The sequence below is a fragment of the Pseudomonas sp. genome (genome assembly GCF_041601375.1).
GTDB lineage: Bacteria > Pseudomonadota > Gammaproteobacteria > Pseudomonadales > Pseudomonadaceae > Aquipseudomonas.
In genome coordinates, this window is sequence record NZ_JBFIIG010000018.1 from 1 (window position 1) to 41,146 (window position 41,146).

Below are 41,146 nucleotides of genomic sequence, written 5' to 3' on the forward strand. Positions count from 1 at the left end.
GTTGCTCGCCCATGCCCTGGGCAAGTCGCGCAGCTACCTGCACACCTGGCCCGAGCGTGAAGTCGACGCCGAACAGGGTGCACGTTTTGCCGCCGATCTGGCGCGGCGCCAGGCCGGCGAGCCGGTGGCGCATATTCTCGGTCGCCAGGGTTTCTGGAGCCTGGAACTGGACGTCGCCGCGCACACCCTGATTCCCCGGCCGGACACCGAGCTGCTGGTGGAGAGTGCATTGACCCTGATTCCGCCCACGCCTGCGGCGGTGCTCGACCTGGGCACCGGTACCGGCGCGATTGCCCTGGCCCTGGCCAGCGAACGGCCGGCCTGGCAGGTGACCGGCGTCGATCGGGTGCCGCAGGCGGTGGCCCTGGCCGAGCGCAACCGCGCACGGCTCAAGCTGGCCAATGCGCGTTTCTGCGAGAGTCACTGGTTCGCGGCGCTGGCCTGCCAGCGCTATCAGCTGATCGTCAGCAATCCGCCCTATATCGCCGCCGGCGATCATCATCTGGGCGAGGGCGATCTGCGCTTCGAGCCGAGCAGTGCGCTGGTTGCCGGGGTCGATGGGCTGGACGATATTCGCCTGATCATCGAACAGGCGCCGGCCCATCTCGATGCGGCGGGCTGGCTGCTGCTGGAGCACGGCTTCGACCAGGCCGCCGCGGTGCGCGGGCTGCTTGCCGCGCGCGGGTTCAGCGCGGTGCAGAGCCGCCGCGATCTGGGCGGCCACGAACGCATCAGCCTGGGGCAATGGGCATGATGTTGGTAGGCGCGGTCCATGACCGCGCCGCCCTGTGATTTTTCCGCGGCCTTGGGCCGCGCCTACAAAGGCAGGCAACGATGCTGACTGACGAAGAATTGCTGCGCTACAGCCGGCAGATCCTGGTGCAACAGATCGATATCGACGGCCAGTTGCGCCTCAAGCACAGCCGCGCGCTGATCGTCGGCCTGGGCGGGCTGGGCTCGCCGGTGGCGCTGTATCTGGCCGCGGCCGGGGTTGGCGAATTGCACCTGGCGGATTTCGACACGGTCGACCTGACCAACCTGCAGCGGCAGATCGTCCACGACACCCAGAGCATCGGCCAGAGCAAGGTCGACTCGGCCGCGCAGCGCCTGCTGGCGATCAATCCGCTGCTTCGTCTGCACACTAATAGGCAGGCGCTGGACGGCGATTCCCTGGCGGCGGCCGTCGGCGCGGTGGATCTGGTGCTGGACTGCTCGGACAACTTCGCCACCCGCGTGGCGGTCAACGCCGCCTGCGTGGCGGCGCGCAAGCCGCTGGTCAGTGGCGCGGCGATTCGCCTGGAAGGGCAGCTCTCGGTGTTCGACCCACGGCGCGCCGACAGTCCCTGCTATCACTGCCTGTACGGTCACGGCAGCGAAGCCGAACTGACCTGCAGCGAGGCCGGCGTGGTCGGCCCGCTGGTGGGCTTGGTCGGTAGCCTGCAGGCCCTGGAAGCCCTGAAAGTGCTGGCGCAGTTCGGTGAGCCGCTGGTCGGCCGCTTGCTCCTGATCGATGCGCTGGGCTCGCGCTTTCGTGAGCTGCGGGTCAAGCGTGACCCGGCGTGCAGCGTCTGTGGCGGTGCTGGCCATGTGCAATGACGCGCCGATTGGCGTGTTCGATTCCGGCGTCGGCGGTCTGTCGGTGCTGGGAGAGATTCGTGCGCTGCTGCCCAATGAATCGCTGCTCTATGTAGCCGACAGCGGCCATGTGCCCTATGGCGAGAAGAGCCCGGAATTCATCCGCGAGCGCTGCCGGTTGCTGGCCGGGTTTCTCCTCGAGCACGGCGCCAAGGCGCTGGTGCTGGCCTGCAACACCGCGACCGCGGCGGGCGTCGCCGAGTTGCGCGAGCTGTACCCGCAGTTGCCGATCGTCGGCATGGAGCCGGCGGTCAAGCCGGCCGCCGCCGCGACCCGCTCGGGGGTGGTTGGTGTGCTGGCCACCACCGGCACCCTGAAAAGCGCGAAATTCGCCGCCTTGCTCGACCGTTTCGCCAGCGATGTACGGGTGATTACCCAGCCCTGCCCGGGCCTGGTCGAGCGTATCGAGGCCGGCGAGCTGGATGGCGCGCAGACCCGCGACATGCTGCGCGCCTGGGTGCAGCCACTGCTGGCCGAAGGCTGCGACACGCTGATCCTCGGTTGTACCCATTACCCCTTTATCAAACCGTTGTTGCGCGAGCTGCTGCCCGCATCGGTCAGCCTGATCGACACCGGCGCGGCGGTGGCGCGGCAACTGCAGCGCAGGCTCGGCGAGCGCCAGTTGTTGGCCGGCGGGCCGGCGCAGGCGGCGCGCTTCTGGTCGAGCGCCGAACCGCTGCGCATGCAGGCGGTGTTACCGCGGCTGTGGGGCGAGTCGGCGCCGGTGCGGGCGCTGTGATTGGGCAAGGCTGCATTTTTATTTATGTTCAGCCTTTCACTAGGAACAAAAATTTCTATACTTCCAGCAGCGAAGGGTGGAGCGCCTTCCACCGGATGAAAAAGGATATTCCCATGACCAAGCTGTTTTCTGCGGCTGCGCTGGCGGCCTTGACCCTGGGCGCGGTTGGCGCGGTGCAAGCCGCCGATGTGACCTTCGCAGTGGGCAGTAGCGACGAGTCGACCATGGTGTACCGGGTCGGCGCTCAAGTCGACTTCAGCCACCGCTGGATGGAAAGCTCTACCGGCCACCTGGGTGGCTATTGGGATGCCGGTTATACCTACTGGGAAGGCGACAAGACGGCGAGCAACCACAGCCTGTCGTTCAGTCCGGTGTTCGTCTATGAGTTCAGCGGGGACAACGTGCGGCCTTACATCGAGGCTGGAGTCGGCCTGGCCTTCTTCAGCAGCACCGAGCTGGAAGGCAACGACCTGGGCTCGTCCTTCCAGTTCGAGGATCGCCTCGGCGTTGGTCTGCGCTTCGCCGGTCAGGAAATCGGCCTGCGCGCGCTGCACTACTCCAATGCCGGGCTGAAGGAGCCGAACAATGGCGCCGAGGCCTATACCCTGCATTACCGTTTGAGCTTCTAGCGCGCGGCAAAGAAAAAATCGGCCTGCTGGCCGATTTTTTGTTTCTGCAGCAAGCCCGCTATCAGCGATAGATGCTGGTCATGCCGCGGCGTTCGTCCAGGCATTCGGCCGAGGCGGTCTCGAATTCGCGGCAGATCAGCGGGCGCACCTCGTAGATGGTGCAGCGCATGCTGTTGCGATCCAGCGCCGCACACCAGCCATCGTCCAGGCGATGCATGACTTCACCGCCCCAGTCGTCGGTGGCGATGAAACGCGGCGGTACCCCGGTGTCGGTGATCAGCATGACTTCCAGCTGGCAGCAGCAGGCGGCGCAGTTCGAGCAACTGACGGCGGCTTCGCTGGGCAACTGGCGGAGGGGGATCTGGGTTGGCTCGGTCATAGCGGTGCAGTGTACGCCAGGCGTGGGGCCGTATTGTATCCGGCCGACCAAAGCAGGTTGCAGGATGCGCCCTGCGCACCGATGAAGGCTCAAAGCTAATTCTACTGGCGCCGCCTAGGTCGATTGGCGCGCGCGCTCGCTTTGCTGGTATTGGCTGCGGTAGAGCCTGGCGAACCCATGCAGCACGGGCAACACCAGGGCCCAGAGCGCGGCGAGCAGGAGCAGGGTCTGCCAGGTGCCGTAAGGCAGGCCGACCCCGGCGATCTGCGCGCCGGCATAGTAGGATAGCGGGCCGGCGCAGGCCCCGAGCAGGCTGGCGCGCCACCAGGGGCGGGCGCTCCAGGCCAGGCAATGGTTGAGCGTGGTGGCCAGCAGCAGCCAGAGCAGGGCCAGCCACAGCGGGATCAGGTTGCGCGGCTCGCCGAAGTCGAACACCCCGAGGTTGAGCAGGAAGCTGTCCAGGGCGCTGCCGGCGAGAAATACGCTGATCAGCAGTTTGCCCTCGGCGGCCCAGTTGCTGACCCACAGCAGGTGCACCGCCACTGCCGCCGCGACCAGCAGCAGCCACAGGCCGTCGCCGCCGAACACACAGGCGAACCAGCCGAGCTGAAAGAGGAGGGCGTTGGCGATCAGTTTAGGCATCGAAGTTTCCTAGCAGGGGTTGCGGGTGCGCCGCCGGCTTGGCCAGCAGCAATTGCGCGGTGCCGATGGTGCGCTCGATGAAGCCGCCCTCGCAATAGCACAGGTAGAATTCCCAGAGCCGATAGAAGTGCTCGTCGTAGCCCAGTTGCTCGAGCTTGTGCCGGGCCTGCTGCAGGTTGGCGTGCCACAGGCGCAGGGTGCGCGCATAGTGCTGGCCGAAATCTTCCATGTGGTGCAGGTTCATGTCGGTCTTGGCGGTGATGATCTCGAGCATCTTGTGCACCGAGGGCAGTGCGCCGCCGGGGAAGATATAGCGCTGGATGAAGTCGACGCTGCGCTTGGCCTGCTGGTAGCGCTGGTCGCGGATGGTGATGGCTTGCAGCAGCATCAGCCCGTCAGCTTTGAGCAGCTGCGCGCACTGCTTGAAGTAGGTCGGCAGGAAGCGGTGGCCGACGGCTTCGATCATTTCGATCGACACCAGCTTGTCGTACTGGCCGCTGAGGTCGCGGTAGTCCTCCAGCAGCAGGGTGATGCGCTCGCCCAGGCCGAGTTCGGCGATCCGCTGCGCCGTATAGGCGTACTGCTCCTGGGACAGAGTGGTGGTGGTCACCCGGCAACCGTAGTGGGTGGCGGCATGGATCGCCATGCTGCCCCAGCCGGTGCCGATCTCCAGCAGGTGATCGCTGGGTTTGAGCGCGAGTTTCTGGCAGATGCGTTCGAGCTTGTGCCGTTGCGCCTGCTCCAGGCTGTCGTCGGGGCGGGCGAACATGGCGGCAGAGTACATCATGGTCGGATCAAGCAGCAGCTCGAACAGCTGGTTGCCGAGGTCGTAGTGGGCGGCGATGTTGCGCCGCGAACCCTTGCGGGTATTGCGATTGAGCCAGTGCAGGCTCTGCACGAAAGGCCGGCCGAGTCGAGCCAGGCCGCGTTCCATGGCGTCCAGCAACTCCAGGTTGCTGGCGAACACGCGGATCACCGCGGTCAGGTCGGGGGAACTCCAGTAGCCGTGGATGTAGGCCTCGCCGGCGCCGATCGAGCCGTTGCCGGCGACCAGGCCCCAGAGGGCGCCGTCCAGCACGCGGATCTCGGCGCGCAGACTGGCATTGGCATCGCCGAAGTCGAGAAAATCATTGCCGTCGATGAGTCGCAGGTGACCGTGACGCAACTGGCCCAGTTGGCGCAGGACGGCTTGGCGCAGCAGGCTGGCGCCAATGCCGCTGCCGGCACGCACCGAGTTTTTCGCGGATGACAGGCTAGAGCTTTTCATGGGGCACGTCCTTCGACACTGGGCGAGCGACGCGCAATTCACCTTGCGCGGCGCGATGGGGGAACACGGGAGTGCGCTTGAGCAGCAGGCGCAGGGCTTGCCAGTAGATGGCCGCAACGGTCTTGCCGGTCATCCAGGGAAAACTGCGCAGGTAGGCGTGCAGGCTGGCGCGGTCGAGTGGGCTGCGTTGCAGGCTTAGGCTGGCGTCGAACACCTTGGTCGCGCCCCGCTCGTCAGTCATCCAGTCGGCCATATGGATGCCCAGGCGTTCGCCGGCGGGGCTGAAGGCCATACGGTATTCCAGCTCACGTGGCAGAAAGGGCGAGACGTGAAAGGCCTTGGCCACGGCGAAGTGCTGATGGCCTTCGCCGTCTGCCGGTAGCACGTAGTGATAGCGCTCGCGCCAGGGCGTATTGCTCACCTCGCAGAGGATCGCCTCCAGACGGCCGTCGGCGTCATGGCAATAGAAGAAGCTCGCCGGATTGAAGGCCAGGCCCCAGCTGCGCGGCTGGGTCAGCAGGCAGATCGAGCCCAGCGGCCTGTGACCCAGGGCGGCGCCGACGCGCTGGCGCACGGCATCGCTCAGGCTGATTCCGGCGCGGGTGAACTGCGGCAGGTAGTCGGTTTCACGAAAGGCGAAAGGCGCCCAGCGGCCATTGCCGGCCAGGGGCGAAAGGTTGAACAGTTGCTGCTGCTCGTCCAGGTCCAGGTAGAGCAGGCCCATGCGATAGCGGAAGTTGTGGGCTTTGGGGGTGAAGCGCCGATGCTGCACCCAGCCGCTGTACAGGGCGCTGTTCATCACAGCTCCTCGCCAAAGGCGCGCGCCACGCGCAGGGCGCTGACCACGCCATCTTCATGGAAGCCGTTGGCCCAGTAGGCACCGCAGAAATAACTGTGCCGGGCGCCGAGCAGTTCTTCCCAGCGTGCCTGTGCGGCCACGCCGGCCAGGCTGTATTGCGGGTGGGCGTAGCGATAGCGCGCAAGGATCTTGCTCGGGTCGATCAGCGCCGTCTTATTCAGGCTGACGCAGAAGGTGGTGTCGCTTCGAATACCCTGGAGAATATTCATATCGTAGGTCACTGCGGCGGGCTGATGGGCCGGCCCGCCCAGGCGGTAATTCCAGCTGGCCCAGGCCAGACGGCGCTTGGGCAGCAGGCGGGTGTCGCTGTGCAGCACCACATCGTTGTCGGCATAGGGCAGGGCGCCAAGGATTTCCTGCTCGGCCGGCGAGGGGGTGGCGAGCAGCTTGAGGGCCTGGTCGCTGTGGCAGGCGAACACCACCTTGTCGAAACGCTGGTGGCTGTCGCGGGTATGCACGGTGACGCCGTGTTCGTCGCGCTCGACCCGTAGTACCGGACAGTTCAGGTGAATGTGCTGCTTGAACGAGGAGCACAAGGGCGCCACATAGCTGCGCGAGCCACCCTCGACCACACACCACTGCGGACGCTCGCTGACCGACAACAGGCCGTGATTGTTGAAGAAACGCAGGAAGAATTGCAGGGGGAAGCCGAGCATGTCGGCCAGCGACATCGACCAGATCGCCGCGCCCATCGGCACTATGTAGTGCTGGATGAAGCGCTCGCCGTAGCCGCGCTGCTTGAGGTAGTCGCCAAGGCTGGTGGTAGCATCGATGCGCTGCTGCTGCAGGTCGTCCAGCGCCTCGCGGTTGAAGCGCAGGATGTCGCGCAGCATGCCGATGAACTTTGGTGACAGCAGGTTGCTGCGTTGGGCGAACAGGCTGTTGAGGGTGTGGCCGTTGTATTCCACGCCGCTGAGCGGATCAGTCACCGAGAAGCTCATCTCGGTGGCTTTGTAGCCGACGCCGAGCTGACCGAGCAGGCGGATGAAGTTCGGGTAGGTCCAGTCGTTGAACACGATAAAACCGGTGTCGATTGCATACGCGCGGCCGTCGACTTCGATGTCCACCGTATGGGTATGGCCGCCGACCCAGTCGCCGGCCTCGAACACTGTGATCGCATGGTTGCGATTGAGCAGGTAGGCGCTGGTCAAGCCGGCGATACCACTGCCGATAATGGCGATTTTCATGCGCGGTCCTCGGACGTTCGGGCCATGCGCGTGCCGATGGCCACTTGCAGGCGTTTGGGCAGGTGAGCCAGCAGTCGCAGGATGGCGATGAACGGCCCGGGAAACGCGATCTCGAACGGACGCTGCTCCAGCCGCTCGACGATATGCCGGGCGGCCTTGTCCACCGGCCAGCGCATCGGCATGGGGAAATCGTTCTTCTGCGTCAGCGGGGTGTCGACGAAGCCGGGGCTGACCAGGGTGACGGCGATGCCCTCGGCCGCAAGATCGATGCGCAACGCCTCCAGCAGGTAGCGCATGCCGGCCTTCGAGGCGCCGTAGGCCTCGGCGCGCGGCAGTGGCAGGTAGGTCACCGAACTGCCGATGCCGACCAGGTGTGGCTTGTGCCCCAGGCGCAGCAGCGGCAGCGCCGCTTCGATGCAGTAGCTGGCCGAGAACAGATTGGCGCGCACCACCCGTTCGATCATCGCGGCCTCGAAGCTCTGCACGTCGACGTATTCGCAGGTGCCGGCATTCAGGATCACTGTGTCCAACGCCCCCCATACCTGAGCGATGCGTTCGCCAATCGCCCGTACCTGGGCGGCGTCGCTAAGATCGCCGGGGGCGACCAGAACCTGCCCCGGGTAGCGTTTGGCCAGGGTGTTCAGGGGTTCAGTCGTACGCGCACTGAGCGCCAGGCGATGACCGCGTTGCAGCAGCAGTTCGGCCAGGGCGGCACCGATGCCGCTGCTGGCGCCGGTGAGCCAGATGCGCCTCATGCCAGTCTCCTTTTCAGCCAGCGGATGGCCTGGCCGAGTACTGGCAGATGCTCGTAGAGCAGGCTGCCGGCGTCGAAGAAATCACGGTGCTGATGAACCTTGTCGGTCCATAGCAGGTGCGAGCAGCCTTCCACGCGGATCAGTTGGCCGGCGGCCAGGCGCGGGTGGCGGTAGCTCATGGTCCAGCGCAGGTAACCTTCGCCCGGGCGCACCTGATCGAAACCGTAGAAATCGAAGCGCAGTTCGCTGACGTTGGCGTACAGCTCGGCGAAATAGCGCTGCAGGTTGGCCAGCCCGCGCACCTCATGCAGGGGGTCGCGCAGCAGCGCATCGTCGCTGTACAGCTCGCCGAGGCGCTCGAGGTTGTCCTTGTTCAGGGCGGCGAAGGAATGGGCGAATTGACGCAGAAAGTCGCTCATGCCTATGCCTCCGGCGCCAGATGCGGCAGGCGCTTGAAGGCTGCCAGGGCGCGTGCGCGGCTGCTGCCAAGGTCGACGATCGGCCGCGGGTAATCCGCCACGCCGAACAAGCCACCCATGGCCGCCGGGTTGTGGATGTCCTTGTTGTTCAAGCCGGTCAACTCCGGCAGCCAGTGGCGGATAAAGCTGCCATCCGGGTCGAAGCGCTGGGATTGGCTGAGCGGGTTGAAGATGCGGAAGTAGGGGGCCGAGTCGGTGCCGGTGGACGAGCTCCACTGCCAGCCGCCATTGTTGGCCGCCAGGTCGCCATCAATCAGGTGGCGCATGAAGAAGCGCTCGCCTTCGCGCCAGTCGATCAGCAGGTTCTTGGTCAGGAACATCGCCACGACCATGCGCAGGCGGTTGTGCATCCAGCCGGTGGCGAGCAGCTGGCGCATCGCGGCATCGATGATCGGCAAGCCGGTGCGGCCTTGTTGCCAGGCGGCCAGTTCGTTGGGTGCCTGGCGCCAGGCCAGGGCGTCGGTTTCCGGGCGGAACGCGCGATGCATGGACACCCGTGGGTAGCCGACCAGGATATGTTTGTAGAACTCGCGCCAGAGCAGCTCGTTGATCCAGGTGACGATGCCGCTATTGCCGCTGTCGAACTCGCCCTGATTGGCTTGCAGAGCGGCGTGCAGGCACTGGCGTGGCGACAGCACGCCAGCGGCGAGGTAGGCGGACAAGCGGCTGGTGCCGGGTTTGCCCGGGAAGTCGCGCTCACTCTGGTAGTAGTCGATCTGCTCGTCGGCAAAGGCCAGCAGGCGCTTGTGGGCTTGCTGCTCGCCAGCCGGCCAGAGCTGGCGCAGGCTGGCGGTGGGTGGGATAAAGCCCGGCACCGCCACGGGAATGGGGTCGCTGGCGATCTGCAGCGGCGCCTGTGCGGCCGGGCGCCTGATCAGTGCGGGCAGGGCGCTGTGCAGGCGCTGGTAGCAGACCTTGCGGAACTGGCTGTAGACCTGGAAGTAGCCACCAGACTTGGTCAGCACGCTGCCGGGCCTGAACAATAGCTGATCAAGGTGGCTGTAAAAGTTGATGCCGAGTGCATCCAGAGCCTGGGCCACGGCCTGGTCGCGGCGACTTTCGTGCACGCCGTATTCCTCGTTGACCTGAACGCTGCCAATCTGCAGCTGCTGGCAGAGCGCGGCGATCACCTGCGGCGCGGCGCTCCAGTCATCGGCCTGACGCACCAGCAGGGGCACGTTGAGGGTGGCCAGTTCGCGGGTCACCTCACTCAGGTTGCGCAGCCAGAAATCGACCTTGCTCGGGGCATCGTCGTGGGCTTGCCATTGCCCGGGGCTGAGCAGGAACAGGGCGACCGTTGGCCCGGCCGCCATGGCTGCGGCCAGGGCGCTGTTGTCCTGCACACGCAGGTCGGTGCGCAGCCATATCAGTTGTGGCGTGTTCATTGGCTATCCAGCAGGTTGAGAGCGGAGAGAGTGTGCAGGGCGCTTAGCGGATCTGGCGCCATGCCCAGCGCGTTGTTCTGCCGGGCCATGGCCTGCAACTCTTGATGATGAATGTGCGCCGCCGGGCCGATGACCAGACACGGGCAGGCGTAGCCCGCCTGCAAGCGTGGCCAGTGCGTGCTGTTCAGCGCCTGGCTGGAATACAGCAGCAGCGCCTTGGGCTGGATGTGTTCGATCGCCATGGCCAGTTCCGCCGGCGGCAATGGCCAGTCGAAGACTTCTACTGCCGCGCCGGCGCTGCTGGCCAGCCAGGCGGTGAGCCACAGTCCCGGCTCCATCGGCAAGTCGGAAAGATTGACCAGCAGCAGCGGCGCGCCGCCCTGCTGGCGGTTGTTGTGGTAGAGCCGCGCGCCGAGCTTGCTGCGTAGCCAGGAATAGAAAAACACCCGTTCGGCCTGGGCGCCGAACTGACCGCGCCAGCGCAGTTCCAGGGCATCGAGCAGGGGCAGCAGCAGCTGTTTGCACAGGGTGTGCGGCGGGTAGAGCGCCAGCTCGCTGTTGAAGCATTCGTCCAGGCGCCGTTCGGCCAGGTTGCAGATGGCTTCTTGCAGGTGTTGGCACTTCTCGTCCCACTGCGAGGTGGCTTCGGCAAACGCCGGCTGGTTGGCGTGCAGCAGGCCTTTGACCTGGCCAACCGGGACCCCCCGGTTGAGCCAGGTGAGGATGGTCTGGACCTGCGCCACATGTTCGGCCGAGTAGAGGCGATGGCCCTTGGGCGTGCGGTGCGGCAGGATCAGGCCGTAGCGGCGTTCCCAGGCGCGCAGGGTCACGGCGTGCACGCCGGTCAGCCGGGCGACGTCGCGAATCGGTAGCAAGCCCTTGGCCAGTGCGTGCTGGTAGTCGTCGCCGCCAGCGGCGGGCGAGTCATGCCGAGTGAGGTCGTCCATGCTCATAGGGCATTACGCAGGCTGAGGTTTTCTGGATGGGGTTGCAGGTACACCTGCGTGGCCAGGTAGCTGTCCGGGTGGTGGCGCAAGTGATGCTTGAGCAGGGTCAGGGGCACCACCAGCGGCACTATGCCGTTGCGATATTGGCCGATCAGCTGCTGTATTTCCTGGCGGTCTGCGCTGCTCAGGGCCTGCTTGAGGTAACCGCTGAGGTGCTGCAGCGTGTTGCTGTGGGTGCGCCGGGTCGCACACTTCTTCAACGCCACCATCAGCGCGCTGAAGTAGCGCGGCGCCAATTCCCGCAGATCATGCTGGTGCAGGTTGCCGAGCAGGCGGCCGAGCGCCTTGTATTGCAGGGGATGGGTGGCCATCAGCAGGTATTTGTAGCGCGAGTGGAAGTCCAGCAGGGCCTTGCGGGTCAGGCCATCGCGAAGCAGTTGTTGCCATTGCGCGTAGGCGTAAACGCGGGTGATGAAGTTCTCGCGCAGGATGGGGTCGTTGAGCCGGCCATCTTCCTCCACCGGCAGGTCCGGGCGGCGGGCACAGAATGCCTCGGCGTAGATACCGCGGCCCTTGGGTTCGCTGGGGCGGCTGTTGTCCTGGTAGACCTTGACCCGCTCCAGGCCACAGGACGGCGATTGCTGCATGAAGATGTAACCGCAGATATCGCCCAGTTCTCCCGCCATCTGGACGCCATAGGCGGCCAGCGGTTCGCTGAGGTCGCGCTCGCGCTGCACGGTGCCGACCGCGCGGGGGGCGGCGGGGTCACCGACCAGGCGGATGGGTTCGCGCGGGGTGCCCAGGCCAATCGCCACTTCGGGGCACAGTGGGACGAAATCGAAATACTCGGTGAGGGTGCGGCTGCACAGCCGTGATTCCTTGTGACCGCCGTTGTAGCGCACTTCAGCGCCCAGCAGGCAGGCGCTGATGGCGAGTTTGGGTTTGCCGGAGGCGACGTGGGACGGGTTCATGGCACAACCTCTGATGATTACTTGTACATAAAATTAATAATGTACAACTTGAGTTCATCATAGGGCTGTGGTTGTACAAGTCAAATATTTTGTACAGGTTTCGTATCGTTTCTTTTTGGGCCGCAGGTGGTGGTCGCCGCATTGGGTGATGTTGGCGGCTCGAGGGCATGGGGGGTGAACGAGGAGGGGGAGGGGGCTCTTGCGCCGACCTGCCGCGGCAGCAGCAGGCCGATCGGGGCTGTGTTACTTCCAGCCCATATGCCAGCTCATGGCATCTTCCAGAACGCGCCAGTCCAGACGCTGGCAGCGTTGGCTGAGCACTGCCTGCAGTTCGATCTGCAGCACATGACCCTGTTCGTCGCAGAACAGTTCGCTGACCAGAAAGTGTTTTTCGCGGTCTTTCGGCTGCACCGCCGTCCATTTCGACAGCAGCAGTTTGCCTGGGTTGAGGCGGTGCTTGGCCGTCGCCTCGGGGGCTGTCCCGCTCATTCCAGGTGCGCGAGCAGTTTGCGTGCCGCGTCCTGGCCGCTCAGCCAGGCACCTTCGACTCGGCCGGACAGGCACCAGTCGCCGCAGGCATAGAGGCCCAGGTTGGCATCGGCCAGCGAGCCCCACTGGTGGGCGCTGGCCGGGCGGGCGTATAGCCAGCGGTGCGCCAGGCTGAAGATGGGTGCCGGCATGGCGCAGTCGATCAGCTCGGCAAAGGTGCCGTGCAAGTGTTCGATGACCGTCTCCTTGGGCATGTCCAGGTGGTGTTTGCTCCAACTGCTGCTGGCGTGCAGCACCCAGGTATCCGGGTTGCCGTCGCGGCCGGGTCTGCTGCGGTTGCGCGTCAGCCAGTCGAGCGGGCTGTCCTGGACGAAGCAGCCGTCGACCTTGGTGTCCAGCGGGTTGGCGAAGGCCAGGGCGACTGCCCAGGTCGGCTCCATGACCACGCTGGAGGCTGCACCGGCGAGTTTCGGGGCGGCGGCCAGCAGGGCGCTGGCTTGCGGCGCCGGGGCGGCGATCACCACATGGCTGAAAGGCCCGTGGCTATGACCTTCGGCGTCTTGCAGGATCCAATGCTGCCTGCCGCGGAACACTTCGGTGATCCGGCAGGAGAAATGCACCGGCAAGGCGCCGAGCATGGCGCGGGTTATGGCGCTCATGCGCGGGCTGCCGACCCAGCGCACCTGCTCGTCCGGCGAGGCGCTGAGTTGACCGTTGCGGCTGTGATAGAGGTTTGGCGTCCATTCGGCGACCCAGCCGCGGGCCTGCCATTGTTGAACCGCATCGAGGAAGCGGCGGTCGCGGGCGGTGAAGTATTGGGCGCCCAGATCCAGCGAGCCGACATCGCTGCGTTTACTGGCCATGCGGCCGCCGCTGCCACGGCTTTTGTCGAACAACTGTACCTCATGCCCGGCGGCATGTAGGGCCTGGGCGGCCGACAGACCGGCGATGCCGGTACCGATGATGGCGATGGGTGCGGTCATAATCTACCTCTTACTTTGGAGCGCTCGCAGACTGTTGAACGGCTACTGTGCTCAGCCATGCGGCGTTGCAACGTAGCGAAGCGAAGTGATGGCCGAGGCTGGCCCCTGGGGCGAGCGACGCGAGTAATGCTCATGTGCAACTCGCGTCCTCGGCTGACTTCACCTTAACTTGGCGTCCTCGCTTGGCAGGCTGTTGGAAAACTATCTGCGTTACCGATGCGTCGTTAAAAACAGATGCGTGTGCGAACTCAGGCTAGGCGTCCCAACAGAATGCTCATTACCTAAACTGCGCTTTTCGCCTGCTTTTGCCTAGCCTCGGCTGCCTAGCCTGCGTTTCTCAACGGCCTGTCAGGCTACGTCTTTGACAAAGCATGTACAATATTATTTTTCTTGTACATCGCTTATCGAATTCAATCATGCTTCCCTTTATTAAAGACAATCCTGAGCCGGATTAAAGGCACGCTGGCCTCTGATAAACCAGACTGACGGATATCGGATCGGCTAACGCCACGCGAGGAGGATGCCATGCACATATTGCTGACCGGCGGGACCGGCTTGATCGGTCGCGGTCTTTGTCGCCATTGGGCGCAGCAGGGTCACCAACTGACGGTGTGGAGCCGCAGTCCGCAGCGGGTTGCGGCGCTGTGCGGGGCGCAGGTGCGCGGCATCGGCCAGCTCGAAGAACTGGGCGCTGAGCCGCTGGACTCGGTGGTCAATCTGGCCGGTGCGCCGATTGCCGACCGGCCCTGGACCAGCAAGCGCAAGAGCCTGTTGTGGGCCAGTCGCATCACCCTTACCGAGCAGTTGCTGAGCTGGTTGCAGGGGCGCACCGAGCGGCCGCGGGTATTGCTGTCCGGTTCGGCGGTGGGCTGGTATGGCGATGGCGGCGAGCGTGAGCTGCACGAGGATACGCCGCCGGTCTGCGAGGATTTCGCCGCGCAACTGTGCGGCGCCTGGGAGGAAACCGCGCAGCGCGCCGAAGCCTTGGGGATTCGTGTGGTGCTGGTGCGTACCGGTTTGGTGCTGGCTCGTGAGGGGGGCTTTCTCAAGCGCCTGTTGTTGCCATTCAAACTCGGTCTGGGCGGGCGTCTGGGCGATGGTCGACAATGGATGTCGTGGGTACATTTGGCCGATCAAATCGCCCTGATGGATTTTCTCTTGCAGCAGGAGCAGGCCAGCGGTCCTTATAATGCCTGCAGCCCGAACCCGGTGCGCAATGCCGAGTTTGCCCATGCGCTGGGCCGTGCCCTGCACCGGCCGGTGCTATTGCCGGTGCCGGCCTTGGTGTTGCGCGCCGGTCTGGGCGAATTGTCCGGCCTGCTGCTGGGGGGGCAGCGTGCCTTGCCGGTGCGCCTGAGTGAGGCCGGCTTTCATTTTCGTTTCACCGATCTGGATACGGCCCTGGCGGATCTGCTGGGCGACACTGACTGATAAGGATTCTGCATGAGCAATCACGCCTTGCTGCTGGTCAACCTGGGTTCCCCGGCGTCGACCGAAGTGGCTGATGTACGGCGCTATCTCAATCAATTTCTGATGGACCCCTATGTGGTCGACTTGCCCTGGCCGCTGCGGCGCTTGCTGGTGTCGTTGATTCTGCTCAAGCGTCCCGCAGCTTCGGCCCATGCCTATGCGTCGATCTGGTGGCAGGACGGCTCGCCGCTGGTGGTGTTGAGCAAGCGCCTGCAGACGGCGATGAAGGCGAAGTGGACCCAGGGTCCGGTCGAGCTGGCGATGCGCTACGGCGAGCCGTCGATCGAGACGGTGCTCAATAGGCTGGCGGCGCAAGGCATCAAGCAGGTGACCTTGGCCCCGCTGTACCCGCAGTTTGCCGACAGCACCACCACCACGGTGATCGAGGAAGCCAAGCGGGTGGTGCGCACGGCTAACCTGGACATGCGTTTCTCCCTCCTGGCGCCCTTCTATGACCAGCCGGAATATATAGACGCCCTGGTCGACAGCGCCAGGCCTTACCTCAAGCAGGACTTCGACCACCTGTTGCTGAGTTTTCACGGCTTGCCGGAACGCCACCTGCGCAAGCTCGATCCCAGCAAGCACTGCCTCAAGGGCCCCGATTGCTGCCACACGGCGCCGCCGCAAGTGCTCGCGACCTGCTACCGCGCACAATGCATGCGCAGCGCCGCCGCCTTTGCCGCGCGCATGGGCCTGCGCCCGGAGCAGTGGTCGGTGTCTTTCCAGTCGCGTCTGGGGCGGGACAAGTGGATCGAACCCTATACCGAAAGCCGTCTCGAGGCGCTGGCCGGGCAGGGCGTGAAGAAGCTGCTGGTGATGTGCCCGGCATTCGTTGCCGACTGCATCGAAACCCTGGAGGAGATCGGTGATCGTGGCCGGGAGCAATTCCAGGCCGCCGGTGGCGAAAGCCTGCAACTGGTGCCCTGCCTCAACGATCACCCGAGCTGGGTGGCGGCGCTCAAGACCCTCAGCGAGCGGGCGCCTCTGATGCTCTAAGAGCAGGCTTGGCCGCGCAGGACGGGCGACCTCCCGACAGCCCGTCCCTGGCTTTTCACTGGCTGTAATCCGGGGCATGCCTGGCCAGGCGGTCCATTCGCTTGAAGGGATGTGCTGCATTCGCCTGGTTGATAACGCCTTCAGTCGATACTCCACAAGGGCCATATAGGCCTAAGCTGGCGGCACTTTCAACCGTCGCGCATCGCGTAAGCGGTGCCGAGGAGACCGCCAGTGTCCAACAACAATAACGGCTATCCCTCCAGTGTCCGCGCCTGGTCGACCGTCGCCATCCTGATGGTGGCCTACGTGCTGTCGTTCGTCGACCGGCAGATCCTCAACCTGCTGGTCGCCCCCATCCGCCGCGACCTGATGATCAGCGACACCCAGATGAGCCTGTTGATGGGCTTGTCCTTCGCCCTGTTCTACACCGTATGCGGTATCCCGCTGGGACGTCTGGCCGATACCAGGAGCAGGCGCGGCCTGATCGCCATCGGCATCCTGTTCTGGAGTGCGGCCACCGCCGCCTGCGGCCTGGCCAGGCTGTACTGGCAGTTCCTGATCTGCCGCATCGGCGTCGGTGTCGGCGAGGCGGCCTTGTCGCCGGCGGCCTATTCGCTGATCGCCGACAGCTTTCCCGCCGCGCGCCGCGCCACCGCCATCAGCGTCTACTCGATGGGGGTCTATCTGGGTTCGGGTCTGGCCTTTCTGTTCGGCGGCCTGGTCATCAAGCTGGCCTCGGCCCAGGGCGATGTGTTGCTGCCGGTGGTGGGCGAAGTGCGGCCCTGGCAGCTGATTTTCCTCGCCCTGGGCGCCGCCGGGGTGCTCTTCACCCTGCTCATGCTGGCGGTCAAGGAACCGGCCAGGCGCGGCGCCGGTGCCGGCGTCGCGGTGCCGCTGGCGGATGTCGGCCGTTATATCCGCGCCAACAAGCGCACCGTGCTCTGCCATAACTTCGGCTTCGCCGGCCTGGCGTTCGCCGGCTACGGCAGCGCGGCCTGGATTCCAACCTTCTTCATCCGCACCTACGGCTGGGATGCCGGCCAGGTCGGCATCGTCTACGGCAGCATAGTGGCGGTGTTCGGTTGCCTGGGCATCGTCTTCGGTGGGCGTCTGGCCGACTGGATGGCCAGGCGCGGCAGCAGCGACGCCAATATGCGTGTCGGCCTCTATGCCGCCCTAGGCGCCGTGCCCTTCGTGCTGGCCTTCCCGTTGATGGAGACCGCGCTCTGGGCGGCGATTCTGACCGCCCCGGCGGTGTTCTTCCTGAGCATGCCGTTCGGCGTGGCGCCGGCGGCGATTCAGGAGATCATGCCCAACTCGATGCGCGGCCAGGCCTCGGCGATCTACCTGTTCGTCATCACCCTGATCGGCCTGGGCATCGGCCCGACGGCGGTGGCGCTGGTGACCGATTATGTCTTCGGCGACGACCTGGCGCTGCGTTACTCGCTGCTGATCGTCACCAGTCTGGCCGTGTTCAGCTCCGTCGTGCTGCTGAGCATGAGCCTCAAGCCCTACCGGGACAGCGTGGTGCGCCTGCAGCAGTGGGCGGCCAAGTCTGCCTGAGTTCTTTTAGCTTCGTAGCCTGAATAAGCGTCAGCGCAATCCGGGATCGCTGCACCGCGTTCCAAGGTCTATCCGGGCTACAAGCTGATGCATTGGCGATCTGTAGGCCGGGTTAGCCGCATGCGCGCTGCTTCGGCCCTACCGCCAATCCCGGTTATCTGACCGCAGCCCGCCTGCTCAGCCGTCCTTCTGCTTGGTGCCGAAGATCTTGTCACCGGCATCGCCCAGGCCGGGAATGATGTAGCCGTGCTCGTTCAGGCGCTGGTCGATCGAGGCGGTGAAGATCATCACCTCGGGGTGGGCATCGGCCACCGCCTTGATCCCTTCGGGCGCGGCGACCAGCACCATGGCGCGGATCTCCTTGCAGCCAGCCTTCTTCAGCAGGTCGATGGTGGCGACCATGGAGCCGCCGGTGGCGAGCATCGGGTCTATGATCATCGCCAGGCGCTCGTCGATCTCCGGCACCAGTTTTTCCAGGTAGGTGTGCGCCTGCAGGGTCTGCTCGTTGCGCGCCACGCCCACGGCGCTGACCTTGGCCCCGGGAATCAGGCTGAGCACACCGTCGAGCATGCCGATGCCGGCGCGCAGGATCGGTACCACTGTGATCTTCTTGCCGGAGATCTTTTCCACCTGCACGGTGCCAGCCCAACCCTGGATCTCGTAATTTTCCAAGGGCAGATCCTTGGTCGCTTCGTAGGTCAGCAGGGCACCGACTTCCTGGGCCAGTTCGCGGAAGTTCTTCGTGCTGATATCGGCGCGACGCATCAGGCCGAGCTTGTGGCGAATCAGCGGGTGGCGGATCTCGAGGATGGGCATGATGGGTTCTCCGGCGGGGCAGGCAAAAAATGCGATTAGATTAGCATTGGCTTGGCGTTGCTGGGGCGCAGACGCGCGCGGCTTGCAGACATTGTCGCCGATTGCGGCGTATCGCCGGCGCTTTGTCCGCAAAGGCTTGCTCCGCCGGGGACAGGTGGGTACCTTTGCCGGCTTTTATTCTGACGCTTCGATCAATTTTCTGTGCCTTGCAGCGTTCGTCCACCCATAGAGGAAAGACCATGCCCGTCGATCTCGCCCACATTCGCCAAGTCATGCTGGAAGCCGATTGCCTGTACACGGAAGCCGAAGTGGAAGCGGCCATCGACCAGGTCGCCGCGGCGATCAACGGCGAGATGGCCGAGCGCAACCCGGTGGTGTTCTGCGTGATGAACGGCGGCCTGATCTTCTCCGGCAAGTTGCTGCCCAAGCTCGACTTCCCGTTGGAGCTGTCCTACCTGCACGCCACCCGTTATCGCAACGAAACCAGCGGCGGCGAGCTGTTCTGGAAGGCCAAGCCGGAAATCTCCTTTATCGACCGCGACGTGCTGATCGTCGACGACATCCTCGACGAAGGGCACACCCTGGGCGCTATCGTCGACTTCTGCCGCCATGCCGGCGCCAGCGCGGTGCATACCGCGGTGCTGATCGACAAGGATCACCAGCGCAAGGCGCGCCCGGACCTGAAAGCCGATTACGTCGGCCTGCCGTGCATCGACCGTTACATCTTCGGCTACGGCATGGATTACAAGGGCTACTGGCGCAATGCGGCCGGGATCTATGCGGTCAAGGGCCTGTAAACGCTTTCAGCGTGCCGTGCTTTCTCGATCAGGCCCTGTTTGCCGAACTGGCCGGGAAGGCCGCGGCCAACCCGCGTCAGCGTCAGCTCCATAACTTCCGCCAGATGGGAGAGCCTTGTCACCGCATGGCCGTGGTCTTGCAGCCTGATACCTATTTCCGCCGCACCGTCATCTCTCGGCGGCCAGCACCACCAGCACGTGGAACGCTCCGGGCGGCGAAGGAGCGCGGGCGCCTGGGCGCCGAGCGAGGGCGACGCGGAGGTCGCCGACTATCTCGCCTGGATGCGTGGGCAGTGCGCCTGAGCACTGTTGTGCCGAATTCGTCACTTTGTCCGGGTAAAGAGGTCAAGCCGCTTTAGGTCCTAGGCGCCACTCTAGCCACTGGTTATTTAGAGGAGGCTGGCCGTGATTCGATTGACTCTGGAACAGGCGCGCGAGCTGGCGCAGGACATCTTGCGCAGCAACGGCTTCAGCGAGTCCCATGTACAGGCGGTGACCGCCACGGTGCTGGCGGGGGAGCGTGATGGCTGCGCCTCCCATGGCCTGTATCGGGTGCTCGGCTGCGTCAGCTCGCTCAAGGCAGGCAAGGTCGTGGCGGACGCCGAACCGGAGGTCATCGATCAGGCCCCGGCGCTGGTTCGGGTGGATGCCAGAGGTGGCTTTTCTCAGCTGGCGTTTCAGGCTGGCTTGCCGGTACTGGTGGAAAAGGCCAGGCAGTGCGGGATAGCCGCGCTGGCGATTAATCGCTGTGTGCACTTCTCGGCATTATGGGTCGAGATCGAGGCGCTTACCGAGGCCGGTCTGGTGGCATTCGCCTTCACCCCAAGCCATGCCTGGGTGGCACCGGCAGGTGGCAGCAAGCCGGTGTTCGGTACCAATCCCATTGCCTTCGGTTGGCCACGTGCCGGGCACAACCCATTTATTTTTGATTTCGCCACCAGTGCGATTGCCCGTGGTGAGATTGAGCTGCATCGGCGTGCGGGCAAGCCCATTCCGCTGGGCTGGGGGATCGACCCGCATGGTCAGTCGAGCACGGATGCCGAGGCGGTCATGAACGGCGCCATGCTGACCTTTGGCGGGCACAAAGGCTCAGCGCTGGCGGCGATGGTGGAGCTGATTGCCGGCCCGCTGATTGGTGATCTGACCAGTGCCGAATCACTGGCTTATGACGCGGGCAGCAAGTCATCGCCCTATCACGGTGAGCTGATCGTGGTGCTTGATCCACGGCGCTTTCTCGGTGATGCCGCCGATGAGCATCTGGCCCGAGCCGAGGCGCTGTTCGAGAGTATCCAGTGCCAAGGTGCGCGCCTGCCATCGCAGCGCCGCTACGAGGCCCGAGCGCGCAGCGCCGAGCAGGGCGTGCAGATTCCCCAGGCCTTGTATGACGATCTCAAGGCGCTGATTGCCGACTAGTCACGGCTGTTCGGGTGCATCAGATCCGGGTGGGTTAGGCGCCTGGTGCAGGGCTATAGCTGTTGCCGGCCAGTGGCGCCGTAACCCACCATGATGAGCAAGCCGATTGCCGCTTGGTGGGTTACACGGCGCGCCGATTGCGCAGTTGGTTTCAGCTACCTGCCCTGCGCCGCTAACCCCCCTACAAGAGCTGCGCCCAGCACATGCTTGGGACATAGCCAGAAAAAAGCCCCGGCTCGTCGAGCCGGGGCAAGGCAGCAACTCCTGGGCCTAGCCAACACCCATCAGGTCAGGGGTTTCCGCGTGCTCAGACCATCCACCAGACGGGCGATGCCCAGTGGGTTGGCGTTTTGCAGGGCTTGCGGGAGCAATTGATCAGGACAGTTCTGGTAGCACAGCGGCCGTAGAAAACGGTTGATGGCAAGGCTGCCCACCGAGGTGCCGCGTGAGTCCGAGGTGGCAGGGTAAGGGCCGCCATGCACCATCGCGTCACACACCTCCACACCCGTTGGGTAGCCGTTGAACAACACCCGGCCGACCTTCTGTTCAAGCAGCGCCAGTACGTCAGCGAAGGGCGCGAGGTCTTCATTCTCGGCGATCAGGGTGGCGGTCAGCTGTCCGTGTAAACCGCGCAGAGCTGCCAGCAGTTCGGTCTTGTCCGCCACTTCGACCACAATGGTGGTCGGGCCGAAAACTTCTTCCTGGAGCAGTTGGTCGCCATTCAGCAGCAAGCTCACATCCGCTTGGAACAGCTGCGGCTGGGCTTTGCTCGCGGTTTGCCGGGTGCCTGCCAGATGTTCGATGCCAGGGTGCGCAAGGAGGCGGTCGAGGCCGCGCCGGTAACTGTCGAGGGTGCCGGCATTGAGCATGGTCTGCGCCGGCTGTGCGGCCATCTGGGCGCTGAATTCTTGCAGGAATGCGCTGAATTCAGCCGAGCGAAGCGCAATGATCAGGCCCGGGTTGGTGCAGAACTGGCCACAGCCAAGAACCACGGACGCACTCAGTTCGCTGGCAATTTTGCTGCCGCGCTGTTGCAGGGCGGTCGGCAGCAGCAGCACCGGGTTGATGCTGGACATCTCGGCGAACACCGGGATCGGCTGCGGACGAGCGGCGGCCATGTCGCACAGCGCCCGGCCGCCCTTGAGGGAACCGGTAAAGCCGACGGCTTGAATCAGTGGGTGCTTGACCAGGTCGGCACCCACACCATTGCCATAGATCATGTTGAACACGCCGGCGGGCATGGCGGCTTTTTCGGCGGCGCGGATGATCGCATCGGCCACGCACTCGGCCGTGGCCATGTGGCCGCTGTGCGCCTTGAATACCACCGGGCAACCTGCCGCCAGCGCTGCGGCGGTGTCGCCGCCGGCGGTGGAGAAGGCCAGCGGAAAGTTGCTGGCGCCAAACACTGCGACCGGGCCGACGCCAATGTTGTACTGACGCACATCCGGGCGCGGCAGCGGCTGGCGCTCGGGCAGGGCGCCATCGATGCGTGCGCCGTAGAAGTCGCCGCGGCGTAATACCCTGGCGAACAGACGCATCTGCCCGCTGGTGCGGCCCCGTTCGCCTTGGATACGCGCGGCCGGCAGGGCGGTTTCGCGACAGACCAGGGCAACGAAGTCCTCGCCCAGGGCATCTATTTCGTCGGCGATGGCCTCGAGAAACTCGGCGCGGCGGCTCGCCGGCAGACTGCGAAACTGTCCATACGCCTCCGCCGCGGCTTGCGCGGCGGCATCAACTTCAGCCGCCGTGGCCTGGCTGAAGCGGTAGGGCAGGGCTTCGCCTGTGCAGGCGTCGAAGCTGGTCTGGGTGTCTTGACCGGCAGCGCTGCGAGCGCCGCCGATGTAGTTGTGGCCAACAAGATTAAGCATGCGGGACTCCGGCAGAGTGAGTGTCAGAACAGTTTTCCTGGCAGCCAGGTGGCGAGGCTCGGGATGGCCAGGATGATCAGGAACAGCAACAACTGAATCAGGATGAACGGCACTACGCCCCGGTACATGTGGCGGTAACCGATGTCGGCGGGGGCGATGGACTTGAGGTAGAAGATCGACGGCGCCAGCGGCGGGGTCAGGTAGGCGGTCTGGATCACCACCATAAACATCACCGCGAACCAGATCGGATCGATCCCGGCGGCCTTGATCAGCGGGGTGAAGATCGGCACGAAGATCAGCACGATCGAGATCCAGTCGAGCACCATGCCGGCCAGCAGCACGATCAGCATCAGCACCATGATCAGCGCATACGAGCCGAGGCCCAGGTCCTGCATGAAGCTCGAGAGCATCCAGCCGCCACCGCTGGCGGCAAAGATGGCGGTGAACATGGTGCCGCCGACTACGATGAGCATGATCATCGCGGTAATTTTGATGGTGGTGACCAGCGCATCCCACAGGCGCTGCCAGCTCAGCTCACGGAAGCACAATGCCAACAGCACCGCGCCAAATGCGCCCAACGCCGCGGATTCGGTCGGCGAGGCGATGCCCATCAGCATGGAACCAAGCACTGCAAAAATCAGCAGAAATGGAGGGATCAGTCCCTTGAGCGTGACCCGCAGTTTTTCACTCAGTGGGGTCGCTTTCATCTCGGGCACCACCGGCGCCAGCGAGGGTTTCAACCAGCACACGATGATGATGTAGAGCAGGAACAAGCCGAGCATGAGTAGCCCGGGAATCAGGGTGGCGGCGAACAACTGACCAATCGACAACTGCGCCATCGAGGCATACACCACGACGATCACCGAGGGCGGAATAATCGTCCCCAGTGAACCGCCTGCGCAGATGGTTCCCGAGATCAGCGATTTGTCGTACTTGTATTTGCTCATCGCCGGAATCGCCATCATGCCGACGACAATTTCCACTGCTCCGACAATCCCTGAGCTGGCGGCGAAAATGCCGCACATCAGCATGGTGGAGATGGCCAGACCACCGGAAAAACCGCCAAGCCAGAGCTGCAGGGCGTTGTACAAGCGCTTGGCCAGCCCGCTTCTTTCCAGCACGGCGCCCATCATCACGAATAATGGAATAGCCGACAGGGTGAAGTTGGTCGAAGCCTGGAGCAGCGAGCCGTACATTTGCTGGGAAATGTTTTCCCCGAAAATCAGCATGCCGCAAAAGAACGACACGCTGATCAACGAGAAGGAGACGGGAATGCCCATGAAAATGAACAGAAACAACAGGGCAAACATCAACAGCGGGAGGTAGTCCATCAATCAAACTTCCTTGTGGCCGGGATCTTTGCGATTGGCAACAAATAGCCATGCATCGACAATCACCTGAAAGGTCAGCGCCGCCAGGCCAATGGCCAGTGCGCTATAGAAGGGCCACATCAACGGTGCCCAAGGGCTGACGTGCTCAACCTCACCACTGCTGAAGGCGTGCAGCGTGCGCTTGAGTGCGATCCAGGTCAGGCCGGCCAGTGCCGGGGTGAGAACGAACAGGTAGAACAAGGCATTCAGCCTGCGCTGCCACACGGGCTTGAGCGAGTTCGTCAGAAAGTCGATGCGCACATGGGCTTCTTCCTTGAGCGCATAGGCGCAGCCAAGGATGAACATCGCACCGTTGAGCATGTAGGAGATGTCGAAGGCCCACAGGGTGGGGGCATTCAGTACGTAGCGCGCGAAGACCTCGTAGATCATCGCCAGCACCAGTAGTGCCGCCATTGCCACGGCGACGCCGAGCAGGCTCGAGGCCGGCCAGTTGTACCATTTGCTCTTCATAGGCGCTCCAGCTCCGGGCAGCCGTCAGCGGCGTGCCCGGACAGGTCGGTCATCAATGTCTGTAGAGGTAGGACGAGTTCTGCGACCAACGCTGCAGGTAGCCGTTGTAATCGTCGAGAATGGCTTGCGCGTCGGTCTTGCCAGCCGGGCGCTGCTTGATCTTGTCGGCCATCAACTGCTGGCCCATCTTGGCCAGTTGCTCAATCACGGCTTTATCCAGCTGAACGATCTCGACACCGGCGTTCTTGTAGGCCTGCATCGCCTGCATATCGGCATCCAGGAAGTGCAGATAGCCCTGCATGGTGGTGAGCTTGGCGGCGGCTTCGAGTTTTTGCTGAGTGGCTTTGTCCATGGCATTCCAGGTCTCGACCTTCATGAAAAACTCCCAGACGAACGATGGCTGGTGCACCCCCGGCGTCAGGATGAAGGGCGCCACTTCATGGAAACCTTCCGACAGGTTGGCACCGGGCGTGGCCCACTCAATGGCATCGACCCCTTTACGTTGCAGCAGGGTGTAAATCTCGCCAGGCGGTACCACCGTCGGTGCGGCTCCGACTTGTTTGATCACTTCGGCCCAGGCACCCGCTGTGCGGTACTTGAGGCCTTTGAAGTCCTCCAGCGAGGTGATCTTTTTGTTCGAGTGGGCGAGGATTTCACTGCTGCCCACGCCGACGACCATGCTGTGCAGGCCCATCTCTTTTTCGCGGAACGCTTGCAGTGCTTGCAAGCCGTTGCCTTCATACAGCCAGGCGAGTGTTTCTTCACCTGACATGCCGCCCGGGAAGCTGGCGAAGACGTTATTCAAGGGGTCTTGATTGACCAGGTAAGTCGGGGTCGAGTGACCGGCTTGGAGTACGCCGTTCTGCACCGACTCATAGACCTGCAGCGGGGGCACGATCACGCCGGCGCCAATTGGGCGGATTTTTACCTGGTTGTCGGTCAGCAGGGCGGCGTTCTTGGAGAAGCGCACGAGGAAATTTTCGAAGAAGAAACTGCCTTCAGGTACCGAGGTCGGCACGCTGTAGCTGTAGTCGGCGGCCTGGCTGCTGGCACAGCACAGCGCCAGCCCAAGTGTGGCGAAGAGATTGGCTTTGCGGATCATGTGAGGCCCCTTATTCGTTGTCGGTGGCTCAGGCCGAACGCGGACTGTCCACTCTGTTCCTGGCGAATGACGCAGCCGCTAAAAAATCCCGGCAGGCTGCGTGCGCGATGGGTCTTTGCGTGAATCGGGGGTATAGCGGCTATACCCCGATAGGGTCTTGCTTACAGGCCGACATCCGGCAGTGCCGGGCGGTTGGCCATGGCCTGGGCCATGATCGTCTCGACGTGGGCACGGTCCTCGCCTTGCAGGGCCAGGCGTGGCGGGCGGGTCAGGGCGGTGCCGCGCCCGGCGATTTCCTCGCACAGCTTGATGCACTGCACCAGGTCCGGGCGGGCGTCGAGGTGGAGGATCGGCATCAGCCATTCGTAGATCGGCATGGCCTCGTCGAAGCGGCCGGCCTTGCACAGGCGGAAGATGGTTTCGCCTTCCTTGGGGAACACGTTGGACATGCCGGATATCCAGCCCTCGGCGCCGACGGCGATGCTTTCCAGGACCACGTCATCGAGGCCGGCGAACAGGATGAAGCGGTCGCCCACCTGGTTGCGCACGTCGACGAAGCGCCGGGTGTCGCCGGAGGAGTCCTTGAAGCACACCACGTTCTCGATGTCGGCCAGGGAGATGAGGATCTCCGGGGTGACGTCGTTTTTGTAGATCGGCGGGTTGTTGTAGACCATCACCGGCAGGTCGGTGCCCGTGGCGACGCTGCGAAAGTGCGCGGCGGTCTCGTGCGGCTTGGAGGAGTAAACCAGCGCGGGCATCACCATGATGCCGTCGACGCCGACCCGCTCAACCGCCTTGGCCACCTTGGCGGCGCCGGCGCTGGTGAACTCGGCGATGCCGCAGATCACCGGCACGCGGCCAGCGGACGCGTCCTTGGCCACTTCGGTGACGGCCATCTTCTCCTCGATGGTCAGCGAGGTGTTCTCACCGACGCTGCCGCACACCACCAGGCCGGATACGCCGTCGCGCACCAGGTTGGAGATCACCTTGTGGGTCTCCTCCAGGTTTACCGAGAAGTCGGGGTTGAATTGGGTGGTGACAGCAGGGAAGACCCCACTCCAGTTAACGCGCTTGCTCATGGCTGTGTCTCCGTTTGTGAATAATGTATTTCGTATGCGATATCTTTTATGTGGAAAAATACCAGGCAAACTTGTTCGATGACGCGGGTATTTTCCGGTGTGCTGCCTGTGTGTCGCTGCAGACCATGCCCGCCGACAGTGCGGCGGGCGTTGGCGCTTAGGTTAAGGCCTCGACCGGCCAGGTATCGGACAGTCGGTAGCCTTGCGGCCAGGGATCGCTCGGGTCGAGCAGGTGCTGGTGAGTGCCGGTGATCCAGGCCCTGCCAGACAGGCAGGGGATGATCGCCGGACGCCCGGCCACCTCGCAGAGGCTATCGATATGGCAGTGGAACTCGGAACCGATGATCGAGCGGCCGATAAAACGCTCGCCGACCTGCAACTGGCCCTTGGCGTGCAGCACCGCCATGCGTGCCGAGCAGCCGGTACCGGTGGGCGAACGGTCGACCTTGCCGGGGCGGATCACCACCGCGTTGGCCGCGTTGGCGATGCCGTGCTCGTGGCTCACCGGCGCCGCCAGCTGGCAGAAGGAAATATGTGCCCAGTCCGGGTTCAGCGGGTGGACGAAGCCCAGTTGCTCATTGGCCGCACGGGTGATCTTCAGCCCGCAGGCCGCCAGGTCGGCGGCTTCGTCGGCGCTGAGGGCAAAGCCCAAGGCGTGGGCGTCGGCGATCACGAAGCTGTCGCCGCCATAAGCGGTGTCCACCTGCAGCGAGCCGATGCCTTGCACCTCGATCCAGGCATCCAGCCGGTCGGCGAAGGAGGGCAGGTTACGCACCTCGACGCGCTCGACCTTGCCGTCGCGACATTGCGCGACGGCTTCGATCAGGCCGCCGGGGGCTTCCAGTACCAGGCGAGTTTCTGGCTCGCTCATCGGCAGGATGCCGCTTTCCAGCAGCACCGTGGCCACACACAACGAGTTGGAGCCCGACATCGGTGGGGTGTCGGCCGGCTCCATGATGATCCAGGCCATCTGCGCCCGTGGATCCTTGGCCGGCACCAGCAGATTGACGTGGCGGAACACGCCACCGCGCGGCTCGTTGAGCATGAAGTTGCGCAAGGTCTGGTCTTCGGCGATCCAGCGCGATTGCGCCCAGACCGTGTCGCCGGGCGGCGGGGCCACGCCGCCGACTATCACATCGCCGACCTCGCCCTCGGCGTGGCAGCTGACCACATGGATGATCTTCGATGAACGCATCACAGGCTCCTAGCAAGACGATGAAAAACTACCTACGTTGCCGATACAGCGTTAAAAACGGCCTCAAAATGCTCATTTACAGCCAGTAAACTGCGCTTTTTCGGCCGTTTTTGCCTTGTCTCGGCCGCCTCGCCTACGTTTCTCAACGCCCTGCTAGAGCACGGACTTGAGGAAATCGGCGGTTTCCGCACGCTGCGGGTTGCCGAGCACTTGCTCGGGTGTGCCGATCTCATGCACCAGACCGTCGCGGAAGAACGCCACGCGATCGGACACCTCGCGGGCGAAGCTGATCTCGTGGGTCACCAGCACCATGGTCATGCCGTCTTCGGCGAGCAGGCGCATGGTGTCCAGCACCTCGCCGACCAGCTGCGGGTCGAGCGCCGAGGTGGCTTCGTCGAACAGCATGTAGTCCGGCGACATGGCCAGGGCGCGGGCGATGGCCATGCGCTGTTGCTGGCCGCCGGAGAGCTTGCCGGGAAACACATTGAATTTATCGCCGAGGCCAACATGGGTGAGTTGCTTGATGGCCATTTCTTCTGCCTCGGCACGGCTTTGGCCACGCACCTTGCGCGGCGCCAGCATGACGTTCTCCAGCACCGTGAGGTGCGGGAAGGCGTTCCACTGCTGGAACACGATGCCGATCTTCTGCCGCAGCTGGTTGAGGTCGGTGGCTTTGTCATGCACCTCGACGCCGTCGACACGAATGCTGCCCTGGTGAATGGATTCAAGGCCATTGATGCACATCAGCAGGGTCGACTTACCCGAGCCCGAGCCACCGATGATCGACACCACTTCGCCTTTTTCGACGGTCAGGCTGACGCCCTTGATCACATCAAGGTCGCCGAAGGATTTGTGTACGCTTTCGATCTCAATCATTTTCCTGCCACCTTTTCTCCAGTTGATTACCCAAGCGGGCCACAACCAGGCTGATGAAGTAGTAGATAAGCCCTGCGATGCACAGGACCAGCAGCGGTTCTTGGATGCGTGTGACTATGGTTTGTGAGGAGCGCAGCAGTTCGATGATGCCGATCCACATGACCAGGGCGGTGTCTTTCATCACCGACAGGGTCAGGTTCAGCCAGCCCGGAAACGCCACGCGGGTGGCCATCGGCATGACGATGTAGCGCAGGTCTTGCCAGTAGCTCAATCCCAGCGAGCGGCTGGCGCGGCGTACATTGGGCGATACCGCGAGGACACCGCTGCGCACCACTTCCGTGCAATAGGCCGTGGCGTATACGCCGAGCACTACGCAGGCAACGGTGAACGCGCTCCAGTCGAGGCCGACGATGCTTTTCAGCGAGTTGAACAGCACGAACTGGATCAGCAGCGGCACACTGCGGAAGATATCCAGCACCCAGGCCAGCGGCAGGGTTGCACGCGGCAAGGTGGCGCGCAGCAGGCCACAGATAACCCCGCCGAATGTGCCCAGCAGCATCGACCAGAGGGTGAGCAGAATAGTGGTCCAGGCACCCTGGAGCATGAACAGCAGATCGGTTGAGGTGAGGCTGGTAGTCAACATGGCCATTGCCCTCTTAGTAGCGGAACAGGCGCCAGCCGAGTAGGCGGGCGACCATGACGATGGCTTTGGCAATCAGGTAATAAAGCACTGCCGCGAGCGCGAAATACTCAAAGGTGCGGAAGGTCTTTACGTTGTAGTCCTGGGTCACCCCGGTGAGGTCGTTGTTGAGGCCGACGATGACCCCCAGCGAGGTCATCAGCACGGCCCAGACCATCTGATTGGTCAGGGGGTAGAACACAATGCGCAGGAGCTGCGGGACTATGATCAACCGGTAGGCCTTGAATGCGCTCATGCCCAGTGAACGGGCCGCGCGCATCTGGGTCTCGGGAACGGCCTTGAGCCCGCCACGAAAGTTTTCTGCCAGGTAGCCGGCGTTGTTGAACGTGATCCCGGCCAGCAGTGCGGCCCATGAGCTGATGTGCAGGCCGAACGAACCGAGGCCGAAGTACAACAGGTAGATCTGAAACAACGAAGGGGTGTTACGGGCAACCGAGACCCAGGCCCCGGAAACACCCCGCGCCAGCGGGTTCTGGCTCTGCCGCATGACGGTCAACAACAGCGCGATGAGCACACCAAAGACCATCGATAGCGCGGCCGTCTCAAAGGTAACCCAGGCACCGCCGAGCATGTCCGGGAGTGCCTTTAAAGCCGAGCGCCAGTGAAAGTTATAGTCAAACATCGCTCAATATTTCCCTTGGCTGATGGGCCTGGCTCAACCAGGCGGGAAGCTCGCCGCTGACAAATCCTCGGCAGGCCGCTTCGACGCAGGCCGCCAGGCTGCCGAAATGCACCGTGCGTCCGACCAGGCCTGGGGCGTAGTGGGCGTACTTGCCTGAGTTGGTCATCAGGCTGGTGGTGCCGACCGGGAGTACCGGCTCGCCGAGCATGCACCAGCAGGTATCGGTCACCAGTTGTGCGCCAAACGCATCGAGCGTCGCCAGGTAGCCCGCCGCGCTGGCCTGTTGCTGCACATGCCGTCCGCAGGTGATCACCAGGGCGACGTCGGGGTGTTTGCTGCGGCCCTCACACAAGGCGGCCAAGGCGGCGAACTCGCTCAAAGAGAAGTGCGGATTGCCGAGCGCTACCAGGCCCAACTGCGGAGACGGCGCACTGTTGAGTTCGTTCCAACTACCGAGCAAGCCGGCTGCGCTGACTGTTTCAATGCGCTGGGCTGGGAGGCCGCCCAGCGCCTGCTCTAGGCTGGCGGCTTCTGGGGTAACCCCGGCGATGTGGAACATCGGGGCGCCAGAGGTGGTCGCAAACGCGGCGCCAAAGGCCTTTAAATCGTCCAGCGTAGGCGCCGCGTTCTGCAAACCATCGAGCACGGGGATCTGGCTGCCCGACAACGCGCCGACGTGATAGCCGAGTAGTGGATAAAACGCATCATCGAGTGGGCCGAGCGGCGCTACTTGAATGAGCAGAGTGGCTAAGCGGCCGGCATCCAGGTGACAGCCGGTGAGGGGCGCGCGACCGGTCAGGGCGATGCAGATATCCAGATAGTCCGGGTATTTCTGCGTCCGGGCGCCGAGTACGCTGTTGGCATACACCACGGCGTTGGATTCAGCCCAGACCACTTGTTCATTGGCCTGCGGCGCGCTGTCGAGCAGGTAGGGTGCGCAGGTGTAACTCAGTTGCGCACCCATGGCCATATACGCCTCACCGAGCTGGCTGGCGGGTTCGCCGAATGCCGGGTCGATGCCTTGCTGGCGCCAGAGACGCTGGTCGACCGAGATCGAGTTGAGCGTGGTCGGCACTCTGACGGCCGCCCCCCAGGCAAGCAATTGTTCGGCAAAGCGCAGGCTGGCCGGGCCGGTATAGATGCAGCCATCGATGTGCGCCTGGGTGATATCGATCAATTCGCCGGCGCCCTGGAGCTCGGCCATTTGCAAGACGATCTGCATGGCGACCTGCGCGGCCTTGCCGTGTTTGCCTGCCAGCAGGTCACGGTCCGTGTCGTTCAAGGCAATCGGGCCCGTGGCCCCGTGTGTGGTGCGGGTATCTGGCGTGGCCGCTTGCCAGTTATCCGCGGGAGTCTGGGTGAAGGCGCTAACCCGATCAGCTTCAACGCGGACAAACGCGCAGTCATGCAGCCGGGAAAAGGCTTCAGGGCCGATGCAGACGACGGGCAGGCCACAGTCAAACAAGCTCTGGGCGATCAGCACGCCCAGGCTGAGGATTTCTTCGGGATGCGCCACCACCAGTGCGGCCGGGGCATGGCCGTTGAGAATCAGTTCCAGGAGTACGCTGCTGCCGGTGCAGGAGCCGCGGCCACTGGGGATGGCCAGCACCCGTCCCGCAATTATCTGGCCGCTGAGGGGATGGTGGCGATCGATCACCTCGCCGCTAAAGGGATCGACGCCGCCCCAGAAGCTCAGGCCGACGTCGGCATACAGCAGTTGGCCTTGTGCATTGCCTGCAACCAGCCTGCGTGCCGTTACTGCGAATTCAGGCATGTTTAACTCCCGCACGGCCGGGTTGGCGACCGTGCGTTTACCAGTGGATGGGGGGCGCGGGCTTAGTAGTAAACGCCTGGAACCGTCAGCTCCACCGGAGTGCCGCCGACCCACTTCTGGTACAGCTCGGCGTAGCGACCGGAACGGACCTGCTGGTTGACGAAGAGGTTGAGGTAGTTGATCAGGCCGTACTCGTTGCGCTTGGCCGCCAGGGACACGTAATCGATGGTGTAGGGCGCATTGCCGGCCACTTTGAGGCCTTTGTATTTGCCCGACTTGAGGGTCGAGGCCGCCACTGTGTTGGTCACCACAGAGGCGTCGATGTGACCCTGGGTAACGGCGAGAATGGTGTCGTTCTGGCTTTGGTAAGCGCGGAAGCTGCCGTCATTGCCCCAGCTTTTCACGTCTTTTTCCAGGGCGATAGCCTCGAAGGTGCCACTGGTGTTACCCACTGGGCGCCCTTTGAGGTCTGCGTATTTTTCAATGCCACTGTCTTCGCGGGTCAGTACGACCATCTGGAAGGCAAAGTAGGGCACGGTCATCGCCACGGTTTTTGCGCGTTCAAGGGTGTCGGAGGTTGAGGCGACGATGATGTCGGCCCGGCCTGAGATCAGCGCGGGAATCCGGTCCGGGAACGGTGTTTCGACCACTTCAGGGGTTACCCCAAGGACTTTCGCCAGGTCAGCGCAATAGTCGACGTCAAAACCGGCGGGCTTGTTGCCTTCATCGCGAAAGCCCATGGGAGGGAAGTCCAGGGTCACGGCGCAGCGCAGTTTTCCCGATTCGATGATGTCGTCGAGTTTGTCGGCCTGGGCCTGGCCGATCAGGGACGCGCTAAGCGCAACGGTGAGGGCTACGGCAGTTGTTGGATTTTTCATAGGGGCCTCGTGGTGGTGTGGGGTCGAGCAGTTAAAGGGTGGAGCGTCTTTCGTATCGGTGATTTCGTATACGATATTTAATATGCACTGGCTGTGCCAAGAAGTGGTGGGGAATAGATTTACTGGGAATTGCACGGTGCTGTCGGCCTCGCGAGCCGCTGGGCGCGGGCGCGGGGCGTACTCACGAATTTTTCAGGATGCGGGCGCTGGCGCGTTCGCAGACAGCCCGCGCTGGGGCGGGGTGTCACCTAAGGGAGCAGCTCGACCCAGGGATGTGCGTTTAAGCCACGAATTGGGGTAACAGCGTGCTAAGCGTCGCGCAGACGCTGGCGATACTGACTGGGAGACAGCCCGGTGAGGGCCTTGAACTGACGGCTGAAGGCGCTGTGATCGGTGTAGCCGCAGCGCAGGGCGATGTCGGTGATCGGCAGGTGATCGGCCAGCAACTGCGAGGCCGCGCCCAGGCGCGCCTTGTGGATCATCTGCCGCGGGGTGAGCTGGAAGATGCGCTTGCAGTGGCGTTCCAGCTGGGCGACGGACAGCCCGGCGATGGCGGTGAGGTCTTTGAGGCTGATGGGCTGGGCGTAATGCTCGCGGATATGCGCGTCTACCGCGGCCAGTTTCTGGTAGGCCGGGTGGCTGGCTTGCGGGGCCTGCAGGTCGTAGGAGATGCCGGCCATGCCGATGATCACGCCCTGCGGGTCGCGCAGCGCCAGCTTATGGGTCAGGCACCAGCCCGGTTGGCGGCCGGGGTACAGGTGCAACTCCAGCTGGTCGCTGAGTGGGCCGCCGCCCTGCAGGACGCGGCGATCCTGCTCGGTGTAGAGGGGGCCGAAGCGTGAGGGAAACACCTGTTCGGCGGTCCGGCCCAGCAGCTCGTGGTGGCGGTTTACCGCGCAGCGTTGGCACAGGGTCCGGTTGACCAGCACATAGCGGGCGGCGCTGTCCTTGATGAAGAACACCACGCCGGGCATGGCATCCAGCAGGGGGGCGATCAGCTGCAGGCTGCCGAGCAGTTCCGGCAGGTCGCGGGGCGTGGGCAGGTGCTGGAGCTGAAGCGGCAAAGGCATGGGTGGGCTGGTGTCCAGGCAAGGTGGGCGCGGCCCACTCTAAGGCCGCTGCCACTTTCAGGGAAGCGCGACGTCCGTCGCGGCGGTTCGGCCAGCGGGTGGGTTAGGCGCCTGTCCAAGCAGCAGGCATTACACTGATCGTTGCTGCGCCGTAACCCACCATCGGTGCAATACATGGATGCCGTCTGGTGGGTTACGCGGGGCGCCACGATGGCAACGTCTGATCGTCGCAGTGTGGCGCCGCTAACCCACCCCACAGTGATCCGACCTGTCACGATGGTCGCGACACTAGCCGGCCTCGTCTGGCTCGGCCAGTTGCAGCAGGCTTTCTATGCGTGCCGGCGACAAGGGCGGGCGCGGCGCCGGGGCCGGCCAGTCGAACAGGAACTGCGTCGCGCCGCCGCAGATGCGTCCCTGGCAGGCGCCCATGCCGCAGCGGCTGTGCAACTTGGCGTCGACCCAGCCGTCGCGCCCGGCGAGGGCGGCATAAGGCACATCCTCGCAGCGGCAGACCAGGGTATCCGCGGCGGCCAGTTGCTTGAGTCGCGGATCGAGGGCGAAGCTGCGCCCGAGTCGGTCGGCGAAGGCTTGCCAGTGCTGGCGCTGCGGCCACAGCGCACGGGCCTTGGCCTGCGCGCCGATGGCGCTGTGGCCGGCGATGGCGCCTTCGATCAGGGCCAGTTCGCTGCCGCCGAAGCCGGTGCATTCACCCGCCGCATAGTGATCGCTCAGGCTGCAGGCTTGCCACTGATCGACTGCTATGGCCTGGCCGGCGATACGGCAGCCCAGGGCCTGGCCCAACTGGGTGTTGGGCAGCAAACCGAAACCACAGGCCAGGCGCTCGCAGGGGATCTCCAGCACTTTACCGTTCTGCTGCAGGCGCACCGCTTCCAGGTGTTCCTCGCCGAGCGCGGCCAGTACATGGCTGTTGCTGCGGTAGCTGGCATCGAACAGCTGCAAGGCCTGCAGCAACTTGCTTGGCCAGCGCGGCAGTTGCAGGGCGAACCCGGCCAAGGCAGCGGGGGGCGCCTGTTCGGCGATGCGCAGCACTTGCGCTCCGGCCTGTTTGGCGCTGGCGGCGCTGGCCAGCAGCAGCGGGCCGCTGCCGGCGATCACCAGCCGCTCGCCGGCCACCGGCACGCCGCCCTTGATCAGCGCCTGCAGGCCGCCGGCGCCAGTGACGCCGTGCAGGGTCCAGCCGGGGAAGGGCAGCAGCAGCTCGCGCGCGCCGGTGCAGAGGATCAGCTTGGCGTAGCGTGCGCGCCAGGCGCGTTCGCCATCTTCCAGGAGCAACTGCTGCGGCCCGGCGATGGCGACCACCCGGGTCGAACTGAACAGCTGGATATTCTGCGCCGCCGCCAGTGCCGCGCGATGGCGTTGCGCATTGGCGGGCAGCTGGGCGTGCACGCCGTCGCGCCAGATCTGCCCGCCGGGGAGTGGGTTGTCGTCGATGACGCCAATGCGCAGGCCACTGGGGGCTGCGGCCAGGGCGGCGGCCATGCCGGCGGGCCCGGCGCCGATGATCAGCAGGTCGAAATCTTCGTTCATGCGTGGGTCTCCACGCACATGCCGGGTTGGCACAGGGTCTGGCAGGCCAGGCGGCGCTGGCCGTCGATGCTGACCCGGCACTCCTGGCATATGCCCATGCCGCATACAGGGGCGCGGCGCTGACCGCCGACCGAGGTGCGGCTGCTGCCGTCGCCGCCCAGATAGAGGGCGGCGGCTACCGTGCTGCCCGCTGCGACGCGCAGCGCAAGGCCATCGAGGCTGAGTTCGATCATGTACTGTGCTCCTGGGGCCGCGGCTCCGGCAGAAAGCGTCCCGGAAGATAAGGGCTAGGGTCGATGGCCGCGGGTTCCCTGAACAGGTGCGCGGCGAGCAATTGGGCACTGCCTGGCGCGGTGGTGACGCCGAGCCCTTCGTGGCCGACCGCCAGCCACAGACCGGGTTGCTGTGGATGCTCGCCGAGCAGTGGCAGGCCGTCCGGGGTGGCGGCGCGAAAACCGGTCCAGCTGCGGATGGCGTTGAGTTTGCCCAGCTCCGGCAGGTAATCCAGGGCGCGACGCAGCATGCGCGCCAGCACCGGGCCTTCGACCTGCGGGTCGAGGCTGTCGAACTGGCGTGACGAACCGAGCAGGATCTGCCCGGTTGGCCGTGGCTGCGCATTGAAGGCCACCGAGGTGCCTGTGATGGTGTGGGCGCTGGCGGCGTAGCCGAGTTCGACCAGCTGGTGCTGGATGCGTCCCGGGTAGCGGTCGGTGATCAGCAGATGGCCCTTCTTCGGCCGGATCGGCAACTCGGGGCACAACTCGCTGGCGTGGATGCCGTTGGCCAGCACCACGGCCTCGGCCGTGAGCCAGCGGCCATCGGCCAGGCGCACGCGGTTGCCGTCGACCTCGCTGACCTGATCCTGGCGCCGGGTGATGCGCTCGCCGCCCTGTTGCAGCAGCCAGTGCGCGGCATTCGGCGCGTAGAGGATGCTGTCACCGCCGACTTTCAGCGCGCCCAGCAGCCCCTTGCGTAGCATCGGCTCGGCCTGGCGCAGGGTGTCTGCGTCGAGCATCTGGCAGGCGATGCCCTGGGCACTGAGGGTTTCCCGCTTGTGTTCGGCGGCCTGCAGTTCCTCGGCGTTGGCGGCCAGCCACAGGGTGCCGCAGTTGTGGTAGGCGCAGCCCGCATCGAGTTGCGGCGCCCACTGCCGCCAGAGCTCGATGGAGTAGCGGCTCAGGGCCAGTTCCGCCGGGTTGTCATCCATCGCCACCAAGTGGCCCATGCCCACCGCCGTGGCGCCGCCGCGCTGGCTGTCCAGCACCAGCACGTCCAGGCCGCGGCGGGCGAACTCGTGGGCGCAGGCGCTGCCGACTATGCCGGCACCGACGACGATGATCTCGGCATTCATGGACGAATGCCCCAGGCGAAGGGATCGTCGTCCTCCAGCAACAGGGTGGCCTCGGCGCTGAGGTGGGCGCGACCGCGGATGGTCGGGACGATGCGCCCGTCGTCCTGCCACTCGTAGCTGGCCTCGAACTGGCTGCCGATCACGCTGGCCTGGCGCCACAGCGCACCGGGCGCCAGCTTGCCGTCGGCGGCCAGGCAAGCCAGCTTGGCGCTGGTGCCGGTGCCACAGGGCGAGCGGTCGTAGGCCTTGCCCGGACAGAGCACGAAATTCCTGCTATCGGCGGTGTCGTCGTCGGCAAACAGCTCGATATGGTCGATCTCGCCGCCGTCCTCGCCGCGGATGGCCTGTTGCTCCAGCGCCTGGCGCACCGCCCAGCAATAGGCGGTCAGCGCCTCGAGGTTGTCGCCGGCGATGCGCTGGCCGTGTTCGGCGATCAGGAAGAACCAGTTGCCGCCCCAGGCGATGTCGCCGCTGACCGTGCCCAGGCCCGGCACCTTCAGGCTGACCGCCTGACGGTAGCGGTAGGCGGGCACGTTGCGCACGCTCACCGAACGATCCTCATGCAGGGTGGCCAGGACAGTGCCGACCGGGGTTTCGATGCGGTGCAGGCCGGGCTGGATACGGCCGAGGTGAGCGAGGGAAATTATCAGGCCGATGGTGCCGTGGCCGCACATGCCCAGATACCCGCTGTTGTTGAAGAAGATCACCCCGGCACTGGCGCTGGGGTCGACTGGCGCGCAGAGCAGCGCGCCGACCAGCACGTCGCTGCCGCGCGGTTCGAGCATGCTGGCGGCGCGCCAATCGTCGAAGCGTTCGGCCAGCAGCTGGCGGCGCTCGCTCATGCTGCCCTGGCCCAGGTCGGGAAAACCGTCGAGCACCAGGCGGGTCGGTTCACCGCCGGTGTGTGAGTCGATGACGCGGATGCGTTTCATGGCTGTCACCTGCACTGAAAAGGTCGGTACAAGGGTGGCCGCTCGTGGGCTTGGCGGCTTGAGGGTTTTATCGGAGGGGGATGACGATATCGGCACAGCGTCAGGCGAGAAGGCCGAGCGATTGTAAGAGCCTGCAAGCGATCCTCCACTGCCGAGATTCCAGCATCGCGGCTAAGTGGGGTAAGGTCGTTGCGACGGCTCCTTTCAGCGCAGGAGAGCGGCGATGCAGAAGTCGAGGTGGGTCGAACAACGAATTAACGTTGCAGTCCGGCCGGTGCCAACCGGTACGCGGGTTGCACGCGACTGCCCGAGCCGGCTCCGCGTGGCTGCCCAGGTGGCCTTATGACAAGCCCCGACGAGCCGCCGCTCGCGCCGCCCATCCGTGCTCCAGAGCCTGGCGCCAGCAGCGCGGCGGAAGACACTGTCAGCGGCGCCGCGGCGGTCGAACGCGCGGCCAGTGCCCGTGGCGACCTCGGGGTGATCGCCGAACTGCTGCCCTACCTGCGGCCTTACGTCGGGCGCATCGCCCTGGCGCTGCTGCTGATCGTCGCCGCCAAGCTGGTCAACCTGTATGTGCCGGTCGCCCTCAAGCAGATAGTCGATGGCTTGAATGTCGAACCCAGCCTGTTGCTGCTGCCGGTCGGCCTGCTGCTGGCCTACGGCGCGGCGCGCATCGGCGTCACCCTGTTCAACGAGCTGCGCCAGGTGGTGTTCGCCCGGGTGATGGCGCGGACCTCGCGCCAGGTCACCCTGAAAGTCTTCGGCCACTTGCTCGGCCTCAGCCTGAAATTCCACCTGGACCGCCGCACCGGCGGCGTGGCCCGTGATGTGGAGCGCGGCGGCAGCGCGATCGCCGAGCTGCTCGACTGGACGCTCTACAGCATAGTGCCGACCCTGCTCGAGGTGCTGCTGGTGACGGCCGTGCTGGTCTGGGCCTATGACTGGGGCTTCGCCTTCATCACCCTGGGCACGCTGTTGGCCTACAGCCTGTGGACCCTGGCGGTGACCGAGTGGCGCACGCGTTTCTACCGCGCCGCGGTGGAGGCCGATACCCGCGCCAACGAGTGTGCGGTGGACTCGCTGCTCAACTACGAGACGGTCAAGTACTTCAACAACGAGGCCCATGAGGTCGGGCGCTACGACCAGAATCTGCGCCACCTGGAAAACGCCAAGGTCAAGTCAACCCAGTCGCTGGCGCTGCTCAACCTCGGCCAGTCCGCGGTGATCGCCTGCGGCGTCAGCGCCATGATGTGGCGGGCCGCCGCGGGGGTGGTGGCCGGCGAGCTGAGCATCGGCGATCTGGTGCTGGTCAACGCCTACCTGCTGCAGCTGTCGGCCCCGCTGTTCGTGCTGGGCATGATGTACCGCCAGGTCAAACAGGCGCTGACCAATATGGAGCGCCTGTTCGGTCTGCTCGACCGGCGCCAGGACGTGCAGGACGCCCCCAGTGCCAAGCCGCTGGTGGTCAGCCGTCCACGGCTGCGTTTCGAGCAGGTGCACTTCGGCTATGACCCGCGCCGGGAGATCCTGCATGGCGTGAGTTTCGAGGTGCCGCCCGGCGGTACGGTGGCGGTGGTCGGCCATTCGGGCTCGGGCAAGTCGACCCTGGCGCGCCTGCTGTACCGCTTCTACGACGTCGATGGCGGGCATATCCGCATCGACGGCCTGGATCTGCGCGAGCTGACCCAGGCCTCGCTGCGCGCCGCCATCGCCATAGTTCCGCAGGACACGGTGCTGTTCAACGACAGCATCTATTACAACATCGGCTACGGCCGTCCCGAGGCCAGCCGCGCGGAGGTCGAGGCGGCTGCCCGCGCCGCGCAACTCCACGCGTTCATCGAGCGCCTGCCGGACGGTTACCAGACCCAAGTCGGCGAACGCGGCCTCAAGCTGTCCGGCGGCGAGAAACAGCGGGTGGCGATCGCCCGCGCCTTGCTGAAGAACCCGGCCATCCTGATTTTCGACGAAGCCACCTCGGCGCTGGACTCCAAGTCGGAGAAGGCCATCCAGGCCGCGCTCGAGCGCATCCAGATCGGCCGCACTACTCTGGTGATCGCCCATCGCCTGTCCACGGTGATGGAGGCCGACCGGATCCTGGTGCTGGACGCCGGGCGCATCATCGAAAGCGGCAGCCACCGCGAGTTGCTGGCTGCCGGCGGCAGCTACGCACAGATGTGGCGGCTGCAGCAGCAGGAGCCGGCCGCCGGGCCATCGCCGCGGCCCGAGCTTCCCCGCTAGCTCAACAGCCCGCGGCGAACTCCGTGGCGGGACGCGGCGCAGCTGATTGCTGCCTAAGGCGTGCAGAAGTTGTTTGTGCGGGCTTGTCTAATCGGCTCAAGTGCATAGGCTTGCCGCTTCTGCATACGTCGATGGCCGCCACGGTAACGAGGTAAATGGATGAACCCAGAACAAAGCAGCCGCTGCCTGCAGGCGTCGAGGCGATTTACTGTGCGCAGTCGCAGCCAGGCGCGTCGGTGGGGCTGCATCGTAAGCGAGCGATGTCGATGGGCAATTTGCCCAGGCGGTCGAGGCCGGCGCCAAGGTCATCGGCCCGGTGCAGGATCAATTCTATGGTGATCGCACGGGCACGCTGGAAGACCTCTTCGGACATATCTGGTTTATCGCCACCCACAAGGAAGAGCGGTAAGTGGAGGAGATCGGCAGACGCGCCGAGGTGCTGTTCAAACAGGGTGATGCCTGACAGCGTGCTCGCCGTGGGGGAAAACTCTCGATCACAGGCAGAGTCAGGTCAGGGCGATTGCCAGCGCATGTTGCGCCGAACTATCAGTTCGGCGTCAGGCGATTGGGCAGGTGCTCATAGAGGGTGCGGCAGACGCCGATGATGTGTTGTTCGATCAGCTCGGCGGCCTTGTCGGCATCGCCTGCACGGCAGGCCGCGAGGATCTCGCGGTGCTCGTGGTCGGCGCGGTCCTTGCCCGCGGAAAGGCTCATCTGCATGCGCAGGTAGCGTTCCACCTTGTCGTGGATGGAGCGAATCAGGTTGAGCAGGAAGGGGCGCTGCGCCGGTTCGTAGAGGCAGGCGTGCAGTGCCCAGTTCAGCTCGGCCCAACGGCCGATGTCGGTCTCGCCGATGAACTCCTCGCAGATGCGTTCGGCGCGGGCGAAGGTCGCTGCGGTCATGTTCGGCACGGCCAGGCGAATCGCCTGGACCTCCAGCAGCACCCGCACTTCGAAGATCTGCGCCAGCTCCGGCTCGGAGATCTTGGTCACCACCGCACCCTTGTTGCGCTGGAATTGCACCAGCCCTTCGGCCTCCAGACGCTTGAGTGCTTCGCGCACAGGAATCTTGCTGACATTGAAGATGCGCGCGATGTCGTCTTGGCGGACCGGCTCATTCTCGGCGAAATGGCCGCCGATGATTGCGTCGCGTAGGTGCTTGGTGATGACTTCCGAGGCGGTCGGGGTGACGCCGAGGTTAGGGGCGGTGAATGTTGGCAATGGCAAGGGAGTGGCCCCGGTTAGTCAGTGATGGCGGATATTGTATACGAGGAGTCGGGCGAACCGCGCCTGCTTACGCTTAGCCCGTTCGCCGCGGCATGACCCAGTGAGTCTGCCTATTGCTCCTCTGCTTAAATCGGCTGATGCGTTGAGCCGCTAGGTTCGCCAGAGGTACACTGCCGGCCCCGTGTGGCCAGCCGAGTTGGAGTGAACGATGCGTAAAGACAAGAAACAGGTGATTGGCGAAGAGATCGGTGACGAGCCGATCAAGTTGTTCCTCGCCGTGGAGCCGGCTGACGCCACGCCGCCGTCGCTGCACAAGCTGGTCAAGGCCTACCGCGGCCTGCGCGTCGACGATTTCGCGCGTTTCGTCGGCTTCTTCGTCGAGGCCGGTTACGACCTCGAAGCCAAGGATGCCCAGGGCCGCGACTTCATCGCCCTGATCCAGGA

The 41,146-nt window shown here is 64.5% G+C and carries 41 protein-coding genes and 1 pseudogene; 12 read left to right on the forward strand and 30 right to left on the reverse strand.

The genetic code is table 11. From position 1 onward, the window contains the following. The 4 genes from prmC to ABZE94_RS04525 form a co-directional block, all read left to right on the forward strand. Nucleotides 1–754 (forward strand): peptide chain release factor N(5)-glutamine methyltransferase (gene prmC / locus ABZE94_RS04510; RefSeq protein WP_372874335.1); only part of this gene is annotated, 754 nt, incomplete at its 5' end. Between the two features lie 80 nt (nucleotides 755–834). Continuing rightward, on the forward strand, nucleotides 835–1,596 hold the full coding sequence (locus ABZE94_RS04515; RefSeq protein WP_372874336.1) for a molybdopterin-synthase adenylyltransferase MoeB: 762 nt from the start codon (nucleotides 835–837) through the stop codon (nucleotides 1,594–1,596). Beyond that, on the forward strand, nucleotides 1,586–2,374 hold the full coding sequence (gene murI, locus ABZE94_RS04520; protein ID WP_372874337.1) for a glutamate racemase: 789 nt from the start codon (nucleotides 1,586–1,588) through the stop codon (nucleotides 2,372–2,374). The genes ABZE94_RS04515 and murI overlap by 11 nt, the downstream gene beginning before the upstream one ends. Before the next feature lie 113 nt (nucleotides 2,375–2,487). Next, entirely contained in the window at nucleotides 2,488–3,003 is a 516-nt protein-coding gene (locus ABZE94_RS04525; protein ID WP_372874338.1) for an acyloxyacyl hydrolase, read from the forward strand. A 61-nt stretch (nucleotides 3,004–3,064) separates the two neighbouring features. On the opposite strand, the gene ABZE94_RS04530 is transcribed toward ABZE94_RS04525, so the two are convergent. The 12 genes from ABZE94_RS04530 to ABZE94_RS04585 all read right to left on the reverse strand — a co-directional run bounded on the left by ABZE94_RS04530 (nucleotide 3,065) and on the right by ABZE94_RS04585 (nucleotide 13,346). Beyond that, nucleotides 3,065–3,382 carry a YkgJ family cysteine cluster protein gene (locus tag ABZE94_RS04530; protein WP_372874339.1) on the reverse strand — a complete coding sequence of 106 codons (318 nt, stop codon included), beginning with the start codon at nucleotides 3,380–3,382 and terminating at the stop codon, nucleotides 3,065–3,067. A gap of 114 nt (nucleotides 3,383–3,496) precedes the next feature. Then, nucleotides 3,497–4,024, reverse strand: coding sequence for a DUF2878 domain-containing protein (locus tag ABZE94_RS04535; protein WP_372874340.1), 528 nt, complete (start codon nucleotides 4,022–4,024; stop codon nucleotides 3,497–3,499). Next, nucleotides 4,017–5,291 (reverse strand): class I SAM-dependent methyltransferase, encoded by a 1,275-nt coding sequence (locus tag ABZE94_RS04540; RefSeq protein WP_372874341.1) that lies wholly within the window; start codon nucleotides 5,289–5,291, stop codon nucleotides 4,017–4,019. The genes ABZE94_RS04535 and ABZE94_RS04540 overlap by 8 nt, the downstream gene beginning before the upstream one ends. Next, the gene (locus ABZE94_RS04545; protein WP_372874342.1) at nucleotides 5,278–6,090 is read right to left on the reverse strand and encodes a DUF1365 domain-containing protein; all 813 of its coding nucleotides are present in this window, start codon (nucleotides 6,088–6,090) and stop codon (nucleotides 5,278–5,280) included. Before ABZE94_RS04545 ends, ABZE94_RS04540 begins: the two co-directional genes overlap by 14 nt. Continuing rightward, the gene (locus tag ABZE94_RS04550; RefSeq protein WP_372874343.1) at nucleotides 6,090–7,337 is read right to left on the reverse strand and encodes an NAD(P)/FAD-dependent oxidoreductase; all 1,248 of its coding nucleotides are present in this window, start codon (nucleotides 7,335–7,337) and stop codon (nucleotides 6,090–6,092) included. Before ABZE94_RS04550 ends, ABZE94_RS04545 begins: the two co-directional genes overlap by 1 nt. After that, nucleotides 7,334–8,092, reverse strand: coding sequence for an SDR family NAD(P)-dependent oxidoreductase (locus tag ABZE94_RS04555; RefSeq protein ID WP_372874344.1), 759 nt, complete (start codon nucleotides 8,090–8,092; stop codon nucleotides 7,334–7,336). Before ABZE94_RS04555 ends, ABZE94_RS04550 begins: the two co-directional genes overlap by 4 nt. Then, on the reverse strand, nucleotides 8,089–8,511 hold the full coding sequence (locus ABZE94_RS04560) for a nuclear transport factor 2 family protein (protein ID WP_372874345.1): 423 nt from the start codon (nucleotides 8,509–8,511) through the stop codon (nucleotides 8,089–8,091). The genes ABZE94_RS04555 and ABZE94_RS04560 overlap by 4 nt, the downstream gene beginning before the upstream one ends. A gap of 2 nt (nucleotides 8,512–8,513) precedes the next feature. Further along, the gene (gene phrB / locus ABZE94_RS04565; protein WP_372874346.1) at nucleotides 8,514–9,956 is read right to left on the reverse strand and encodes a deoxyribodipyrimidine photo-lyase; all 1,443 of its coding nucleotides are present in this window, start codon (nucleotides 9,954–9,956) and stop codon (nucleotides 8,514–8,516) included. Then, nucleotides 9,953–10,903, reverse strand: coding sequence for a MerR family transcriptional regulator (locus tag ABZE94_RS04570; RefSeq protein WP_372874347.1), 951 nt, complete (start codon nucleotides 10,901–10,903; stop codon nucleotides 9,953–9,955). Before ABZE94_RS04570 ends, phrB begins: the two co-directional genes overlap by 4 nt. Nucleotides 10,904–10,905: 2 nt before the next feature. After that, nucleotides 10,906–11,874, reverse strand: coding sequence for a YbgA family protein (locus tag ABZE94_RS04575; protein ID WP_372874348.1), 969 nt, complete (start codon nucleotides 11,872–11,874; stop codon nucleotides 10,906–10,908). 243 nt (nucleotides 11,875–12,117) lie between these two features. Further along, nucleotides 12,118–12,363: a TIGR02450 family Trp-rich protein gene (locus ABZE94_RS04580; protein ID WP_372874349.1), complete on the reverse strand. Its 246-nt coding sequence runs from the start codon at nucleotides 12,361–12,363 to the stop codon at nucleotides 12,118–12,120. Next, nucleotides 12,360–13,346, reverse strand: a complete 987-nt coding sequence (locus ABZE94_RS04585) for an NAD(P)/FAD-dependent oxidoreductase (protein WP_372874350.1) — start codon at nucleotides 13,344–13,346, stop codon at nucleotides 12,360–12,362. Before ABZE94_RS04585 ends, ABZE94_RS04580 begins: the two co-directional genes overlap by 4 nt. Nucleotides 13,347–13,871: 525 nt before the next feature. Between ABZE94_RS04585 and ABZE94_RS04590 the strand changes: the two genes are divergently transcribed. From ABZE94_RS04590 to ABZE94_RS04600, 3 genes are all read left to right on the forward strand, one after another. Next, nucleotides 13,872–14,777 carry a TIGR01777 family oxidoreductase gene (locus ABZE94_RS04590; RefSeq protein ID WP_372874351.1) on the forward strand — a complete coding sequence of 302 codons (906 nt, stop codon included), beginning with the start codon at nucleotides 13,872–13,874 and terminating at the stop codon, nucleotides 14,775–14,777. 12 nt (nucleotides 14,778–14,789) lie between these two features. Continuing rightward, nucleotides 14,790–15,812, forward strand: coding sequence for a ferrochelatase (gene hemH / locus ABZE94_RS04595; RefSeq protein WP_372874352.1), 1,023 nt, complete (start codon nucleotides 14,790–14,792; stop codon nucleotides 15,810–15,812). 231 nt (nucleotides 15,813–16,043) lie between these two features. After that, entirely contained in the window at nucleotides 16,044–17,375 is a 1,332-nt protein-coding gene (locus ABZE94_RS04600) for a spinster family MFS transporter (RefSeq protein ID WP_372874353.1), read from the forward strand. Between the two features lie 177 nt (nucleotides 17,376–17,552). Here the strand turns inward: ABZE94_RS04600 and upp are convergent, their stop codons facing one another. Next, a complete protein-coding gene (gene upp, locus ABZE94_RS04605; protein ID WP_372874354.1) occupies nucleotides 17,553–18,191 on the reverse strand; it encodes a uracil phosphoribosyltransferase in 639 nt (212 codons plus the stop codon). A gap of 239 nt (nucleotides 18,192–18,430) precedes the next feature. On the opposite strand from upp, the gene ABZE94_RS04610 reads away from it, so the two are divergent. The 3 genes and pseudogenes from ABZE94_RS04610 to ABZE94_RS04620 all read left to right on the forward strand — a co-directional run bounded on the left by ABZE94_RS04610 (nucleotide 18,431) and on the right by ABZE94_RS04620 (nucleotide 20,401). Beyond that, nucleotides 18,431–18,988: a hypoxanthine-guanine phosphoribosyltransferase gene (locus tag ABZE94_RS04610; RefSeq protein WP_372874355.1), complete on the forward strand. Its 558-nt coding sequence runs from the start codon at nucleotides 18,431–18,433 to the stop codon at nucleotides 18,986–18,988. 11 nt (nucleotides 18,989–18,999) lie between these two features. Then, a pseudogene (locus ABZE94_RS04615) lies at nucleotides 19,000–19,169 on the forward strand (WbuC family cupin fold metalloprotein); the annotation flags it as partial. A gap of 224 nt (nucleotides 19,170–19,393) precedes the next feature. After that, nucleotides 19,394–20,401 (forward strand): Ldh family oxidoreductase, encoded by a 1,008-nt coding sequence (locus ABZE94_RS04620; RefSeq protein WP_372874356.1) that lies wholly within the window; start codon nucleotides 19,394–19,396, stop codon nucleotides 20,399–20,401. Nucleotides 20,402–20,685: 284 nt separating this feature from the next. On the opposite strand, the gene ABZE94_RS04625 is transcribed toward ABZE94_RS04620, so the two are convergent. From ABZE94_RS04625 to ABZE94_RS04700, 16 genes are all read right to left on the reverse strand, one after another. Continuing rightward, nucleotides 20,686–22,269: an aldehyde dehydrogenase (NADP(+)) gene (locus tag ABZE94_RS04625; protein WP_372874357.1), complete on the reverse strand. Its 1,584-nt coding sequence runs from the start codon at nucleotides 22,267–22,269 to the stop codon at nucleotides 20,686–20,688. 23 nt (nucleotides 22,270–22,292) lie between these two features. Continuing rightward, complete coding sequence (locus ABZE94_RS04630; RefSeq protein WP_372874358.1) at nucleotides 22,293–23,600, reverse strand: TRAP transporter large permease subunit; 1,308 nt, start codon at nucleotides 23,598–23,600, stop codon at nucleotides 22,293–22,295. Nucleotides 23,601–23,603: 3 nt separating this feature from the next. Beyond that, on the reverse strand, nucleotides 23,604–24,110 hold the full coding sequence (locus tag ABZE94_RS04635) for a TRAP transporter small permease subunit (protein WP_372874359.1): 507 nt from the start codon (nucleotides 24,108–24,110) through the stop codon (nucleotides 23,604–23,606). 52 nt (nucleotides 24,111–24,162) lie between these two features. Next, entirely contained in the window at nucleotides 24,163–25,212 is a 1,050-nt protein-coding gene (gene dctP / locus ABZE94_RS04640; RefSeq protein ID WP_372874360.1) for a TRAP transporter substrate-binding protein DctP, read from the reverse strand. Between the two features lie 161 nt (nucleotides 25,213–25,373). Then, nucleotides 25,374–26,291, reverse strand: coding sequence for a dihydrodipicolinate synthase family protein (locus tag ABZE94_RS04645; protein WP_372874361.1), 918 nt, complete (start codon nucleotides 26,289–26,291; stop codon nucleotides 25,374–25,376). A gap of 157 nt (nucleotides 26,292–26,448) precedes the next feature. Continuing rightward, nucleotides 26,449–27,486, reverse strand: coding sequence for a proline racemase family protein (locus ABZE94_RS04650; RefSeq protein WP_372874362.1), 1,038 nt, complete (start codon nucleotides 27,484–27,486; stop codon nucleotides 26,449–26,451). A gap of 153 nt (nucleotides 27,487–27,639) precedes the next feature. Beyond that, nucleotides 27,640–28,362 (reverse strand): amino acid ABC transporter ATP-binding protein, encoded by a 723-nt coding sequence (locus tag ABZE94_RS04655; protein WP_025164826.1) that lies wholly within the window; start codon nucleotides 28,360–28,362, stop codon nucleotides 27,640–27,642. Further along, nucleotides 28,355–29,005 (reverse strand): amino acid ABC transporter permease, encoded by a 651-nt coding sequence (locus ABZE94_RS04660; RefSeq protein WP_372874363.1) that lies wholly within the window; start codon nucleotides 29,003–29,005, stop codon nucleotides 28,355–28,357. Before ABZE94_RS04660 ends, ABZE94_RS04655 begins: the two co-directional genes overlap by 8 nt. A gap of 13 nt (nucleotides 29,006–29,018) precedes the next feature. Then, complete coding sequence (locus tag ABZE94_RS04665; RefSeq protein ID WP_372874364.1) at nucleotides 29,019–29,684, reverse strand: amino acid ABC transporter permease; 666 nt, start codon at nucleotides 29,682–29,684, stop codon at nucleotides 29,019–29,021. Then, nucleotides 29,677–31,458 carry an aconitase X gene (locus ABZE94_RS04670; protein WP_372874365.1) on the reverse strand — a complete coding sequence of 594 codons (1,782 nt, stop codon included), beginning with the start codon at nucleotides 31,456–31,458 and terminating at the stop codon, nucleotides 29,677–29,679. The genes ABZE94_RS04665 and ABZE94_RS04670 overlap by 8 nt, the downstream gene beginning before the upstream one ends. A gap of 62 nt (nucleotides 31,459–31,520) precedes the next feature. Next, the gene (locus tag ABZE94_RS04675) at nucleotides 31,521–32,336 is read right to left on the reverse strand and encodes a transporter substrate-binding domain-containing protein (protein ID WP_372874366.1); all 816 of its coding nucleotides are present in this window, start codon (nucleotides 32,334–32,336) and stop codon (nucleotides 31,521–31,523) included. Nucleotides 32,337–32,644: 308 nt separating this feature from the next. Further along, the gene (locus tag ABZE94_RS04680) at nucleotides 32,645–33,406 is read right to left on the reverse strand and encodes a helix-turn-helix domain-containing protein (protein WP_372874367.1); all 762 of its coding nucleotides are present in this window, start codon (nucleotides 33,404–33,406) and stop codon (nucleotides 32,645–32,647) included. 288 nt (nucleotides 33,407–33,694) lie between these two features. Continuing rightward, on the reverse strand, nucleotides 33,695–34,954 hold the full coding sequence (locus ABZE94_RS04685; protein ID WP_372874368.1) for an FAD-dependent oxidoreductase: 1,260 nt from the start codon (nucleotides 34,952–34,954) through the stop codon (nucleotides 33,695–33,697). Continuing rightward, nucleotides 34,951–35,187, reverse strand: a complete 237-nt coding sequence (locus tag ABZE94_RS04690; protein ID WP_372874369.1) for a (2Fe-2S)-binding protein — start codon at nucleotides 35,185–35,187, stop codon at nucleotides 34,951–34,953. Before ABZE94_RS04690 ends, ABZE94_RS04685 begins: the two co-directional genes overlap by 4 nt. Further along, nucleotides 35,184–36,305: an NAD(P)/FAD-dependent oxidoreductase gene (locus ABZE94_RS04695; RefSeq protein ID WP_372874370.1), complete on the reverse strand. Its 1,122-nt coding sequence runs from the start codon at nucleotides 36,303–36,305 to the stop codon at nucleotides 35,184–35,186. The genes ABZE94_RS04690 and ABZE94_RS04695 overlap by 4 nt, the downstream gene beginning before the upstream one ends. Continuing rightward, nucleotides 36,302–37,237, reverse strand: a complete 936-nt coding sequence (locus ABZE94_RS04700; RefSeq protein WP_372874371.1) for a 4-hydroxyproline epimerase — start codon at nucleotides 37,235–37,237, stop codon at nucleotides 36,302–36,304. Before ABZE94_RS04700 ends, ABZE94_RS04695 begins: the two co-directional genes overlap by 4 nt. 342 nt (nucleotides 37,238–37,579) lie before the next feature. Here ABZE94_RS04700 and ABZE94_RS04705 point away from each other — a divergent pair, with 342 nt between their 5' ends. Continuing rightward, nucleotides 37,580–39,475, forward strand: a complete 1,896-nt coding sequence (locus tag ABZE94_RS04705) for an ABC transporter ATP-binding protein/permease (protein ID WP_372874372.1) — start codon at nucleotides 37,580–37,582, stop codon at nucleotides 39,473–39,475. Nucleotides 39,476–40,021: 546 nt separating this feature from the next. Here ABZE94_RS04705 and ABZE94_RS04710 read toward each other — a convergent pair. Continuing rightward, nucleotides 40,022–40,696 carry a GntR family transcriptional regulator gene (locus ABZE94_RS04710; RefSeq protein ID WP_372874374.1) on the reverse strand — a complete coding sequence of 225 codons (675 nt, stop codon included), beginning with the start codon at nucleotides 40,694–40,696 and terminating at the stop codon, nucleotides 40,022–40,024. Between the two features lie 214 nt (nucleotides 40,697–40,910). Between ABZE94_RS04710 and ABZE94_RS04715 the strand changes: the two genes are divergently transcribed. Next, on the forward strand, nucleotides 40,911–41,146 hold a 236-nt coding region (locus ABZE94_RS04715; RefSeq protein ID WP_372874373.1), incomplete at its 3' end, for a PA4642 family protein.

What these genes read in the sequence shown, in the direction of transcription:
- ABZE94_RS04555 (WP_372874344.1), bottom strand. Translation starts at nt 8,092, where the DNA reads ATGAGGCGCATCTGGCTCACCGGCGCCAGCAGCGGCATCGGTGCCGCC.
- ABZE94_RS04700 (WP_372874371.1), bottom strand. Translation starts at nt 37,237, where the DNA reads ATGAAACGCATCCGCGTCATCGACTCACACACCGGCGGTGAACCGACC.
- ABZE94_RS04610 (WP_372874355.1), top strand. Translation starts at nt 18,431, where the DNA reads ATGCCCGTCGATCTCGCCCACATTCGCCAAGTCATGCTGGAAGCCGAT.
- murI (WP_372874337.1), top strand. Translation starts at nt 1,586, where the DNA reads ATGTGCAATGACGCGCCGATTGGCGTGTTCGATTCCGGCGTCGGCGGT.
- ABZE94_RS04655 (WP_025164826.1), bottom strand. Translation starts at nt 28,362, where the DNA reads ATGATTGAGATCGAAAGCGTACACAAATCCTTCGGCGACCTTGATGTG.
- ABZE94_RS04630 (WP_372874358.1), bottom strand. Translation starts at nt 23,600, where the DNA reads ATGGACTACCTCCCGCTGTTGATGTTTGCCCTGTTGTTTCTGTTCATT.
- ABZE94_RS04645 (WP_372874361.1), bottom strand. Translation starts at nt 26,291, where the DNA reads ATGAGCAAGCGCGTTAACTGGAGTGGGGTCTTCCCTGCTGTCACCACC.
- ABZE94_RS04635 (WP_372874359.1), bottom strand. Translation starts at nt 24,110, where the DNA reads ATGAAGAGCAAATGGTACAACTGGCCGGCCTCGAGCCTGCTCGGCGTC.
- ABZE94_RS04580 (WP_372874349.1), bottom strand. Translation starts at nt 12,363, where the DNA reads ATGAGCGGGACAGCCCCCGAGGCGACGGCCAAGCACCGCCTCAACCCA.
- ABZE94_RS04675 (WP_372874366.1), bottom strand. Translation starts at nt 32,336, where the DNA reads ATGAAAAATCCAACAACTGCCGTAGCCCTCACCGTTGCGCTTAGCGCG.
- ABZE94_RS04680 (WP_372874367.1), bottom strand. Translation starts at nt 33,406, where the DNA reads ATGCCTTTGCCGCTTCAGCTCCAGCACCTGCCCACGCCCCGCGACCTG.
- ABZE94_RS04535 (WP_372874340.1), bottom strand. Translation starts at nt 4,024, where the DNA reads ATGCCTAAACTGATCGCCAACGCCCTCCTCTTTCAGCTCGGCTGGTTC.
- ABZE94_RS04660 (WP_372874363.1), bottom strand. Translation starts at nt 29,005, where the DNA reads ATGTTGACTACCAGCCTCACCTCAACCGATCTGCTGTTCATGCTCCAG.
- ABZE94_RS04545 (WP_372874342.1), bottom strand. Translation starts at nt 6,090, where the DNA reads ATGAACAGCGCCCTGTACAGCGGCTGGGTGCAGCATCGGCGCTTCACC.
- hemH (WP_372874352.1), top strand. Translation starts at nt 14,790, where the DNA reads ATGAGCAATCACGCCTTGCTGCTGGTCAACCTGGGTTCCCCGGCGTCG.
- ABZE94_RS04575 (WP_372874348.1), bottom strand. Translation starts at nt 11,874, where the DNA reads ATGAACCCGTCCCACGTCGCCTCCGGCAAACCCAAACTCGCCATCAGC.
- ABZE94_RS04665 (WP_372874364.1), bottom strand. Translation starts at nt 29,684, where the DNA reads ATGTTTGACTATAACTTTCACTGGCGCTCGGCTTTAAAGGCACTCCCG.
- ABZE94_RS04530 (WP_372874339.1), bottom strand. Translation starts at nt 3,382, where the DNA reads ATGACCGAGCCAACCCAGATCCCCCTCCGCCAGTTGCCCAGCGAAGCC.
- ABZE94_RS04695 (WP_372874370.1), bottom strand. Translation starts at nt 36,305, where the DNA reads ATGAATGCCGAGATCATCGTCGTCGGTGCCGGCATAGTCGGCAGCGCC.
- phrB (WP_372874346.1), bottom strand. Translation starts at nt 9,956, where the DNA reads ATGAACACGCCACAACTGATATGGCTGCGCACCGACCTGCGTGTGCAG.
- ABZE94_RS04560 (WP_372874345.1), bottom strand. Translation starts at nt 8,511, where the DNA reads ATGAGCGACTTTCTGCGTCAATTCGCCCATTCCTTCGCCGCCCTGAAC.
- ABZE94_RS04525 (WP_372874338.1), top strand. Translation starts at nt 2,488, where the DNA reads ATGACCAAGCTGTTTTCTGCGGCTGCGCTGGCGGCCTTGACCCTGGGC.
- ABZE94_RS04670 (WP_372874365.1), bottom strand. Translation starts at nt 31,458, where the DNA reads ATGCCTGAATTCGCAGTAACGGCACGCAGGCTGGTTGCAGGCAATGCA.
- ABZE94_RS04625 (WP_372874357.1), bottom strand. Translation starts at nt 22,269, where the DNA reads ATGCTTAATCTTGTTGGCCACAACTACATCGGCGGCGCTCGCAGCGCT.
- ABZE94_RS04515 (WP_372874336.1), top strand. Translation starts at nt 835, where the DNA reads ATGCTGACTGACGAAGAATTGCTGCGCTACAGCCGGCAGATCCTGGTG.
- ABZE94_RS04540 (WP_372874341.1), bottom strand. Translation starts at nt 5,291, where the DNA reads ATGAAAAGCTCTAGCCTGTCATCCGCGAAAAACTCGGTGCGTGCCGGC.
- ABZE94_RS04550 (WP_372874343.1), bottom strand. Translation starts at nt 7,337, where the DNA reads ATGAAAATCGCCATTATCGGCAGTGGTATCGCCGGCTTGACCAGCGCC.
- ABZE94_RS04685 (WP_372874368.1), bottom strand. Translation starts at nt 34,954, where the DNA reads ATGAACGAAGATTTCGACCTGCTGATCATCGGCGCCGGGCCCGCCGGC.
- ABZE94_RS04650 (WP_372874362.1), bottom strand. Translation starts at nt 27,486, where the DNA reads ATGCGTTCATCGAAGATCATCCATGTGGTCAGCTGCCACGCCGAGGGC.
- ABZE94_RS04590 (WP_372874351.1), top strand. Translation starts at nt 13,872, where the DNA reads ATGCACATATTGCTGACCGGCGGGACCGGCTTGATCGGTCGCGGTCTT.
- upp (WP_372874354.1), bottom strand. Translation starts at nt 18,191, where the DNA reads ATGCCCATCCTCGAGATCCGCCACCCGCTGATTCGCCACAAGCTCGGC.
- dctP (WP_372874360.1), bottom strand. Translation starts at nt 25,212, where the DNA reads ATGATCCGCAAAGCCAATCTCTTCGCCACACTTGGGCTGGCGCTGTGC.
- ABZE94_RS04690 (WP_372874369.1), bottom strand. Translation starts at nt 35,187, where the DNA reads ATGATCGAACTCAGCCTCGATGGCCTTGCGCTGCGCGTCGCAGCGGGC.
- ABZE94_RS04705 (WP_372874372.1), top strand. Translation starts at nt 37,580, where the DNA reads ATGACAAGCCCCGACGAGCCGCCGCTCGCGCCGCCCATCCGTGCTCCA.
- ABZE94_RS04585 (WP_372874350.1), bottom strand. Translation starts at nt 13,346, where the DNA reads ATGACCGCACCCATCGCCATCATCGGTACCGGCATCGCCGGTCTGTCG.
- ABZE94_RS04570 (WP_372874347.1), bottom strand. Translation starts at nt 10,903, where the DNA reads ATGGACGACCTCACTCGGCATGACTCGCCCGCCGCTGGCGGCGACGAC.